This window comes from Treponema vincentii F0403 (assembly GCF_000412995.1).
Lineage (GTDB): Bacteria > Spirochaetota > Spirochaetia > Treponematales > Treponemataceae > Treponema > Treponema vincentii.
The window spans coordinates 1,760,959-1,818,629 of record NZ_KE332512.1; the positions used below are offsets into that span (position 1 = coordinate 1,760,959).

General features: G+C 44.6%; 57 protein-coding genes (1 of these 57 running past the window's edge). 21 read left to right on the top strand and 36 right to left on the bottom strand.

Annotation, left to right across the window (positions count from 1 at the left end; genetic code table 11):
* Positions 1-19: 19 nt before the first annotated feature.
* From HMPREF1222_RS07915 to HMPREF1222_RS07975, 13 genes are all read right to left on the bottom strand, one after another.
* Positions 20-442 carry a PIN domain-containing protein gene (locus tag HMPREF1222_RS07915; RefSeq protein WP_016518964.1) on the bottom strand — a complete coding sequence of 141 codons (423 nt, stop codon included), beginning with the start codon at positions 440-442 and terminating at the stop codon, positions 20-22.
* A gap of 1 nt (position 443) precedes the next feature.
* The gene (locus HMPREF1222_RS07920; protein ID WP_016518965.1) at positions 444-755 is read right to left on the bottom strand and encodes a type II toxin-antitoxin system RelB/DinJ family antitoxin; all 312 of its coding nucleotides are present in this window, start codon (positions 753-755) and stop codon (positions 444-446) included.
* Positions 756-865: 110 nt separating this feature from the next.
* Complete coding sequence (locus HMPREF1222_RS07925; protein ID WP_016518966.1) at positions 866-1,459, bottom strand: restriction endonuclease subunit S; 594 nt, start codon at positions 1,457-1,459, stop codon at positions 866-868.
* A 74-nt stretch (positions 1,460-1,533) separates the two neighbouring features.
* The gene (locus tag HMPREF1222_RS07930; RefSeq protein ID WP_016518972.1) at positions 1,534-2,118 is read right to left on the bottom strand and encodes a restriction endonuclease subunit S domain-containing protein; all 585 of its coding nucleotides are present in this window, start codon (positions 2,116-2,118) and stop codon (positions 1,534-1,536) included.
* A 52-nt stretch (positions 2,119-2,170) separates the two neighbouring features.
* Positions 2,171-3,676: a type I restriction-modification system subunit M gene (locus HMPREF1222_RS07935; protein ID WP_016518973.1), complete on the bottom strand. Its 1,506-nt coding sequence runs from the start codon at positions 3,674-3,676 to the stop codon at positions 2,171-2,173.
* A 28-nt stretch (positions 3,677-3,704) separates the two neighbouring features.
* Positions 3,705-4,253 (bottom strand): glutathione peroxidase, encoded by a 549-nt coding sequence (locus HMPREF1222_RS07940; protein ID WP_016518974.1) that lies wholly within the window; start codon positions 4,251-4,253, stop codon positions 3,705-3,707.
* Between the two features lie 139 nt (positions 4,254-4,392).
* Positions 4,393-7,614, bottom strand: coding sequence for an adenylate/guanylate cyclase domain-containing protein (locus HMPREF1222_RS07945; protein WP_016518975.1), 3,222 nt, complete (start codon positions 7,612-7,614; stop codon positions 4,393-4,395).
* A gap of 121 nt (positions 7,615-7,735) precedes the next feature.
* Positions 7,736-8,902 (bottom strand): polysaccharide deacetylase family protein, encoded by a 1,167-nt coding sequence (locus HMPREF1222_RS07950; protein ID WP_016518976.1) that lies wholly within the window; start codon positions 8,900-8,902, stop codon positions 7,736-7,738.
* On the bottom strand, positions 8,886-9,539 hold the full coding sequence (locus HMPREF1222_RS07955; RefSeq protein WP_016518977.1) for a class I SAM-dependent methyltransferase: 654 nt from the start codon (positions 9,537-9,539) through the stop codon (positions 8,886-8,888). Before HMPREF1222_RS07955 ends, HMPREF1222_RS07950 begins: the two co-directional genes overlap by 17 nt.
* The gene (locus HMPREF1222_RS07960) at positions 9,529-10,755 is read right to left on the bottom strand and encodes a beta-ketoacyl-ACP synthase (protein WP_016518978.1); all 1,227 of its coding nucleotides are present in this window, start codon (positions 10,753-10,755) and stop codon (positions 9,529-9,531) included. Before HMPREF1222_RS07960 ends, HMPREF1222_RS07955 begins: the two co-directional genes overlap by 11 nt.
* Positions 10,752-11,486: a 3-oxoacyl-ACP reductase FabG gene (gene fabG / locus HMPREF1222_RS07965; RefSeq protein ID WP_016518979.1), complete on the bottom strand. Its 735-nt coding sequence runs from the start codon at positions 11,484-11,486 to the stop codon at positions 10,752-10,754. The genes HMPREF1222_RS07960 and fabG overlap by 4 nt, the downstream gene beginning before the upstream one ends.
* Before the next feature lie 24 nt (positions 11,487-11,510).
* On the bottom strand, positions 11,511-11,978 hold the full coding sequence (locus HMPREF1222_RS07970; RefSeq protein WP_016518980.1) for an ApeP family dehydratase: 468 nt from the start codon (positions 11,976-11,978) through the stop codon (positions 11,511-11,513).
* Between the two features lie 130 nt (positions 11,979-12,108).
* Positions 12,109-13,308, bottom strand: a complete 1,200-nt coding sequence (locus HMPREF1222_RS07975) for a beta-ketoacyl synthase N-terminal-like domain-containing protein (protein ID WP_016518981.1) — start codon at positions 13,306-13,308, stop codon at positions 12,109-12,111.
* Positions 13,309-13,442: 134 nt separating this feature from the next.
* Here HMPREF1222_RS07975 and HMPREF1222_RS07980 point away from each other — a divergent pair, with 134 nt between their 5' ends.
* On the top strand, positions 13,443-14,009 hold the full coding sequence (locus tag HMPREF1222_RS07980; protein ID WP_016518982.1) for a 4'-phosphopantetheinyl transferase family protein: 567 nt from the start codon (positions 13,443-13,445) through the stop codon (positions 14,007-14,009).
* Here the strand turns inward: HMPREF1222_RS07980 and HMPREF1222_RS07985 are convergent.
* The 14 genes from HMPREF1222_RS07985 to HMPREF1222_RS08050 form a co-directional block, all read right to left on the bottom strand.
* A complete protein-coding gene (locus HMPREF1222_RS07985; RefSeq protein ID WP_244870138.1) occupies positions 13,966-16,296 on the bottom strand; it encodes an MMPL family transporter in 2,331 nt (776 codons plus the stop codon). The two genes, HMPREF1222_RS07980 and HMPREF1222_RS07985, sit on opposite strands and share 44 nt — an antisense overlap.
* The gene (locus HMPREF1222_RS07990) at positions 16,286-16,879 is read right to left on the bottom strand and encodes an outer membrane lipoprotein carrier protein LolA (RefSeq protein WP_016518984.1); all 594 of its coding nucleotides are present in this window, start codon (positions 16,877-16,879) and stop codon (positions 16,286-16,288) included. The genes HMPREF1222_RS07985 and HMPREF1222_RS07990 overlap by 11 nt, the downstream gene beginning before the upstream one ends.
* Positions 16,855-17,286, bottom strand: coding sequence for an acyl-CoA thioesterase (locus tag HMPREF1222_RS07995; protein WP_016518985.1), 432 nt, complete (start codon positions 17,284-17,286; stop codon positions 16,855-16,857). The genes HMPREF1222_RS07990 and HMPREF1222_RS07995 overlap by 25 nt, the downstream gene beginning before the upstream one ends.
* 4 nt (positions 17,287-17,290) lie before the next feature.
* Entirely contained in the window at positions 17,291-18,814 is a 1,524-nt protein-coding gene (locus HMPREF1222_RS08000) for an HAL/PAL/TAL family ammonia-lyase (RefSeq protein ID WP_016518986.1), read from the bottom strand.
* 45 nt (positions 18,815-18,859) lie between these two features.
* On the bottom strand, positions 18,860-19,126 hold the full coding sequence (locus tag HMPREF1222_RS08005; protein ID WP_016518987.1) for a type II toxin-antitoxin system RelB/DinJ family antitoxin: 267 nt from the start codon (positions 19,124-19,126) through the stop codon (positions 18,860-18,862).
* A 420-nt stretch (positions 19,127-19,546) separates the two neighbouring features.
* Positions 19,547-20,488, bottom strand: coding sequence for a lysophospholipid acyltransferase family protein (locus tag HMPREF1222_RS08010; RefSeq protein WP_016518988.1), 942 nt, complete (start codon positions 20,486-20,488; stop codon positions 19,547-19,549).
* A complete protein-coding gene (locus HMPREF1222_RS08015; RefSeq protein WP_016518989.1) occupies positions 20,485-21,258 on the bottom strand; it encodes a glycosyltransferase family 2 protein in 774 nt (257 codons plus the stop codon). Before HMPREF1222_RS08015 ends, HMPREF1222_RS08010 begins: the two co-directional genes overlap by 4 nt.
* Positions 21,258-22,994, bottom strand: a complete 1,737-nt coding sequence (locus HMPREF1222_RS08020) for an ApeI family dehydratase (RefSeq protein WP_016518990.1) — start codon at positions 22,992-22,994, stop codon at positions 21,258-21,260. The genes HMPREF1222_RS08015 and HMPREF1222_RS08020 overlap by 1 nt, the downstream gene beginning before the upstream one ends.
* Positions 22,995-23,041: 47 nt before the next feature.
* The gene (locus HMPREF1222_RS08025) at positions 23,042-23,281 is read right to left on the bottom strand and encodes an acyl carrier protein (protein WP_006189592.1); all 240 of its coding nucleotides are present in this window, start codon (positions 23,279-23,281) and stop codon (positions 23,042-23,044) included.
* Between the two features lie 76 nt (positions 23,282-23,357).
* Positions 23,358-23,630 carry a phosphopantetheine-binding protein gene (locus HMPREF1222_RS08030; RefSeq protein WP_016518991.1) on the bottom strand — a complete coding sequence of 91 codons (273 nt, stop codon included), beginning with the start codon at positions 23,628-23,630 and terminating at the stop codon, positions 23,358-23,360.
* Positions 23,620-24,396, bottom strand: coding sequence for a lysophospholipid acyltransferase family protein (locus HMPREF1222_RS08035; RefSeq protein ID WP_016518992.1), 777 nt, complete (start codon positions 24,394-24,396; stop codon positions 23,620-23,622). Before HMPREF1222_RS08035 ends, HMPREF1222_RS08030 begins: the two co-directional genes overlap by 11 nt.
* Positions 24,389-25,135: a beta-ketoacyl synthase chain length factor gene (locus HMPREF1222_RS08040; protein ID WP_016518993.1), complete on the bottom strand. Its 747-nt coding sequence runs from the start codon at positions 25,133-25,135 to the stop codon at positions 24,389-24,391. Before HMPREF1222_RS08040 ends, HMPREF1222_RS08035 begins: the two co-directional genes overlap by 8 nt.
* 11 nt (positions 25,136-25,146) lie before the next feature.
* Entirely contained in the window at positions 25,147-26,232 is a 1,086-nt protein-coding gene (locus HMPREF1222_RS08045; RefSeq protein WP_016518994.1) for a class I SAM-dependent methyltransferase, read from the bottom strand.
* A gap of 260 nt (positions 26,233-26,492) precedes the next feature.
* Positions 26,493-27,167: a B3/B4 domain-containing protein gene (locus tag HMPREF1222_RS08050; RefSeq protein WP_016518995.1), complete on the bottom strand. Its 675-nt coding sequence runs from the start codon at positions 27,165-27,167 to the stop codon at positions 26,493-26,495.
* Positions 27,168-27,374: 207 nt separating this feature from the next.
* Between HMPREF1222_RS08050 and HMPREF1222_RS08055 the strand changes: the two genes are divergently transcribed.
* From HMPREF1222_RS08055 to HMPREF1222_RS08115, 13 genes are all read left to right on the top strand, one after another.
* Positions 27,375-28,553, top strand: a complete 1,179-nt coding sequence (locus tag HMPREF1222_RS08055) for a tyrosine-protein phosphatase (RefSeq protein WP_016518996.1) — start codon at positions 27,375-27,377, stop codon at positions 28,551-28,553.
* Positions 28,554-28,621: 68 nt separating this feature from the next.
* Entirely contained in the window at positions 28,622-30,565 is a 1,944-nt protein-coding gene (locus tag HMPREF1222_RS08060; protein WP_016518997.1) for a beta-N-acetylhexosaminidase, read from the top strand.
* A 16-nt stretch (positions 30,566-30,581) separates the two neighbouring features.
* Positions 30,582-31,496 carry an alpha/beta hydrolase gene (locus HMPREF1222_RS08065; RefSeq protein WP_016518998.1) on the top strand — a complete coding sequence of 305 codons (915 nt, stop codon included), beginning with the start codon at positions 30,582-30,584 and terminating at the stop codon, positions 31,494-31,496.
* A gap of 83 nt (positions 31,497-31,579) precedes the next feature.
* Positions 31,580-32,065, top strand: a complete 486-nt coding sequence (locus tag HMPREF1222_RS08070) for a divergent PAP2 family protein (RefSeq protein ID WP_016518999.1) — start codon at positions 31,580-31,582, stop codon at positions 32,063-32,065.
* A gap of 3 nt (positions 32,066-32,068) precedes the next feature.
* On the top strand, positions 32,069-33,526 hold the full coding sequence (locus HMPREF1222_RS08075) for a hypothetical protein (protein ID WP_016519000.1): 1,458 nt from the start codon (positions 32,069-32,071) through the stop codon (positions 33,524-33,526).
* Positions 33,523-34,800, top strand: coding sequence for a 4Fe-4S dicluster domain-containing protein (locus HMPREF1222_RS08080; RefSeq protein ID WP_016519001.1), 1,278 nt, complete (start codon positions 33,523-33,525; stop codon positions 34,798-34,800). The genes HMPREF1222_RS08075 and HMPREF1222_RS08080 overlap by 4 nt, the downstream gene beginning before the upstream one ends.
* Positions 34,790-35,812 carry an RnfABCDGE type electron transport complex subunit D gene (locus tag HMPREF1222_RS08085; RefSeq protein WP_016519002.1) on the top strand — a complete coding sequence of 341 codons (1,023 nt, stop codon included), beginning with the start codon at positions 34,790-34,792 and terminating at the stop codon, positions 35,810-35,812. Before HMPREF1222_RS08080 ends, HMPREF1222_RS08085 begins: the two co-directional genes overlap by 11 nt.
* A complete protein-coding gene (locus HMPREF1222_RS08090) occupies positions 35,809-36,282 on the top strand; it encodes a hypothetical protein (RefSeq protein ID WP_016519003.1) in 474 nt (157 codons plus the stop codon). Before HMPREF1222_RS08085 ends, HMPREF1222_RS08090 begins: the two co-directional genes overlap by 4 nt.
* Positions 36,279-36,875, top strand: a complete 597-nt coding sequence (locus HMPREF1222_RS08095) for a hypothetical protein (protein WP_016519004.1) — start codon at positions 36,279-36,281, stop codon at positions 36,873-36,875. Before HMPREF1222_RS08090 ends, HMPREF1222_RS08095 begins: the two co-directional genes overlap by 4 nt.
* An 11-nt stretch (positions 36,876-36,886) precedes the next feature.
* The gene (locus tag HMPREF1222_RS08100) at positions 36,887-37,450 is read left to right on the top strand and encodes a hypothetical protein (protein WP_006188344.1); all 564 of its coding nucleotides are present in this window, start codon (positions 36,887-36,889) and stop codon (positions 37,448-37,450) included.
* A gap of 100 nt (positions 37,451-37,550) precedes the next feature.
* Entirely contained in the window at positions 37,551-38,177 is a 627-nt protein-coding gene (locus tag HMPREF1222_RS08105) for a TP0733 family outer membrane beta-barrel protein (RefSeq protein WP_016519005.1), read from the top strand.
* Positions 38,178-38,192: 15 nt separating this feature from the next.
* Positions 38,193-39,206: a hypothetical protein gene (locus HMPREF1222_RS08110; RefSeq protein WP_016519006.1), complete on the top strand. Its 1,014-nt coding sequence runs from the start codon at positions 38,193-38,195 to the stop codon at positions 39,204-39,206.
* Positions 39,199-41,454 (top strand): AAA family ATPase, encoded by a 2,256-nt coding sequence (locus HMPREF1222_RS08115; RefSeq protein ID WP_016519007.1) that lies wholly within the window; start codon positions 39,199-39,201, stop codon positions 41,452-41,454. Before HMPREF1222_RS08110 ends, HMPREF1222_RS08115 begins: the two co-directional genes overlap by 8 nt.
* 43 nt (positions 41,455-41,497) lie before the next feature.
* Here the strand turns inward: HMPREF1222_RS08115 and HMPREF1222_RS08120 are convergent, their stop codons facing one another.
* The 6 genes from HMPREF1222_RS08120 to HMPREF1222_RS08145 form a co-directional block, all read right to left on the bottom strand.
* The gene (locus HMPREF1222_RS08120; protein WP_016519008.1) at positions 41,498-42,397 is read right to left on the bottom strand and encodes a DUF4340 domain-containing protein; all 900 of its coding nucleotides are present in this window, start codon (positions 42,395-42,397) and stop codon (positions 41,498-41,500) included.
* On the bottom strand, positions 42,394-43,938 hold the full coding sequence (locus tag HMPREF1222_RS08125) for a Gldg family protein (protein WP_016519009.1): 1,545 nt from the start codon (positions 43,936-43,938) through the stop codon (positions 42,394-42,396). Before HMPREF1222_RS08125 ends, HMPREF1222_RS08120 begins: the two co-directional genes overlap by 4 nt.
* Positions 43,935-44,669 (bottom strand): ABC transporter permease, encoded by a 735-nt coding sequence (locus tag HMPREF1222_RS08130; RefSeq protein WP_016519010.1) that lies wholly within the window; start codon positions 44,667-44,669, stop codon positions 43,935-43,937. Before HMPREF1222_RS08130 ends, HMPREF1222_RS08125 begins: the two co-directional genes overlap by 4 nt.
* Positions 44,666-45,499 carry an ABC transporter ATP-binding protein gene (locus HMPREF1222_RS08135; protein ID WP_016519011.1) on the bottom strand — a complete coding sequence of 278 codons (834 nt, stop codon included), beginning with the start codon at positions 45,497-45,499 and terminating at the stop codon, positions 44,666-44,668. Before HMPREF1222_RS08135 ends, HMPREF1222_RS08130 begins: the two co-directional genes overlap by 4 nt.
* A 49-nt stretch (positions 45,500-45,548) precedes the next feature.
* Positions 45,549-46,082 (bottom strand): nitroreductase family protein, encoded by a 534-nt coding sequence (locus HMPREF1222_RS08140; RefSeq protein ID WP_016519012.1) that lies wholly within the window; start codon positions 46,080-46,082, stop codon positions 45,549-45,551.
* An 87-nt stretch (positions 46,083-46,169) separates the two neighbouring features.
* Positions 46,170-46,661: a prolyl-tRNA synthetase associated domain-containing protein gene (locus HMPREF1222_RS08145; RefSeq protein ID WP_006188355.1), complete on the bottom strand. Its 492-nt coding sequence runs from the start codon at positions 46,659-46,661 to the stop codon at positions 46,170-46,172.
* Between the two features lie 197 nt (positions 46,662-46,858).
* Here HMPREF1222_RS08145 and sufU point away from each other — a divergent pair, with 197 nt between their 5' ends.
* From sufU to HMPREF1222_RS08165, 4 genes are all read left to right on the top strand, one after another.
* Positions 46,859-47,281 carry a Fe-S cluster assembly sulfur transfer protein SufU gene (sufU, locus tag HMPREF1222_RS08150; protein WP_006188356.1) on the top strand — a complete coding sequence of 141 codons (423 nt, stop codon included), beginning with the start codon at positions 46,859-46,861 and terminating at the stop codon, positions 47,279-47,281.
* Between the two features lie 11 nt (positions 47,282-47,292).
* Positions 47,293-48,432, top strand: a complete 1,140-nt coding sequence (locus HMPREF1222_RS08155) for an HAD family hydrolase (RefSeq protein WP_016519013.1) — start codon at positions 47,293-47,295, stop codon at positions 48,430-48,432.
* Between the two features lie 281 nt (positions 48,433-48,713).
* Entirely contained in the window at positions 48,714-49,496 is a 783-nt protein-coding gene (locus HMPREF1222_RS08160; protein WP_016519014.1) for a hypothetical protein, read from the top strand.
* A 10-nt stretch (positions 49,497-49,506) separates the two neighbouring features.
* The gene (locus tag HMPREF1222_RS08165; RefSeq protein WP_016519015.1) at positions 49,507-50,661 is read left to right on the top strand and encodes a site-specific DNA-methyltransferase; all 1,155 of its coding nucleotides are present in this window, start codon (positions 49,507-49,509) and stop codon (positions 50,659-50,661) included.
* Between the two features lie 199 nt (positions 50,662-50,860).
* Here the strand turns inward: HMPREF1222_RS08165 and HMPREF1222_RS08170 are convergent, their stop codons facing one another.
* Entirely contained in the window at positions 50,861-53,194 is a 2,334-nt protein-coding gene (locus tag HMPREF1222_RS08170; RefSeq protein ID WP_016519016.1) for a peptidase U32 family protein, read from the bottom strand.
* 372 nt (positions 53,195-53,566) lie between these two features.
* Between HMPREF1222_RS08170 and pheT the strand changes: the two genes are divergently transcribed.
* On the top strand, positions 53,567-55,309 hold the full coding sequence (gene pheT / locus HMPREF1222_RS08175) for a phenylalanine--tRNA ligase subunit beta (RefSeq protein ID WP_016519017.1): 1,743 nt from the start codon (positions 53,567-53,569) through the stop codon (positions 55,307-55,309).
* On the opposite strand, the gene HMPREF1222_RS08180 is transcribed toward pheT, so the two are convergent.
* Complete coding sequence (locus HMPREF1222_RS08180) at positions 55,284-56,177, bottom strand: hypothetical protein (protein ID WP_016519018.1); 894 nt, start codon at positions 56,175-56,177, stop codon at positions 55,284-55,286. The genes pheT and HMPREF1222_RS08180 overlap by 26 nt on opposite strands.
* An 82-nt stretch (positions 56,178-56,259) precedes the next feature.
* Here HMPREF1222_RS08180 and HMPREF1222_RS08185 point away from each other — a divergent pair, with 82 nt between their 5' ends.
* Both HMPREF1222_RS08185 and HMPREF1222_RS08190 read left to right on the top strand, forming a co-directional pair.
* A complete protein-coding gene (locus HMPREF1222_RS08185) occupies positions 56,260-56,532 on the top strand; it encodes a transposase (protein WP_016517724.1) in 273 nt (90 codons plus the stop codon).
* A gap of 23 nt (positions 56,533-56,555) precedes the next feature.
* On the top strand, positions 56,556-57,428 hold the full coding sequence (locus tag HMPREF1222_RS08190; protein WP_280452028.1) for an IS3 family transposase: 873 nt from the start codon (positions 56,556-56,558) through the stop codon (positions 57,426-57,428).
* A 37-nt stretch (positions 57,429-57,465) separates the two neighbouring features.
* On the opposite strand, the gene HMPREF1222_RS08195 is transcribed toward HMPREF1222_RS08190, so the two are convergent.
* Positions 57,466-57,671, bottom strand: partial view of a hypothetical protein gene (locus HMPREF1222_RS08195; RefSeq protein WP_016519019.1) — the 3' portion only. The gene runs 676 nt beyond the window's last position; the window shows 206 of its 882 coding nt (coding positions 677-882); its start codon lies off the right edge, out of view; its stop codon occupies positions 57,466-57,468.

Here is a 57,671-nt window from a genome sequence, read left to right on the forward strand (position 1 = left end):
CCGCTATCGCTACGCTAAATCAGAATTTATCGGCTGATTGATCCAATATATCTAAAATCTTATGCGGTGTTACGACAAACGGTTCGGTCGGAAAGTGCTTTATATTGCCGGTAATTAAAAAGGCTTCAAACTGCTCCCGAGCATGGAGCGTAACTGCATAAAAAACAATGTCTTTCGGATCAGGCATCGGCTCTTTAACCGGTATACCGTTAAATTTTAACCCTATCTCTTGTATCTCATTTACGACAATATCAACCGCTGCCGGAGGAAAGCAAAATTTTGGCCGGTGCAGCACAGCAGTGTATTCGGCAATGATTTCCGCATTATAAACGGGGATAATAGTACCTGCATACATAGCATTAATAACATAATGGGGGATAGAATTTTCTTTCAAAAATGCAGAAACAAGCACATTAGTATCGATAACGGCATATAAAGGCATATCATTGCCCTTTGCGTACTGCATCGATTTCGCTATTAATTGCTTCGAGACTCATGTCGGAAACACCGTTTACCGCAGCGCTTTGAGTCATTGCCTGCATCGCCGACATTACATCCGGTCGGATTTGTCGTTTCAGAGCATGCTGCTCGGTATTGCCCAACTTCATGCTGAACGGAATGCCGTTTTCCACAACACTCCGCTTAAAAAAAATACGCACCGCTGTCGATAAGTCTAAGCCCAGGTGCTCATAAACTGCGGCAGCATCATCTTTCAGCTTTTCGTCCACCCGAATTTGAACCAAGGTACTTGCCATACAAAGTCTCCTGTAGCTAATATTATCATACAAAACATTCTTTCTGCAAGTACATTGTAATGACTTAATACTTATATTCGCAAAAGGCTTTCAAATTGTTTGAGAATAAATTACCCCAGCTCTATCTTTGACACATCGATCTCTCCGGACGTAAGCTTTGGTAGGAGCGTATCGCGAAGGGTGGAAAGAGCGTTGATTTCAATACGGTTAGCTATCATTAAATTATATATTTGACCAAGTAAGTCCCCTACTGTTAAATATACTTGTTTTGTAGGAATAACAACTTCTGCTTTTGCTAAATTTTCTCGTTTGATATGTCCCATTGTGGTTGCTTTATCTGCGGCTTCAGTAATAAAGTGATGCAAATGAAATTTTGTCCAACAATAATAAAACCATTTAGCATATTCGTTAGAAGTTACTTTGAAAAGATGCTGATTCAATCCACATAGACCTCCGCACCAGAAATCGACTAATAAACTTCCAGACCAAGAAAAAATAACATCGCCATTATGTATTAAATAAAAAGGATCTACAGTATTTGAACATAATTCACTGCTGCTATCGCAAAATCCTTGACGAAGTTCTTTTATTTTCATAACAAAAATTCCTTGCTCATGACTGGTTGGCCGATATTTTTGCATTGCAAGTCCATTCGTATAATCAGCAATATCAAGCAAACAAGCTTTTTGCCAATCATCCGGCATTGTGCCGCCGAACGGCTCAAAATCAATAAACCACGACTTAAAAATTGCCTGCGCTTGCTGCTCTAAATTAGTATTTATCGGCTAAAAAAGTAGCTGCACCAAAAGAAAAAACAACAAACAAAAAGAAGCAAAAACAACAACAGTAAATTAGTATTTATCTGCCGTTTCAGCTCGATTTCATCGTCAAGAAGTCTTAACGTTTTTGTCAATTTTTGTTGTGTTATATAGTCGAAATCATAAATATCATATTTTTTTATGGCAGTTTTATCGCCACGAGGCATTTTAGTACCTTTAGAAGTTTTCATTGCGTATTCAAAGAAAGCATCATTAGCCAGATTATAATACAGGAAATCATGATGATAATTTTCTTTTGCTCTAAAAATTAATACATCATTGGAACAAGCTCCTTCATCTTTTGCAAGCCATATCTTTTTAAAATAAGGTCGGATATTTGAGAGCAAAGTATCGTTTCTTTTATACTTACCTCCTTTACCAATAGAGGGTATTGATTTTGAAGGGATAATACCGTTCTTATCGGGCAGCATATTCTCGGTAGAAATATAATTCATCTTTATAAGATTGTGCTTGATTATTTCATTAAGCACAATTTTTTCATCTATTAGATCACAAATATTTTCTAACTTGCTTTTTTTGCTCATTGCGTTTCCTCAATATACATGCTCTGGATAATTTTTTGTAGAAAACTCTCTTTTACATTTCATAGCCGATTGCTCCTAAATTTTTACGGATTTCAGCTTCCAATTCATGTGATTTTGCAAAAAGCCCAGTCAATTCGGAGGTTAAGCGCTTCATTTTATCATCAAAAGGCTCGCCGTCGTCTTCTTGTTCTTCAATACCGACATAGCGACCGGGAGTTAAGATAAAATCCTGTCGGGCAATTTCCTGTATATCGGCGATTGCACAAAAGCCTTTTACCGGTTCCAATGTTCCATTTTGAAATGCTTCAAAAGTATCGCCGAGTTTTTTAATATCTTCATCGCTAAAATCACGGTGATTTTTATCGACCATGTGTCCCATTTTGCGGGCATCGATGAAGACTGTTTTTTCTTTTTGCTTCTTGTTTTTTGAAATAAACCAGAGAGTAACCGGAATAGTAACGCTGTAAAAAAGCTGAGTGGGCAACGCAACAATACCTTCTATTAAATCGGCTTCAATAATATTTTTTCTGATTTGACCTTCTCCGCTTGTTTGTGTCGAAAGAGCACCATTAGCAAGCACAAGTCCGATTTTACCGTTAGCAGAAAGATGGTGTATCATGTGCTGTATCCAAGCGTAGTTCGCATTGCCTGCCGGAGGAAGCCCATATTTCCAGCGGACATCATCTTTAAGCTTATCCTGTCCCCAGTTTGAGAGATTGAAGGGCGGATTTGCCATAATATAATCGGCTTTTAAGGTGGGGTGTAAGTCGTTAAAAAAGGTATCTGCTTGATGGGATCCGAAATCAACTTCGATACCGCGGATTGCCATATTCATTTTTGCCATTTTCCACGTATCGGCATTGCTTTCTTGTCCGTACACTGAAATACCGTAGCGGTTCCCCGTATGTTCATTGATAAATCGAACCGATTGTACGAACATACCGCCTGAGCCGCAGCATGGATCATAGATGCGGCAGTTGGAAAACGGCTTGAGGATTTCTACAATAGTTTTGACAATACTTGCAGGAGTATAAAACTCTCCGCCCTTTTTACCCTCATAGGCAGCAAACTGCGCAATGCAGTATTCATACGTTCTGCCGAGCAAGTCTTTGCTTTCCTCCGTACCATCCATATCCATATTGGTAAAAAGGTCAACAACATCACCTAAGACACGCTTATCCAAATCGGGACTGGCATAATTTTGAGGCAGCACGTTTTTGAGCCGCTTGTTTTGGGTTTCGATTTCCTGCATCGCAGTATCGATTACGATTCCGATTTCAGGTGTATGCGCTGCCGCCGCAATCACTGCCCAGCGGGCTTTTTCCGGCACAAAGAAAATATTTTTCTCGGTATAAGCGTCTCTATCGTCTTCAAACCCCTCACCGTCGCTAACCAGCTCGGCATAGCGTTTTTCAAACGCAGATGAAATATACCGTAAAAAAATAAGCCCGATAATCACCTTACGGTATTCGGCGGCAGGAATATGCCCCCATAGGACACATGCAGCATCCCAAATCTGTTTTTCAAACCCGATGTTCGCATTGTTTTTTACCGGCATGGTGCTGTCTCCTTTGTTATTTTTAACTTTATCCCTCCACACACCGTGCAACGCAGGCTGCAACATCGGACATTGGAGCAGTCGGTTCAAAACGGGCAACGACGGCGCCGTCCCGGGCGATAACGAATTTGGTAAAGTTCCATTTGATGTCGGGATTATTTTTATAATCGTTGTCTATTTTTTGAATAAAGTCAGCCAACATTTCGGCCATCTTCCCTTCGCCGAATCCCTCAAATTTTTTCTGTGCTTTTAAATACGTAAAAAGCGGCAGCGCATGTTCGCCGTTTACATCCGATTTTTTCATTTGAGGGAATTTCGTATGGTAACGGAGCGTACAAAATGAATGAATTTCTTCATCCGTACCCGGAGCCTGCTCGCCGAATTGATTGCACGGCACATCGATTATCTCAAAACCGCTATCGTGATATTTTTCATAGATTTCTTCAAGCTCCTTATACTGCGGTGTAAAACCGCAATCCGTTGCCGTATTTACAATCAGCAAAGCCTTATCCTTATATTGCTTGAGCGGAACATCATTTCCTTGTGCATCCTGTACCGAATAATCATAGATATTCATCATGTACCTCCAAAAAATAGAAAGCATCCCTGAAAACTTTAGTTTTGAAATTAGAGAGGCCCCAATGTCTCTTAAACCATTCGATTTTAGGATAATTATTTGAAAGATGCAATCTATTCCCCGCTGCAGAGTATGGGTACTACATGCGCATGGTTTTTCCCATAATGGTAATTCCCTTTGCCATCTCAGGCTCCAGTAACGTCGGCTCCAACCGGCTGATAAGAGCGCGGCATTCGGCGAAGCGATCTTCTTTAAATGCTGCGGTCAGCCGTTCATAACATTCTTTTACTTCCTCAAATTCCATCGTGTATTCGGCATTCTGATAATTTATATAATAGCACGGCACCTTTCCCTTTCCTTTTAAAAGGCGCGGAGGGCGTTTATAGAGCCGATAGTGGCCGGAAATGAGTGCCGCTGTTTTTGTCGAAACGGTGCATGCCATCGGAGCTGTTACCGATTCAAGGCGGAAAGCCGTATTCACCGTGTCGCCGAATATATCGAAAATATATTTATGTACGCCGACGATACCGCCGGTTATTGCTCCCGAATCGATGCCTATTTTTATTCTAAAACGGCTGTTATTATCTTTGTTAATTGTTTCAAAGCTGCGCAGCATTTCGACAGCGGCGCCGGTAAGTCTGAGTGCATGGTCTTTTTCTCCTCTAAGGCCGCAGCACGCCAAATAACCGTCTCCGAGTGTTTTTATCCGTTCACAGCCGAAAGCATCCATAATGCCGTCAAATTGAGTAAACATGGTATTTAATTGCGCAATGATATGTTCCGGCGCCGTACCTCCCGACCATTCGGTAAAGCTGACCAAATCTGCAAACAGTACCGTTACTGCAGGATACACTTTAGGTTTTGACGTTCCCGTGCTGATAAGTTCATCGATAACGGAAGGCGGCAGAGTGTTGCGTAAAAGTTTATCACTTTTTTCTTTTTCACCGGCGAGTTCTTTTGTTTTTTCTTGTACCTTCCGGTCAAGTTCATCAGCCCTCCGCTGTAAATTTCTAAAGCGGAGTTGGACGGCGAAGAAGATACTGCTTCCGATACAGCATATCATTAAAAGATAAAACCATACGGTCTGATAAAAAAACGGTTTCTTATAAATAGCTGCGCTGGAACCGTTCTTATTTACAATTCCGTCATTGTTTGCTGCCCTTACTTTAAATACGTAGTTACCGGGATTGAGGTTCGTATAGGCAATTTCCCGCGTAGTTCCGCTGGTACGCCATTCTTTGTCATATCCTTCAAGTTTATACTCAAAGCGAACCCGTTGCGGGATGGTAAAACTTAAAGCGGTAAATTTAAACAGGATACGTTTTATTCCTGCCTCTACCGTTAGTTTTTCTTCCGTTACATCATAGTCTTTGCCGTCTAACACTATGCTTTCGATAACAACCGGCGGGGCATGTTTATTGGTAACATAATAAGAAGGAGCACAGACGACAACTCCTTTAAGCGTAGGCAGAAACAATGTATTTTCGGCGGTAACATGCGCCCATGCATTTGCCGCTAACTGACCGGTTAAGCCGTCAAGCCGGTTGTAGCGGACAAGAAATTCGGCTGGGAGACCGTTCATTACTGCTTTTACAAAAATATCCGTTTTTACCAGCAGTAAATCTTTTGCCGTTACAATCCAGAGATTTCCCATTGTGTCTTGTACGACGTTAAACACACTGATAGCTCCTGCACCGAATGCCTTATTGGCATAATAGAAGCTGTCGTTTTTATACAGCGTTAGCCCCTCGCTTGTGCATAACCAGATATTACTTTCCGTATCTTCGATAATCCTAAGGACAATATTGCCGCGCAGTCCATCATCTCTAGTAAAAACGTGTTCTACTTTGATAACCGGTCTGCCGTCAGAAACACCCGACACCGTTAAAACAACCGCTCCGCCGCCGTCCGTACCAAGCCACATTTTTCCGCTGCGGCTTTCTTCCGCACAAAGAATAAATAAATTAGGCAGTCCGTCTTCCTGAGTAAATGTTGTTATTTTACCGTCAAAATAGACGGCGGGGCCTGCCGTCGTCCCGATCCACAGGAGATTATCCGAGCTGCGGTAAGAAAAACGTACACGGTTGCTCGGCAGTCCGTCTTTTTTTGATAGCATTTGTACGCTTCCGTCTTTCCGGAAAATCAAAAGGCCGTTATCGGAATAGGTAGCAAAAAACAATGTTCCGTCCGCTTCTTCTCTAATTTGACGGACACGGATAGCTTGCAGTTTTTCGATGAGGGCGTCAATCTGCCCTGCTCTTGTAGACGGAAGCACCGAACTTTTTAAACACACAATGCCGTCGTCTTTCGCAATCCAAATGTTTTTATCCGAATCTTCCAATACGGAATTTGCCGCAGTTGGAGGCAAAGACTCCGCACTGGTTAAATCAAGAAATTTTCCTTTACTGAATTTTCCGACGCCGCCGCGTTCCATGCCTACCCAAAGGTTTTCTTCAAAGTCTTGACAGAGACACGAAACGATATTATTCGGCAAACCGTTCTCTTCCGAAAATATTTCCGGCTTACCCGTTTTGAGCGTAACGATACCTCTATTGGTAGCTGCATACATCGTTCCGTTCAAAGTACGCACAAATTCGTTAATGCTCATTCCTTTCAAGTATTCCGCGTCAATAACTTCAATGACTTTTTCTTCTTTTATCTTGATGATTTTTCCGTTTTTCGTACCGAGCCACAGTATGTTGTCGGAATCAAAATATGCAGCCGAAAAAGTATAATCCTGTATGGCATCCAAATACGGAAGCCGGACTATTTTTTCATTTTGAATGACTGTAATCCCCTGCATGTTTGAGCCGACATATATTCTATCCTTTACCGGAAGGATAAACGTAATGATACCTAAACTTTTATCGCGTTCGTCAAGGATAGGGACAAAACGACCGTTTTTTTTCAGCCGTGCAAGTCCGTCCGCCGTTCCGACCCACAGCACATTGTCTTTATCAAATTTGATCGCTCTAATTGAAAGATTGGGCAAGCCGTCTTCTTCGGCATAACGTTTAAATGTTTTGTTTTGATAAGCATATAAACCGGTGGAATTAGTGCCTATCCAAAGCGTACTGTATGCATCTTCGCAAAGAACGCGCGGCGATATGCCGGTAAACCCATGTTCTGCTTCGGTAAATTCGGTAAATGTTTCCCCGTCAAACCTGATAAGGCCGTCATAGGAAGCAAGCCAAATATAACCCGTTCCGTCCTGCACAATATCCAATATTCTATTTGAAGGTAATCCGTTGGTGTCCGACCAGAAGGTTTGGACAGAGCCTGCAAGACTGTTAAATGATATCTCCGCTGCGAGTGGAAAAATTGCCGTAAGCGTAAGTGCAAAGAAACATTTTTTAAACATAAAAACCTCAAGGATTTAACGTATGTAACGAGAAGTCCATAATTTGAGTCGGCTGATAAGCGAGGAGTCCCTATTTTTAATGATGAAAGAACCGTTATACGTTATTTTCTTTGAGTATACACTATCGGGTCTGCTTTTGCAATGCAAATACTTTTTCCAACAGCTCCAATGTCTGCGCTTTATGGCTAATACCGGGGGCGTAGAGGCCGTCATGGAACAGGAGAATGGTCGGTTGAGGAGCCGTTAAGAGAGATGCAAGAAAGCGCTGTTTTTTTGATTCGGATAAGCGTAAGACATCATGTGAATTTACATCCCATCCTAAAGCGGTCATTTTTTGCAGATGGAGCGTTTTGCGTAAAAAGATATTGCTGTGTCCGATAGGCGGGGCAAAAATATGGATTTCTTTTCCGGTTAGATTTTGTAAAATTCGGTTGGTTTGTACCATTTCTTCCCGCAATCTTTTTTCCCCTAGCAAAGAAAATAAATTGGGGTGGCTATAGCTATGGTTTACAATAAGATGTCCCTGTGCCGCAACTGTTTGTACAAGCTCCGGATACTGTTCGGCGTGCTGACCCGTTATCGCGAATATTGCATAAACCTCTTCCCGCTCCAATATGCGTAAAATATCCGGGGTAATGGCGGGGTCTACGCCGTCATCAAAACGGAAGATAAACCGGCAGGTTTTCCAATACGGAATGAGTCGGGCGAGGTCATCATCAGAGTAGAGCTCCTGCAATACATCTAAATCTTTTCCGCGCGCGGTTCTGCTTAAAAGCTGAATATTCGGCACAAGTAACGAAATAACCAGCAGGATTTGATGGATGCACACAAGGGTAATAAGGCTGATTTGAAACGGAGTCGTCCATTTAAAAATTGTCCACAAAATAATAAGCGCCGCTATAAATAGCGGTGTTATTATTTCCATCACGGACGGTATATCGAGCGGATTGTATAAACGCAAAATAAACTTTGCGGTAAAATAGCGCAGATAATAGATATTGTCCTTTGCAGTAATGGCAAGCCCGATTGGCGTGAGTACCCATCCCAAGCCGTAAGCGAGCGTTCCCACAAGGGCGGGAAGCGCAATGGTGCTATGTGTAATACCGTACCACAGGGCGGCAAGCGGTACACCCCAGCCTATCACAAAACTGATAAAAATTAAGAATAAACCGAAAAGAAATTTCGGACTTAAATCCTTATAGTTATGCTCTACATCTTTAAATTCCTGTGCAAAGGCGAGTAAGGGTTCTTTTTTTTCTTGCAGAATACGTTTAATCTTTTTGAGCATGGATGGCCAATAATATTCCTTTAAAAGGGAAGCGTTTTAGAACATAATCTTCAATTAACAGAGGTTTAAGTCCGTTGTTTTGCAAAAGTTTTTTTACCTCTCTTTTTGAATACATATTCATAAATATATGCTGCCGGAAGTAATTTCCAAAACATCCCCAAAATCGGATAAATGTCTTATGCGTTGTCGTAATAAAAAGTTTACCGCCCGGCTTTAATAACTGTGCCATCTTGCGGAACAATGCTTTTTTATCTAGGATATATTCAATAGCGGTAAAGCTGACAATATAATCGAAGGTACCCGGAATCGGTGTTTGTAAAAAATCACCTTCAATCGTTGTAATGTTTGTGATATGTGCTTTTTCCGCTTTTTGAGTCAGCTGCTGCAGCATTGCAGGGGACAGATCAACTGCAGTGTAAGACTTGCAAGCAGCAGCAAATAATAGAGAAAATCTTCCGGTTCCCGCACCGATTTCGAGAATGGACGAATCGGTAAACTGTTCTTTTTCAAAGAAATCCCGTATCAGCTCTTTTTCAGGTTCTCTGACAAAGCGGAAATTGGCGGCATCCTGTTCGGCATCATAGTCCGCTGCGAGACTGTCATAAAAATCTTTTACGGAGAGTTTATTACGGGACATAGCGTTTAAAAATAAGAGACGTATTAACGCCGCCGAAAGCGAAATTGTTGCTCATCACATATTCGGTATCTAAATTGAGCCCGTCGCCTGTGATATAATGCAGATCGGGGAGCCTGTCATCAACTTCCGTAAGATTGAGATTCGGTGCAAACCATTTTTCTTTCATCATGTTAATAGCGAAGAACGCTTCAAGTACGCCGCATGCGCCGAGCGTATGCCCCGTGTATGATTTCTGGCTGCTGATCGGCACAGGCCGTTTAAAAAGCGAATACACGGCATTCGTTTCTTCAACATCGCCGACGTCGGTTGCCGTACCGTGAGCGTCCACATAACCGATTTGCTCCGTACTGATACCTGCGTCTTCAACGGCGCTCCGCATTACCGCTTCCATCATGATACGATTCGGCTGCGTGATATGCCTACCGTCGCAGTTCTGTGCAAAGCCTACAAGCTCCGCTAAAATTTCGGCGCCGCGCGCTTTTGCATGTTCGTACTCTTCCAGTACAAAACAACCTGCACCTTCGCCGATGACCAAGCCGTCCCGGTTTTTATCAAAAGGAGCGGGCGTCGCTTTCGGCGTGTCGTTTTTTAGACTTGTTGCAAAGAGCGTGTCGAAGATAGCGGTATTGAAGGGAGATAATTCGTCGGAACCGGCCGCCAGCATGACCTTTTGTTTTCCTGCCGCGATAAGCTCATAAGCGCTTCCTATTGCCAAGGAGCCGGCGGCGCAGGCAACATCGGTTGTAACAAGGCGTCCTTTAAGGGAAAAAAATAAAGAAATATTCACCGCCGCAGATTGAGGCATGTACCGCACATACGTCGTAGCATCCAGTAAATTCGGCGCATCGGGCTGTGTAAGGGAAATCAATTCTCTAATAGCCTTATAGCTGCCTGATGAAACGCCGCATGCCACCCCTGAACTTCCGTCGGACAAAACAGGATTATTCAGTAAGCCTGCTTGCGAAACTGCGCGATTCGCCGCCGTAACCGCTAACAGCGCAACCCGTCCCATACCCCGCATTGTTTTTCTCGGAAATCCCGGATCCGTGAATATGGCAGGTGCTGCAAGTTTCGATCGTATTTTAGGATTTGCAACCCATTCGTCCATTACTTTAACGGCATTTTGTTTTGCCTTTAATGCCGCATATACCGTAGGCCAATCTTCGCCTAGCGGAGATATAATCCCCGTCCCAGTTATAACAACTCTCTTTTTCATACCATCCCGCCGTCTACACAAAGTACTTGTTTCGTAATATACGATGCCTGTTCCGAAAGAAAAAAAGACACCGCTGCTGCAACCTCTTCCGGTTTGCCTATCCGTTTAAGCGCAATCATCGGTTTTACATATTCAATGATTTCTTGATTTACCATATCCGTTTCGATAAGTCCCGGCGCTATACAATTAACGGTTATATTCCGTTTGCCCAATTCTATCGCTAACGATTTTGCTGCGCCGATTAAGCCGGCTTTTGATGCGCTGTAATTGGTTTGTCCGCGGTTCCCGTTTATGCCCGAAACTGAGGTAATAACCACGATACGTCCCGGCTTGCGGGCTTGAATCATCGGCATAATAACCGGATGGATAATATTGTAAAAGCTGTCGAGATTTGTCCGCAATACCGAATCCCAATCATCGGCGCTCATTCCGGGAAAGGGGACATCTTTCGTAATACCGGCATTGCACACCACGCCGTAATATGCGCCATGCTGCGTTATATCTTCTTCCAAAGCGGCGCGGGCGGCGTCTCTATTTGACACATCAAATTGCAACAGCTGAAGGTTCACGCCTTTTGCCTCGGCAAGCTTTTGCAGAGGTTCGATAAAAGCGTTTGATGAATGATAACACGCTGCAACCGAATATCCTTCTTCTATCAACGTGCGGGCAATTGCATTCCCAATTCCGCGTGAAGCACCCGTAATCAATATCCGTTTTTCTTTTTTATCCATATCTTCCTCCGCTTTTTTTCCGCGTTACATTTTCAGTTCCGAATTCGCTTCCATCAGCATGAGCGTTGCTTTTGTAATCAGTCTATCGTCAACATAGACTTCACCGTCAAAATAGGCAAACGCACCGTCGCGGAGATTTTCTTTTGCGTGCACAACTGCGCGGCGTCCTACCGGTATAATCATTTCGGAGCATTCAAGATTATTAACCCGCAAAACAAAACCGAATTTCGGCTGCTGCCGGTGTACTAAACGGGCTTCAAGCCCATAGTACACGCCGCATGCTTGCGCAATAAATTCAAAGCCTGTATATGAATATATGCCGTCATATTCCGTCTCATAAAAAACGGATTCGGCGTCGATATTTGCGAAGCAAGTTATCTCTTTTTTATTAAAATCGAATGAAAGGACGCCGTCAAGTATCGACCAATCCTTTGTGTGTTTTATATAATCTTCGACGGATCCTAAATTATTCTGTTTAAGATAGCACTTCATACGTCTTCCCTTAACTGTAGATTTTTATACCGGAGCATTTCTAAAAATTCGGTTGCTTGTAAAAGTTCCCGCCGGCGTATATTTAGCAGCATCGTCGTGCTCTATTGGAAACCGCTAAAAGTTGGGTTATTCAGTTGCGCCCTATAATCAGGCACGCGTTGTTTCCACCGAATGCAAAAGAAAAACTCATAACCGTATTCAAGCGTTCCGCAATTGTACTGCCGATTACCAACCGTATCGGCGGTAAATCGGGATCATACATACCGTCATAAAAATGAGGCGGAAGCAATCGCTGCGTGTTCAATTCCGAAAGCGCCGAATAGCAAACCGCAAGCTCCATTGCACCGGCGGCTCCGAGGGTATGCCCCAATGCCGTTTTTGACGAACTGCACGGGATATTGCTTCCTCCGATAAGATTAACTGCGCGCGATTCCATTTGATCATTTAAGTCGGTGCCGGTTCCGTGTAAATTGATATAATCGATATCGGAAATGGATATTTGCGCTCTTTGCAAGGCGGCTTGTATGCAGGCAGCTGCTGCAGTACCGGAAACATCGGGGCTTGTCATGTGAAAGGCGTCGGCATTATCCGAAGCGCCTTTTAAAACGATAACGTCTTTTGCATCGGTAAAATTCTCTTTTGCCATTACAAAAAAAGCGGCGCCTTCGCCTAAATTGATACCGTGCCTGTTTTTTGAAAAAGGATTTGTTGTATTTATATCGACTGCACCCAATGCAGAAAATCCGCCGAGCACTACGTCGCTGACAATATCAACGCCGCCTGCGATAACAACATCGCAGATGCCGCTTTTTAAAAGTTCGTCTGCACGGCTGATAGCGTGTGCGCTTGAAGTACAGGCGGTAGAAATAGTGCTCGTAAAACCGGTAATCCCGAAATAATGCGCAAGGTATTCCGAGCAGAGGCTGAGGCATTGCATATCCAATGTATAAGAACCGGAATCCGCCTTTCTTTCTTCGGAAGTATTCATCAGACTTGAAAGAAACGCATTGGTTTCTTCGCTGCCGTTATCGGTTGTACCGACGACAATACCGATTCGATCTGCTCCGTATTTTTGTTTTGCCGAATGTACTAGCGGTTCAATTTGACGGCATGCGCATCGTGCCAGTTTGTTTATACGATTATTATAAGGATGGGGCAACGTTTCATGTATATACCACTCGGCGGGAACAAGTCCTAAAGAAAAGGTTGAATCGAGTTTTGAACATGGCCGCAAACCGGATTTTTGTTCAACAAAATAAGCAGTATAAAAATCTGCTTTTGTGCGCGCCATGCAATTAATAAGCCCTACATCAAGTAAGATCGACTGCATACGCTGCGCTTGCCTTTTCCGATCCGACGGCATATAATTTCATAGTGAAAGTGTACATAGAAATAGAGGACTTGTCAAGTTTTCGCAATTCTGCGCCACAACCGCAGAGTAGGATAGAAAAAACCGCTTTAAAGATGAAAAAGCTCTATTTTAATACGCATCCCGACTACACTATCCTGAGGACAAAAAACGGTCGGCCGTATTTCGCTCATACGGATGCGCTTTTTTTCAACGGTTCTCATACAAAAAACTATTGCATCACGGTAATGGCGGAAAAAAATATTGCCGTTGATATTGAGGAATGCCGGCCGAGACACTTTCAGGCTATTGCAGAATATGCTTTTACCGAGACGGAACAAAAACGGCTTGCACAGTCAGCTGCAATCGAAAAAGATTTTTTCTTTCTGTGGACAATAAAAGAGGCCGATATAAAATTACGGGACGGCAATATTTTTTCCATAAAAGATGCGGTATCCATTAATCTGCTGGAAGCACCGGTCGTGGCGGCAACAGCCTATCCGCATAGTATTTTCTCTTTTTATCTTACAAAGATTTCAGCGCAGCAGACTGCTCACCTTGTAGCGAGTATCATCATTGCGGGGCACGATACGGATATTGAATTTGTGTGGAACTATGTTGCGGAGCCGTACACACGCATTACTGTAGACCCGCTTTTTGCTTATCCCGTCCAAAGAGCATAACAATGGGGGCAAATGCAAAAGCGCACACAATTCCGATAAAAAGCGAAAGCGCAAACGAACGTACTGGAATAAAGCTGCTCAACGAAAGGGTTCCGAATGATAAAATAGTTGTCAGCATGGAAAGAAAAACGGCAATGAATGTGATTCCTTTTATTTCCGCGTTATGAGAAAAGAAAATAAAAAAGTCCATAGAAATGCCTAACGATAGAATAAGCGCTAAAATAGAAAAAATATTTACCGGAATACCAAACAGTCCGTGCATTCCCAAATTAAGAAGCAGACAGAAAATTTGTATCGCAATGATTACAAACGCCTGCTTTTTATACAAGAAAATAAACACAACTAAAAAAATCAATAAATAGGCGCCGATATTAAACAAAATCGCTTCGTGTGCGGTTTTATCCAACGCTGCGTTTATTGCAGGAATAACGGAAAATACTTTTATTTCAGAGTCAGTCTTTTCTATTGCGTTTTTTGTTTGTGCATCGAGTCCGTTCTGTAAGATGATAACGGAAAAATAGTGTCCGTCATTTTTAAAAATCAGCTTTTGCAAACTGGACAGTGCGAAGAATTGCGATAATTGTTCCATACTGACAAAACGATTTTGTGATTGCTCAATATCTTCGCGGATATGTAAAAAAGTTTGCCGATCAATTCCCAGCGCTTCGGTTTGCTTTTCCAAAAGAGGGAGTAATTCCGTTGTTACCAACAATATATTATTACGCTGCTTTTTTACCGACGGTAAAAACTTTGATAATGCAAGATAATCTTTATTTTTTAAAAGCGGTGCAAGCGATTCTTCTTTTTCCACAAGCGTATCAATACTGTCGCCTTTAACGATAATTAAATCGGTATTCGACATATTCCCCATACGTTCGTTTACGGCTATCTCTTGCCCGATTAAATTATCCGGGACATTATATAAACCGGTAACAGAAAAATCCGTCCGTATATTAGTTAGTCCCCATACGGAGACGCATAGTAATAGCACAGCACCGAAAAAAACTATTTTCTGCCGGTTTGTAAAAAAAGACGTATAAGTTTGCAGATATGATTCGCTTAAGTGCAGCACGGAGGGATTGGTGTTTTTAGGCGTTTTTTTGAAGATGTACGGGAATACAATGACAACCGTTAAAAAACTGCCGGTAACTCCCGTTATGGAAAACACGGATAATTGCCGCAGCAGCGCAATACTCGAAAAAGAGAGCGCAACATAACTGATGACGGTGGTTAAAAGTCCCAAGAATAAGCTGGTAAATATCTTCTTTATAACGTTTATTTTACCGTGTTCAAAATACCAGTGGGTAATATAATGAATAGAATAGTCCATCGTTACGCCGATAACGCTGGTGCCGAATACAAACGCAAAAATATGAATGGAAGGAAAAAGGATAGAAGTTATACAATAGGCTAGTCCTGTTGAAAGGGCAAGTGTGCCCATACAGACGATAAAGACAGCGATACTTTTATACGTAAAGAGAAAAAGGAAAAAGGTTGCAATAATCGATATTGTCGAAATAATACTGATTTGCAGCTGGGCGCTTTTTTGGCTGTAAAAACTGTGAACAGGCACGCCCGATAAGTAGATTGAAACGCCGGTCGAATCGGATAATTCGTCAACGTATGCTAAAAATTGCCGCATAAATTGGAAGCGGCCGTCTGCATCGGAAAATTCCGCCGGTAAATCCATCGTAATAAAAATATTGCTTTTACCTTCGACAGTTGTGTACAAAAGATTATCGCGCATTTGTAATGTCGGTAAATTTACCGTTAGCGCTTCCAATAAGTCTTCCAGCTTAGCATTTACCAATAAAAACGGATCGGTTTCTACATTGGTGAACGGGGAGATGAAAAACGGCGAATACACATTTGCAACCGCTTCATCCGCAATATCTGCAGCCTGCCCTTGCGATAATTGCTGTGCGATTTTATCGGATAAAAGCGCATATTTATTACGGTCAAAAAATTCCAGTAATACATTATAATTGCTGCCGCCGAGTTCCAATTGTACTTGTACTTGATCCGATAGTTCCCGTATTTTTTTTTCAAGCCGATAAGCGGCTTCCTTTGCAGTGTCAAAATTGTCGGATTCTATAAAAAGATTTACCGTATTTGATGAAAGAGAAAAAAAATGTTTCAGCGGTTTTTCAAACGAGCGGTCTTGCGAAATCTTCGGTACGATCGTAATAAGATCCGTTTCGATTGTACCGTGAGGAAAAATCAAAAAAAGTATGGCTACTCCGATATGCAGTGCAATCCAAAAAATGAGCGGAATTTTATTTTTCAAAGTAAGCAATTTCATCCTTTGTTAGCGCGTCATTAAAAGACGACACAGAAAGTATATATTCGGTTGTATCACCGTTACTATATGTAATAACGACGGAGCTGATGTATCCGTTATCGGCATTAACTAACTCAATCTTTTTTATTACGGAAGCGATCGTATTGTCTTTCGGAACATATTCCAATAAACCGTTTTTGTATTGCCGTACATTTAAATGCTGTTCTATTACCGTAGTATCCTGCGTAAACAGCGATTTTGTCAGCAATGCAACCGAACTGAAAATAGGATTGCCGGAATTGCCTAGCTCTTTTTCCGTACCGTTGGGAAATACTTGCAGAACTTTTTGCTCCGTCATAACGGTAATCGATTTTTGCGGTTTTTCGGTATACCACGTAATTCCGTGCTCGCGGGATAACACAAAATTTCCCGAAGACTCCAGCGTTTTCTTTGCTTTCGCAATGTAGTTTTTTTGTATGTACGAGCCCTTCACCGTTACTAAATTATCGATAGCCTGAGATGTCAAAGCCGCCGCCATGAGCAGGCATACCGCACCGGCGCATATTATGCGTTTGAATGTTGTTTGCATACCGCTTCTACCTTTTCAATTAATGTTTTGCTTGTAAAACAGGATTGTTTTGTTTCAATGGAAACCGCCATCTGATATGTCTTTGCCTTACACAGCAGCGTATTATGTTCGTCATAAAAAAGATACGAAATACCGAGTCGGTTTTCATATTCAATTAAATTTGTGCGTATTCTGATGCGCTGCTTCAGAAAAATCGGTTTGATATATTTTATTTCAAGCTTCACCACCGGCCACACTAAACCATCAGCCTGCATATCAAAATAACCGTAGCCTAATGTGTCCATCAGTAAAGAGCGTGCTTCTTCCATGTATCTGGTATAGTTGCCGTGATATACTACCTGCATAACATCGACATCGTAAAACTGAGCGGTAACATAACAATCGCAAGAAAAATAAATAGTATCCATCGGATTATACATTCCAATATTTTGATTCGATTGCGGATATTATCGTGCGCAAATCTTTTTCCAGCGGACGGTCGTCAACCAAAAAGTCAAATTTTTCAGCAATTTGTGCCAGCAGGTCTTCTATATTTTCCGTTTTGCTTCGGTCTAATCCGTTCTTTTTCCGAATTTGAATTGCTTGATAACAGGCGATCATCAGTGCGCTTAACACTTGTGTTGTTAATACGATAACACGAGTACAATCACGAGCTGCTATCGTCCCCATGCTCACCTTATCCTGATTATGACATTCCGTCGAACGTGAAAACACGCTGGCAGGCATCGTGTTTTTCAGCGCTTCTGCAGTCCATGCGGAAGCGCCGATTTGCACCGCTTTTAACCCATGGTTATATGAATAAGAAGAATCGGAGCCGGAAAGATTCGGCGGCAAACCTTTGTTCATTTTTTCATCGACTAACAGAGCAAGCTGCCTATCCGCTAAATCGGCGAAATTCGCGACAATGTTTTTTAAGCTGTCCATCGCAAAGGCAATATGCCCGCCGTAAAAATGACCGCCGTGAAATACCGACTGATATTCGGGCGATACCAGCGGGTTATCGTTTGCGCTGTTCAGCTCCGTTTCTATGAATGAACGGAGAGTCGGTTCAAAGTCATAAAAAACACCGATAATGTGCGGCGCGCAGCGTATGCTGTAGTTATCTTGTATTTTTTCAGGAATAACGGAAGCTTGTATCTTCGATGAAAAATTTTTCCGCACTAAATCCGCCGCATGGCTTTGTCCGGGATGCGGCTTCATCGCAAATAAACGCGGATCAAAATGATACTCATTGCCTTTCATCGCAATGGACGCCATCGCAGTAAGCCGGCATGATAAGTCCGCAAGATATTTTGCACGGCAAAACGCCAAACACGCAACACCGGTCATCGCAGCGGTTCCGTTCATAATGGCAAGGGCTTCTTTGGGGCGCAGTGTAATTTCTTTTAAGCCGCATGTGTGCAGCGCATCCGCAGCAGGCATAACCGTACCGTTTAACACAACATCCCGTTCTCCGATTAATGCTGCAACGATATACGACAGCGGCGTTAAGTCCCCGCTCGCCCCGACACTTCCTTCCTGCGGAATACGCGGCAGAATATCGTGCTTTAAAAGATTGAAGAGCGCTTCTACCAGATTAAAGCTGACCCCCGAACAAGCTTGCACGAGCGACACTAACCGCACCGCCATAATTGCACGGGTCGTTTCAGCATCAAAGTATTCACCCAAGCCGCAGCCATGGAAACGGGAAAGATTTACCGGCAGTACGTAATAACTGTCAGCGGGAACCGCCTTAGTGCAAGAATCGCCGTAGCCGGTTGTTACTCCGTAAACGGCGCCGTGTTCGGCAATCATCTTATCCAAAAAATCAGCACCCGCATTTATCTTTTGTATAAATTCGGGTGTTCTGTTTAACTCGATTTCACATTCCTTTTTCGCTATCAATTCTATATCTTCGATAGATATTCTCTGATTCCCGAACACAATCTTTTTCATTTTATGCCTCCGCTTATATCCTAATTCTGCTATCCTGCTTATTCTTCAAGTATTAAGCGATTCCTTTAAATCATGAATTGATGAAAAAGGGCCGTGTAATTCTTTTCCGGTTTCTGCAAGTTCTATTGTTCGCATCGTTAAAGTATTTGGCAAATCACTTTTTATTTCAAAGGGAATCCTGTGCTCCCTAACAACCGCCTTTGCAAATAATGTAAATGCCGTTGAAACAGACATGCCGAAATCTTCACAAATAAGAGAAAAATCTTTTTTTAATTGAGTATCCATTCTCACACTAAAAGCAGACTGATTCATAACCGCACCTCTTTGATATAAATATACACCTTATTGATAGCGATTTACAAGGCATTTATATTGTTTCTATTCTACGATTTTAATCTACTGTTTCAGCCCATATATCCAGGGCAACCGCATTATAAAAATTTTTAGCGGTTACCTTCCTTCTATGCGAAATTTTATTTAAAATTTCGCACATTTTTCCGAGAAAAGGGTAAACGCATCAGGCAGAGTAGAGAAGAATCGCGAAAAAATTGAGACTGTGAGACCATTTGAACCGCAGACAGAACTGCCAAGGATGGCAGGGTGATAAACAGAAACCAGTTTTTGAAAAAAACTGGCAGCCAAGGAATTGACATGGATGTCGATTCCTTGGCGTACTCTGGTCGAATAGTATCAATTTTTTTGCGGGGATGTTAAAAAAACAGCCTGATGCGTTTACCCTGCCCAGATATCAAAAAAGTTATACCACTGCAGTGGATATTCTAACACCTTTCTTTCCAAAAGCTCAATATATTCGTGCATCAGTGCTCGTATCGTTTCGTCTTTTTTCTTTTTCGCCATTATTGCCGAAGATTTATACAGAAAAAAATCATACTTGGGGACGAAGGCATCGTTTTCCCGTAACGCAAAAAAATAATACAGCGGCGCTTTTAAAATAACCGGCAATAAAAAAGCTCCATAGGGCAACGCGATGGTATCCCCTAAAAAAGATACGGGAACGATTCTTTGGCTGTGTTCCGAAGGTGTCCTATCCCCTGCGACTACGACGATTTCTCCGTCGTCAAGTTTTTGCTGCAATAGGACTGCGGTCTCAATACCGATGGTACGGGAATTGATAAGATTAATGTCAAACTGTTGTTGAATTGAACGCATAAATGCATTGAATTTCGGCGACATAGTAGTGTCGATGATGATATTCACTTTGGTATTATGAATACCGTCCTTATTTTCTTGTATTGCCAGCGCCCGCAGCAAATCGATATTGCCTAAATGAGAACATAAAAAGAAGCAGCCTTTTTTTTGTTTGAGGTTGGTAATAATCTCTTGATACACTGCACGGTTTTTTATGATGAGATCGGAAACTTTTATATCCTGCTTCCACGCAGCTATGCGTTCCACAAGCGAAAGACTGAATGAATAGAAATGACGGTACACCGTTTTAGGGGACGGTTTAACGGCAGGATTATAACGCGCGATATGTTTAAAGAATGCTGCGGAAACCGAGCGTTGCGCGGGAGAAAAGCAATAATAAAAAAACGTTATCGGCCGGAGAATAAGAAAAATATATTTAAGGTGCAAAGTATTATAGATTAAAAAAAATAAATTCAGCGCAAATCCGTTGCCGGCAGTTTCTTGTATCTTAGACCAATGCTTCATGAGTGCAATAGTCTCCTGAGCGCATAAAAAAGAATCAACGGAAACCGGAAAAACATTTCGCAGCATAAAAATGCGTGCTTTGCACTTAAAATAACCGTATCGCGGAAGGCCTTGTAATGAGAGCTGCCGTTTGTAGGATAGGTTACGTTCACCGGCATATAGATAATCGATACACCGTTCCAATAAAGGCGAGTTAGAAGTTCCATATCGATCGGCATTCTTTTACTAATGAATGGATTCCGGTATATCTTCCATGTTTCCGCTACGGGATAAATTCTAAAGCCGCATAACGAATCGCGGACATCCGGTGTAAGCGTTGTAACGGAAACAAAAAAATTGGAAATTTTTCGTGCGTCTTTGCGTATTGTAGGCACAGTGTCGTCGTAGATAGGGTAACCGATAATGCTGTGCTTAATGCTTTTTTGCGCTTTGCTGCGATTCAAAAATTCCGGCACTGCCGCAAGGCTATGCTGATTGTCCGCATCGACCTGAAACGCAAAATCGATGGTATGCCGTTTGCAATATTCGATGCCTTGTTTTATCGCGAAGCCTTTTCCACTATTCTGTGTGTTGCTAATTAACACAATAGCGGGATGAGCATCTACTATTCTCTTTAAGATGATTTTATTTTTTTCATTACTGCCGTCATCAACAATAATGAGCGGTATACCGAATTGCAAAAACTGCGGTATGGTGTTTTCTAAAAGAGCGGCATGATTGTACACCGGTATTAAAAAGCAATATGTCCATGTATCGGAAGCGCTTTTCATCAAACACCTTCACTTTCTAAATGCAAAATACCGGAAGAGTAGTTTTTATCCGCATCGGAAAAAGAAAAGGACAGCCGCTTTTCGTTTGGAAAAAAATCCAAAGAAAGCACAAGCGGAATATCGGGATATATCATATTGGTGTACTTTAATTTTTTTGCCGTCTTAATATACAGCGCATGAGAAAATAATTTTTTTGAAATATCGAATGCCGTTTTTACTTGCGCTACAGCCGGTACGATATGAAAACCGTCAAAATGTCCGCAGAAAAAGAACGATGTTTCAGGGAAACAGATATCGATTTTTACGGAATAATGATTATCGATAAAATTGATAGGCTGCGCAGTATATTCATAAGGCGCCGTTCTGTTTAATAAACTTTCCAGCTGTGCATGATTAATTTTTCCCATCGCATTTTTCGGGATAGCGTCCAGCAAGTATATTTTTTTCGGCGCAAGGGTCTTATCAAAATACTTGTATAAATAATCCTGTATTTGCTTTTTTGCGGCCTGTTCGTTTTTCTTGTACAACACATACAGCGGAGAATCTTTTTTTAATACGATGAAAGAAACGGTTTGCTCGCGGCGGTTTGTTTTATGATAGATCGTATGGCAGTCGGCGCAATCAGGCAGCGCTAAGAGTTTTGCATCGATGTCTTTTAAGTCGATACGGCGCCCTTCGATCTTTACCGTCGAGTCAACTCTTCCGAGCAAGGTAAATAAACCGTCGTCGGTACACGCAATTAAATCTCCTCCGGCTACCGTTCCGTCAAAATACGGGGAACGAGCGGTAAAGGTATTGTCCGGGGCTGCCGACAAATTGACACACGGGAACGGGCGCCACAGCGGATTGCTTCTTTGCTTGCGCCACGCAATACCGCCGGTTTCCGTGCTGCCGTATATTTCGATTGCTTCCGTCCCGAAAATGTCGGCGCAGTTTGTACTGCCCGCAGCATCAAGCGCTCCGGCAGAAGAGAAAACAGTCCATTGTACAGAATCCGGTAAGGGTATTTTTACAATCCGCTTTAAGAACGCAGGGCTGCTTATCAGCGTGATTTTCTTCCACGAAGAAAAACCTGCACATGTTTCCAGATAGTTAATGCGGCTTGAGAAAATCGGACATTGTATTGCAAAAGGAAGCAGAACATAAAACAAGAAGCCGTACACATGATAATGAAATACGGAAGTTAAAAATAAACTGTCGGTTATCTCTTCGGAAAAGCACGAGAACAGTTCTTCAACTTCCCGTTCAAGGTGAGAAAATCTTTTCTCGATAATTTTCGGCTTACCGGTACTGCCTGAAGTGTAAAAATGAATATCTGCAGAAAGGCTGATTGTTAAACCTTGTAAGATTGAACAATCACTTGAATCCGTTCGTGCCGCATCCGAGTTACCGCATAACAGCTGCGAAATATTCAGTTGACTTTCAGCAGTGTCGGATACAAAAAGCGTATCATCGGTAAAGATGTCTTTGATGTACGCGTATTTGCCTGTGTTGAGTAAACAAACTTTCTTCTGTGCCAAAAGAGCGGTAAAGAAGATTACCATAAACTCGTAGATGTTTTCCGAAAAGACTAAAAAAGATGATTCTTTCCGTGCAAAAAAATGCGGATATACGGCTGCAATATCGTGCACAAAATCGCCGACCGTTTTATTATTTATATCCGAATTATCTATAAGAAAGGGCTTTTCCGAATCCCGCAAACTATAAAAATCGGTTTTACTTAGTAATTGCAACATCGAGCATCCTTAACTAAAAATCTCGGCTCTGTTTTTGCCCGTGTTTTTTATAATGCGCTGCAAATAACATCAAGAATTTCAGAAAGCGTTCTTTTATCCTTAAAATCAGCGGCCGATACATTCAGCTTCAGCATATTATTCAACGTAACGATCAAATCGATAATATCGATACTGTCTAAATCAAGATCGGTAACGATATTTGCATCCATCGTGATTTTCGATTCTTCGATTTCAAATTTTTCCATCAAAATTTTTTTTACTTCTTCAAATAAATCCTCTTTCTTCATTTTATACCCCTATCATTCATCATATAGCGTGTCCGTAAAAACCGGGACAAAGTTTTAAGATACCGTGTATAATCCGTTATTCGGCATTCTTAGCGACAAAATCACTCAAGGTTGCAACGGAATAAAAATACTTTTTATTGTCTTCTTCGTTTTGAGAAAAGCTGATACCGAATTTCTTTTTCAGCGCAACGCCCAGTTCCAGAGCATCGATTGAGTCCAAGCTCAAGCCTTCCCCTTCAACAAAAAGAGGCGCTTCCGCATCGATGTCTTCCGGTTTGATATCCTCTAAGTCCAACGACTGAATAATGATATTCTTAATTTCGTTTTGAATATCTTCCTTAGTATTCACAACCATCCTCCGCAAAAATTTTATTTTTTATAGCTTCCGTCAATGTCCGTGCAGCCTGAGAAAAAGGTTCATGATTGAACGAATCTATCGCAAGCATTGCATGAGGTTCCACGGTCAATTGAGCGTAACCGTTACAATGCACTTTAAATAAAGATTCATGCTTTCCTAATCCTACAAGATTTTCAGTTTTAATATGAATCGGTAATATATCGGCGCCTGCACGCAAGGCGATTTGGGCGGCTCCTCTTTTTAGGGCTTTGCCGGCAGTCTCAGGTCTGGTACGGGTTCCTTCCGGAAAGATTATCATATTATTGCCGTCATGTAAAGATTTTCGGCAGCGCTCCAACAGCTCTTCGGGGTTTGCAGAGGAGCTGACAAAAAGTTGCCCGACAATCTTCCGAATCCAAAAATTATTAAAAAGACGGCCTGCAACGACACAGTCGGGATGCGGTAGGGCAGAAATAAGAACGACAACATCGATTAATGTAGGATGATTTGCAACGATAACGGTAGAGCGCAAGTTTTTATATTCTTGTAAAGCTGATGTGTCGATTTTATAATGAGCGAGCCAAAACATCAGGCGAATAAAAAAAGAAAAATGGTTTTGAACGACGGCAATTTTAGCATTGTACTGTGCTTTTTTATCCCATATAAACAGATGAATAAACGGAAATAGGATAAATGAAGCGAAAACCGAGCTGAGTCCGAAATACGCAAAGCAAGCGAGTTTTCCTACGATATTTCTGAAAATCCGCAATTTATTCATTTTTACATATCTCTAATCTGTTTACCTGAAAGGAAGTTTTTGTTTCCGTCTGATTTTGAATAAAGCGGATGAAGCGCTTGCACTGATCATAATTTTCGGGAATTTCGTTATTTTCCGTAGATACGTTACAATCGGGTGCGTTATTTCCAGAAGCTGCATTATGTGTACAACCTTCTTGCGGTTGTGCGGAAGAAAAGCGTACAGTGTAGCCGTTTCCATGCAGCGAAAGCAAAAAGGCAGCGATAAACGGGATATTCTTTTCAACCGAAATCTTTTGATACGCTTCCGGCAAGCGTTCTTCGCCTACTAACAGCAGGAGCTTTTCTTCTTGCGGATGGTTTTCCAAAAACGAAAGCGCATGAATCAGTCCTGCTTCCAGCTGATACGACATGGTACTGAACGCTTGCGCAGACGCATGATTTTTCAGTGAAATTCCCAACAGCGCTATCGCCGTATTAAAAACCGAAAAGCTGAATGCCGTAGGCGACACTTCTTTGGTTTCAATTATTTTTTTTGAAATGGCATATTGACGCTGAATCTCTCCGTATTTCGATACGGAAATAACCGGCAGGTTTTCGCCTTCTGTTATAGAGTGATGGGCAGCGGAAAAACACATTTTAGTGAATTGACTGCATCTCCGCCTCAACATCATCGGTACAAAAGAAACATCAACGTCCTGCGAATCTTCCGCCGGTTCCCAGAAAAAACTATTCAGTATTGTGCAATTCCAGCTCTTCATAGTCATTCCCGTTAGGATACTCGAAACTGCAGCAGCGAATATGAGTTAATACCGAGGTTATGATGCGCACATACTAATGAACAACCGGCGGCTTCAATCGCGCTTACCAAATCCGAATAGGAATACATTTTACTGTTTCCGTTTGCCATCGCTGCAAAATAAATTGAGGTTGCTTGAATTGAATAACTTGCCGCTTCAAACCGCTGCATATCCCACAAGGGTTCAAGTACAAAGATGTTGCAATGGGATGGAACATATTTTTTTATTTTTCGTAAAATCCCCTGCACTTCGTCAAGAGAAAAACAATCCAAAAATTGGCTCATCCACACGGTATCTACATTTGACGGCAGCTCTTCGCCGGCATTTAAAATATTCGTGGGAAAGGTTTCAATTCTATCTTTAAAACCGAACAAATCGGGATTTTTTTGCGCCATTGCGATTTGCTGCGGTAAATCTACCATGGTAACTAAAACCTGATTATTATACGAAAGAGCTGCTTTGGTAAATTTCCCGGTATTGCTGCCGATATCCATAATATGCCGGGGCTTTTCTTTAAATACAATGGGCAGCGCTGCGTCAAAGATACTGTCGGAATAATAATGATCAAACGCAAACCAGCTCTTTTGCACCTGTTCCGGCAAAGAAGACAAACCTTGATAAATGGTGTCCCAATCCCCAAAAACTTTTAGACCGGCGGGCTTTCCCGTTTTTAAGCTGTCTTGCAAATAAAAAAGACCTTGATAGCATACGTCATTCATAAAATTCATATTCGCTTTTGTCAGCTCATCATTGAGCAAAAAATATCCGGTCTTTCCTAATACGTATGCATTCGGATCGGAATTAGGTACTATCTTTACCAATTCCAAACTCAAGCTAAACTCCACCAATAACTTTACGGTATATGAAGAAAGCCCTGTCTTATCGATAATAGCTTCTATCGTTAGACCTTTCGTTTTTGAATCTTCTATTGCTTCTAGGATATGCAGGTCAACCATTGCTTTTGCCGTTTGAAAAGCCGCCGGCGCAAATGCTAATTTTTGAGCCGCAAATTTCGCCTGTAAGGCAGTGAGATTATCTTCATAATAATAGGAATGCATAGGGTCATTATATCGCTATTTGTGCCTTTTGCAAATAGGCGGGAATCATCAATTTATAATTATGAATTATGAATTACCCCACATAAACCTTCCATTATATAATCGGAGGTGTTGTCGTCTTCGCCGGAAAAATACTGTTCGAGGATACCTCCTGATAAGATAAGTGTGCATCTATACGCTTACTATACAAGTTAAAGTGCGGTTTAAATCAAGAGGTGCGCACGTGAAAAACAGCAGTTCAAGCACTGAAGCGTTTTCTGCTATGCTTCAACGGTCTGTATCTCAAATACCAGCTGCGGCATACATTCCGCTAAATCATTTTGAATCCGCTTGAGCGCTTCTACACGCATTTCGACTGAAGTGTTGGCATTTCCTTGAATAATAAAGATCGCATTTTTTGTTCCGTCGTCGAATTTATACTGTTCCCCGTCGCGGACACCAAGCCATGCGATAATGCCTTTAGGGTCGCGGTACACATAATCGGTTTCGGCAACATGCTTTTCCGTAGATGAAATCGGAAGGAAAACGCCTGCTTCTTTATTGACGGTAAACTCTATCTGCCCGTCTATTTTATCAAGATCATGTCCGCCTATTGCCAAAAGCGAATGCAGTGATTCAACATTATAAATATCGATAACGCTGTTGATGTGCGGCATAGAACCGCGGCGCTGAATATTCCGGATAAAGGCCGGGACGGTAGGCGGATATTTTTTGATACTGCGCCCCACGCTTTGCAGCAAATCCGCATATCCCTGCGTAACCGGATGCTTCAATATCTCGTCAACATCGCATTGTAACGCCCAGTCTTGCATCTTTTTTTGCTTTGTCAAAAACGAATCGGACAAGGGCGCCTGCGGATCTATATTTTTTGCAATTCCAATCACAACGCTTTTAATACCGAGCTCAACAATGCTTTTATCAATAATAAAATTCATAGCAGCTGTACCTCCATATTTTTACTCAAGATTATAGAGATTATACCCTTGCCCGTAATTTTTTTAAAGCTGCCTTTCTGTACGAAATTTTATGCTGTTATTTCACTATAACTGTGATATAATAAAGTTTATCCGTGCAGAGGGGAAAAACGGCTGTTGCTGTACAATCGGTACTCTGCGCCGTAACAATTTGAAGGGGTTATATCTATGGATACCAAGGATACCAAACAGAAATGCGCAATTATCCAATCGGCGGGAAAACACGGCAGGATGTTTTCCGGGGTGCTCTGTATTTGTGCAATGCTTTGCCTTTCGGCTCTTTCCTGTGCGACAAGTCCTGCCGCAGCCGCAAAAAAATATGAGCCGGTAGCCGGTGTTATTACCGCGGTCGAAAAATACGGCCATCTTGTAACGGATGTACCGTTCGAGTTGCTGCAAGCCAAGGGCTATGAACATGGGGATATCGTAAAGGTAAATTTTGAGAACGCCTATAAATTTACGGCACCGATTGTTAAACGGTACGAAGTCGATAAGGGAAAGCAGCTTGTCCGTACCGAATATGCCGACGGTAAGATTGCTTTCTGTATTAATTACGGAAACCTTGCGCAGGAAAGCGGGCTCGGTGTCGGCGATAAGTTTGTCTTGTATATGCAAGATAAAGGCGGATATGCCGACGACTTTGAAGCGCTTGATGTAACACGTACCGATAACCGGGCGGATTACAGCGATGATGCAGCCTTTGCTAATTTCCGTGAAGTAACGTTCAATTCAGCAATCATGCCCCGCACGCTGTATAGAGGCAGTCATCCTACTAAAACCCGCTGGCCGCGCGCCCCGTATGCTTCCGCCCTTATGGAAAAAGCCGGAATCGTAACGGTTATTAACATGAGCGATTCCGAAGAGCAGCTTAAAAACACCTATCTTGCCGCCTCAAACCAATATGCAAGTGCCTACTACGGTAAGCTTACCGATGCCGGCAATGTGCTCTGTCTTGCGATGGATATGGATTTTACCGGCAAAGCCTTTACGGATAATATCATCAAAGCTTTGCAGTTTATGATTAGTCATAAGGCTCCGTATTACATTCATTGCAACGAAGGTAAAGATAGAACCGGATTTATCTTTATTCTACTTGGCGCGCTGTCCGGAGCGGATGAGAAAGCTATTTACGACGATTATATGAAGAGTTATGAAAACTTCTATCATCTGGCTGCGGGTTCAAGAAAATACGATCTGATTTTGCACAAAAATGCCGTTCCGATGTTGAACTGGATTACGATGAACCGGAAAGATACGGCGAAAGCTGCCGAAGAGTTCCTCATTAAAAACGGTATGACGGAGAACGAGGTTGAGGCACTCAAAGCAAAATTGATGCCTGCAAAATAATAGGGGACCTCTAAAAACTTCAGTTTTTAGAGATGCCCAATAGAACTGATTCTATGCAAGGACAAAATATGGGTACGGCAACAAAACCATTAAAACCTCTAAAGCTTAATTTATCCGGCCTTGATGAACAGATGACGCTTGCTGTTGCGGAAATCCGGAAAAGCCATCCGATTAGGATTAGCGAAGACGGTATTCCCGTCTCGTTTAAAAAAACGAAGGAAAGCGATATCGTTGCATTCTTTCGGAATGGAGTTTGCGAAATTGAAGCAGATTCCGCACCTCATTTTTATTTTGCGTTGTCGATGCTGCTGCTTAAAAGTCAAACAATCGAAGATACAAAACTTTATTCAAGACCGGATGCACAGCGTTTGTTGGAATTCCGCATAGAGCATTTTTTTGAAAAAAACGGCTTAATGCTCGATCTTTCCCGGAACGGTGTTGCACATGTTGATATGCTTAAACAATTTATTCGGGAAATGGCTTTTATGGGGCATTCATGGTTTATGCTGTACATGGAAGATGTGTACGAAGTGGAAGGGGATCCTTATTTCGGAGCCTTACGCGGGCGGTACTCCATAAGCGATTTACAGGAAGTTGACCGTTACGCGAAGCTTTTCGGCGTACAGTTGGTACCGTGTATTCAGACTCTTGCCCATGTCGATCAATATTTTATGTGGGAAGCCATAGAATACAAATACAAGGATATCGATAACATTCTGAATGTCGGCAATGCCGAAGTTAAGGCATTGCTTACGCGGATGATTGCCTCGCTGCGCCAAGCTTTTTCTACGGATATTATCCACATAGGGATGGATGAAGCCTATAACCTCGGCCGCGGGCGTTATCTGGATGAGAACGGACTTAGACAGAGGCGGGATATTATGCATGACCATCTTGCTTTTATGAAAACCCTCTGTAAAGCTTATGGTTTTAAACCCATCGTTTGGGATGATATGTTCTTTAGCCGTTATTCTAATAATAAGGAAGATAAAGAACCTAGCATTCCCACTCAAGTAGGCCTGATGTACTGGGATTATTATAGCTGTTTATCTAAGCATTACCGTGAACATCTTAAACTGTGCCGTTCCATTGCAAAAAAAACGATGTTTGCAGGAGGAGCATGGCGATGGACGGGGTATGTCCCCCATCACAAGAAAACGCTCGAAACAACGCTTGCGGCTATTACTGCTTGCCGGAAAGAGAGAATAAAAAACGTTATTGTTACGGCGTGGGGCGATGACGGCAGTGAATCACCGCTTTATACTTGTATGTTCGGCGTAACGCTTTACTCCTATTTGGACTGTCATGCCGAATATCAAGAAGCGGAGTTTTCGCAGTATCTAAAGCTCTATACCGGTATGGGTTTTGACGAATGGATGCGGCAGGGAGAGCCGGATTTGTTTGAAGGAACAACCGGCAATAATTATGATATAACACCATCCAAGTATCTGTTATATCAGGATCCTCTCGGCTCGAAATTCTTGTATTACATACGGACATTGACAACCGATATGGATGCCGTCTATAAGAAACTCGAAAAAGCTTTTGCCGAAGATGCTGCAAATACGAATAATCCCTTGCAGCAGTACATTGCCGAATTTTATTCGCTGATGATGCAGACCCTTTACTATAAGTGGCGGCTTCCCTTGGATATTTGGGAAGCATATAAAAAAGCGGATAAAAAGGCTTTGCAGGCATTAATCGAAAAGAAAATAGAACCGTTAAAGGTTGTCCTAGCCGAAACGGCAAAGGCGCGGCGGCGGATATGGGCGGAAGAATGCCGTGCGTTCGGTTCCGAGGTGTTGGATCACCGCTTCGGTGCAATGCTGATGCGGCTTCAAGTTACGCAAGAAGTGCTTACCGATTATATACGGGGTAAAATTAATCGGATCGATGAACTTGAAGAAGAACGGCTCGACCCCTGCCCCGAAGCGGATAAGCTGCTTGAGCCGCAAGCTGTGCGCTATAACCGTGCCCTCCGCATCATGACCGCCTGCCGCGAAACGTGGTAAAAAAGGAGATACACCCATGGAAACTGCATATCGGACAATGAGCGACGGTGCTTCCGTTGCCGTTTATACATGGCTTCCCGAACAAAAGCCTAAGGCCGTACTCCATATCGTGCACGGAATGGCGGAACATGCCCTCCGGTATGACGATTTTGCCAAAACCGCATGTAAACGGGGCTTTGCCGTGGTTGCCTCAGACCACCGCGGGCATGGAAAAACCGGAGCAAAAAGCGGTTTAATGGGCTATCTTGCCGACGGGGACGGTTTCGCTCGCGTTGTAGAAGATCAAAAAGAAATCAATGCGGAGATAAAAAAACAGTATCCCGGGCTCCCCATCGTTATCATCGGGCATTCGTTCGGTTCGTTTGTAACGCAGGAGTATATCGAACGATACGGCTCAACGATAAAAGCGGCGGTGTTAATCGGCTCCGCGGGACCTAACCCAAGCGTTTCCGTTGCCTTGCTGCTTGCAAACCTTAATTGTGCATTCAAAGGCCGAAAATCACCGGCTAAGTTTATGAATGCCTTGGTGTTCGGCTCATATAATAACAGAGTTAAAAATCCGCACACCGCCTTTGATTGGCTTTCGAGAGATGCAAACGAAGTAAAAAAATATATCGATGATGAATACTGCGGGTTTGTCTGTACGGCGGGATTCTTTCAGGATTTTATGCGCGGTCTTAAACGGCTGCATACCCAAGAAGCGTTAAAAGGCATACCCGCCGCCTTGCCCGTTTTAATTACCGCCGGTTCGGAAGACCCTGTTTCTGACGGAGGCAAAACGCTTAAAGCCCTCTACCGTATCTATCAGGATATGGGAATGCAGGATGTAAGATTAAAACTATATGAAAACGGCAGGCACGAAATTTTGAACGAAACCGATAAGGAAGAAGTGAAGGCTGATATTTTAGGGTGGATAGAGGCAAGACTGTAGCATTCGGCTAATCAATACACTTCCTACATAAAAAGAGCGAATGCCTTGACAAAAGCTTGTAATTATACAAAACTGTTCACAAGATGCAGGCTTTTTTTACACAGGTTAAGATTGTATTTCAAAACCCGATTTTTTTAGCGGCTATTACAAGCTGGCTGCTCAGTCAATTCATTAAAACGTTTATCGGATTTTGCTGCTCATCAGTACATTCTCTGCCGGTCTTTTTCGACTTATTGATATGGCGCACAGGGGGAATGCCGTCGAGCCATAGCGCCCTTGTAACAGCCCTCTCCACCACTATCGGCTTTAAGCAAGGCATCTCTTCGGATTTGTTCATCTTTTCTATCTTTTCTGCAATGATTGTTATTCGGGATGCGATGGGTGTTCGCCGTTCAAGCGGGCTTCAAGCAAAAATGTTAAACGAAGTAGGGGCTAAAATGGCCGAAACGATGCATATCCCTTTCAAACCCGTTAAAGAAGTTCAAGGCCATACCCCCGTTGAGGTGTTTGCCGGTATCATCGTCGGTATTGTAATCGGCAGCTATTTTTCGCTTTATTACGCAGTTTAACCCATGAAGCGGCTGAACGGTTTTCTATATTTCTTGTCGGCGTTCATCGCAACCGGAATCCTCTTATTGTTTATTTTCTTTCCACTCAAGTTTCATACATCGGTGTGGAACGGATACCGGATAGCGGCTGTTCCGGCCTCTGCAGACATTGAACCGTACATCTCCGCGGCGGAAGAAGCAGGGATAGCAGGCATTGCGTCGGAATTTTCCGTTTCAAATCGATTTTCCGTTTTAGGGACAGGCCGGTATGAAAGATTCCCTTTTACGGATATCGGCCGCTATACCCGATGGTTCCATGATGACAGCGGCAGTTACCGGTACTTCTACATCCCGTATACTTCGTTTTTTAAATACCTCGCGTTCTATTTTTCGCTTTACAGCAAGCGGCTCCCTTTTTTTATTGAAGCGGCCATTCCTTATGCCCCGATACAGGGTATCCTTGCGCTTGTTCTTTTTATTTACTGCATTGCCGGTTCGCGCAAAAAGCTGCTGTTTTTTGCCGCTGCGTTCAGCTTTGTCTGCTATGCCTTCTGTATTAAGAGCAGTTTATCGCCGGCAACCGCCCTGTTAAGCATATTGACCGTTGCATATTGGCTTGAAGCGTTGGAAAACGAGCTGGCAATTACGTGGAAGCAGCTGAAAGAACGGATTAAACATAATATATTCATGCTCATTTTGCCTGCGGTTCCGCTTTTGACTGCGGTTATTGATGGGACTGCGCCTTTTTGCTTTTTTTTATTAGCCTTACTGTTATCGGCAAGTATGCTTTTTTCGGTATACAGTTTTTTACAGCTGAAGGAGACCTATTGGGAACAATACCGCCAGCATCCGTCGTTAAAGCTGTTTGCCATGCATCCTCAATCATGGGCGCAGTTTTGGAATACGCGATATGCAATCCGCACCACTATCCTGACAGGCTGTTTGCTGCTGGTCTCTGCGGTTATACCGCCGGTGTTTTCGACAAACCGTTTAAGCCCCGCAGCCGGTAAACTGAACGTGCCTCAGCCTGTTTTACGGCAGCCGTTTCCGTTTAACGATTCAGGATTTTTTGCCGTGCAGACATCGCGGCCGCAGGACTATCTCCCCGATTTAGGCAACTATATAGAAGATTGCTGGTATACAGCCGTTCTGCCCTATCTGAATGTGCATGAACCGCTCCAGCCGCTTACCCCGAATACCCGAATACGCTTTGATTCCTTTTATGAAGATTCAAGCGGAAAACTGCATAGGGAAGAAAATGTCATCTACGCCTTCGATACCGTATTTATCATCCGCGCATTAAGACATGAACAGCTCGCGCTGCTCCCCTTGGAAAAAATGCTGATAGCACAAACAGGGTTTACCGCTGCCGCTTATCGGCCGTTAAATGTATTTCTCCTCAGTCCGTTAACCTCGTTTTTTATTATCCTCGGTACGTTGTTATTTCCCTGTGTTCTGATTATAATGGGCAAAATACGATGATGGAATTTATACGGTTTAAACGGGGACAGCAGCAAGCAAAATATATCCGCTTGGAACCTCAATTTGAAGGGAATGCTTTTCTTCCGCAATATGCGATGATACCTCTTGCATTCAGGGAGCAAACGAGCGGTCTTCCGCTGGTGTCCGTAGGAGATTTTGTAAATGAAGGGCAGATGATTGCCCGTGCAAGGAATAGTTTATCGGCACATGTTCATGCTTCCGTTCCGGGTGTGGTCTCCGGAATTATCGACACGCAGCTTCCCAACGGACATTCATTCCGGGGAATACATATCCGTACCGGCGGTTCGTTCGATATACTTGGAAAGCAGCGCCCTCCCTATCCCTGGAAACAAAGCGATCCGACAGGACTTCTCCATTTCTTTGATCTTGCCGGTTTAGTGAATACGGCCGGAAAAACAACTGCTCTTGCAGAAAACATCAGGGCGGCAGTAAAGCAAGGGATAACAACGCTGACTGTTATGCTCTACGATAAAGACCCTACGTGTATACTCGACTCCTTTTTAGCCCGCCGGTTTATCCGTGAAGTTGCAGAGGGAGCCGGTATTATTGCCCGTGCAATGGGCGCAACAAAAATCATTGTTGAAACAGGGATGGAAAAAAAAGACCGCGCGCTTTTCGATGCCGTCGGAACCGCTATTCCCGACCGCGACCTTGCGCACCTTACCGTTCCTCAAACTTATCCCGCCGGGAATGCCCATACCCGTTCGGCGGAAAAAAATGCGGTCGTTATCGATTCTTCTACAGCCTTGTCGGTCTATGAATCGGTGCAGCACAATCAGCCTATGCTGACGACATATTTGCTCCTTACCGGTAAAACACTGGAGCACGCAAAGGTCGTTAAAGTACGCATCGGTACGCCGATCGGGCATTTGATAGAAGAATGCGGCGGCTTTAAAAGCAAAAATACCCATATCATCCTGAACGGCTTACTGCGCGGAACGCTGGTTGACAGTTTGGATTTACCCGCCGGTAAGGGAATTAAATCGATTCACGCGGTCGGAAAGGATATCGATATCCAGCAACAGCTGGAAGAATGCGGACACTGCGGGCAGTGTTTGCGGAGCTGCCCGGCATATATCGATCCGATAGGTACGGTACGCCGGATACAAAAAAAGCGGTACGACGCCGAAACGATGCGGTCTATTGCGCTATGCAGCGGTTGCGGCTGCTGTTCCGCAGTGTGCCCCGTACGGATTCCATTGCGCACGATTATCACATCGGCGGCGGAGCAAGGAAATAGTCATGCCCTATAACCAAACGACACTGTCTCCCGCGCCCTATATTTACACCGGTTTAAATGCTCGACACACTGCAATACTCGTGTTGAGCCTGCTGTCGCTCCAGCTTATTGCTATGGGGATTATGCACGATTTCGCAAGCATTTTTCTGATTATATCTTCCGGAGCTGCGTCAACTCTTGCAGCCTTTCTTGTCGGTTACATACAAGGCAAAAAGGTATTTGATATCCATGCGCTTATAACCGGATTATTGATAGGTTTTTTTCTACCGGTTAATAGCGGTTTTGTTTTCAGCTTTTTAATTGCGTTTATGAGTTATTTTTTCAGCTGGGGTATTTTCGGCGGGAAAGGCTTTTCGTGGGTTAATCCGGTTATGCTTGCCGCTTGTATTGCTTCAGTATGCAAACCCGAATACTTTGTGCAGCCGGTCGGGTTTGACCGGATAGTGTCCGGCGGAAGCGTTTTTGCCGCGATGGAAAGTTCCGGTCTGCTGCAGACACCTGCAGATCAATATGTAACTTCGATGTTTAATTCTACATTTCTCCATAGTGTCGGCGTAACGCTGCCGGAAGGGTACATCAGTCTTTTCCTCCATCACCCTTCTGCGATACCGGCATTCCGGTATAACCTCTTAACGTTAGGGGCTTCAATTATATTGCTATCGGCAAAAACAATTCATAAAACGCTTCCTTTTACCTTTTTAATCGTTTACGGCCTGTTGGTGTATTTGTTTCCATCCGCAGGGCAAGCAAACGCTTTAGGAAGAGGCGATGTATTATCCGCAATACTGACGAGCGGCGCTCTTTTTTCCGCATTTTTTGTCATGAACGACGGCGGCTCTACCCCCCGTTCATGGGAAGGCCGGTGTCTTACCGGCATACTGACCGGTATTTTTGCTTTTTGCATTACGGGGCCCGGAGCGATACCTGCCGGAATTCCCTTTGCAGTCTTACTTGCCGATTGCATCAATCCGCTTATCGAATGGCTGGAATCATCTTTCTATAAGAGAAGACGAGGTGCATTATGACGGATACCGCGCAACGGCTTTTAAAAAAATATGCAGTACTGACAGGGCTCCTGCTGGTGTTCTTTGCTTCGCTCTTCGGCTTGTCATATCTGCGGAAAAAAGCGGACGCCCAATATCTGACTGCCGCAGCGGACAAACTGTGCCGCACATATCCCGGCTTTAACGGCCGGCAGATTGCCGTCTTAGGTCCCGACAATTCGGGATTATCGGGATTGCCGTTCCAAGCCGTTCTGTCCGCATCATACTCCGGGCATAAAGCATTTGCATTTATACTTCCGGTAACGGGCAAGTACGGTGTGTACCCGGCAGTATTTTTTTATGAACAGTCAATCGGCTGCATCTTTTGCGGGCTTGCAGGAATCGACGCTATTCCGGAACAGGCGGAACAGTACGGGATAACGCAGACAACTATCGCAATGCACCGGAATAAAATCGAAACGTTGATGGAGAGGCAGGCACAGCAGTTATGACGAATAAATCGATTATCTTTTTTTTAGGTTTATGCCCGATCATTCCGCTTGCAGCCCATTTTGCTGAAGGCTTAATCTTTATTGCGGAATTTTGGCTCCTCTTTGCCGCCGGTATATTAAGCAAGCAGCTTATCAATTATTTTAAAATCGGTAAGCTGTCTCAGATTATAACATATCTTGCTATTATGCTTGCGGCGGCTTTGTACGCGCAGGCAATAGGCGTAATCTTTCCGGTTATGGCGGTTACGCTGGAAAGATACATCTATATGGCTGCATTTTCGTATATACTGATTATCAGCATCGGTATGTATGATTCAAGTAGGTACCCGTTTGAATTGCCGGTAACATATTCGCTGTTGTTAACGGCAACTTCGATATTACGCGAGCTTATTGTTTTTGGGACGCTTTCTCTGCCTTCCCGTTCCGGCTTGTTCAGCATTACGCTTATCCCGCTTTCTTTACCGCTCAAATTTTGGGGAAGCAGTGCAGGTGTGCTTATGGTACTCGGTATTGCGCTGTGGCTTTTCCGCAGCTTCCATAAAGGAGAGCTTTTACCCTTCCGAACCGATGAAACGTATGGGAACCGGCAATAGGGAGGCGCCGTATGTTTATTGTATCTTTAATCTTTTTTTATATCTTCCCTGCGTCTTTGATCTTTTTACATGGCATCGGTTTGGAACGCTTATCGATGAATGCGCGCTCAACCCGCGTTATCATTCCCTTTATCTTACGGGACGGCGCATTGATGATAATTTCCGCTTCTATCTGCCGGCTGCTTGAATATTACATTTTGATACCGATCGGCATTGCCGCCATAACGCCCGTCGCTGCATTGATAGTCATTTATCTTTGCGATTTAGTCTTGCAGCGGACGCTGTTCCGGCAAGCGGAAACGCGCCTGATTCGGGAGCGTTTGTTTTCCGGCGGTATCGTTATTTTCGCTCTTTATCAGGCTTTTACCTATATCGAAATGATTGCCATTTTGGTGAGTGCCTTGGTGAGTATGCTGCTGTGGTCGTTTGTTCTGTGTGCCGTTAAACGGCGAATTGAAGAAAGCAATGTGAGTGCCCAATGGAAAAACGCACCGTTACTACTTATCAGTATGGGACTGATTGCATTAGCGCTTTATGCATGGGACATCGCATGGCTGGCACCGTCGTTCCTGTAACTTATGGCATATACGGCTTGTTTAAATATACTTATAGGATAAGCTGACATGCTTAATATTTTTAAAAATCCTTTAAAATAAGATGGAGTTGAATTTCTTTATGAAGCGTTATTGTTTACTTTTCTTTTTTTCTATTTTCAGTCTTTGGAATATTTTTGCGCAGAAAGCCTCCGATACTCAAGAAACAGCTCCGCCCTCCGCACAATCTCCTATTACCGCTTATGTCTATGAACCCATACGGAAGGGCGACCAGTTTATCCGCATGGGCTTACAGTTAGGAATACCGCTGTTTAATACTTCGCCGGAAAAATTTGCAATTAAAACCAATATCTATCCGGGAGGAAGTATCTTTCTCGGATATACTCACTATCTGACGAAGGGAGTTTCGATCGGCGGCGACGTTGCTTTTACCTTTCATTTAACGCTCGGCAGCAATCTTTATTTTGCCATTCCTTTTACTATAAACTCAGGATACACCTTTGCAATAGAAAAATTCCGTATTCCGCTCACCTTCGGGATAGGCGGCAATTTTCAGGCTTATAACGGTACACGGTATTTCAGCTTATTTTTTAGACCGCAGGCTGGTGTTTTCTATCAGTATTCCCCTGAATGGTCATTCGGCGGGGAATTATCATGGGATATTGTTCCGCAATGGTATAAAGATTCAAGTTTTAACCGTACCGGCAATTTCTTAAATATCGGTTTTGCCGCACGGTACCACTTTTAAAAAAGGAGCATATCGATGAAGAAAATACTTTTTGCTGCCGCCCTTGCAGTTGCTGCGGTAATTGTTTCATCAGCTTGTGAAAATCCTCCGATATTTGCCGCGATTGAACAGGAGGTAAAGCTGAATCCATCTTCCGTTACAGGATCTATCCGCGGGGGAGGAATAATAAAGATCGGCTCTACACTCTATGTATCAAACGGAAAAATATATACCAAATCGGCAGAGGGCACAGGGGGCTGGTCGGTAATGAGCGGCTGTCCCGCCGGTCTTTGCACAAGCATTGCTACCGACGGCACCAATCTCTATGCGGCATTCGGACAAAACGATACCTTCACGATTTATAAATATGACACGACAGCCTCGTCTTGGGAACAAATAACGGGGCTGGCGGCACAGTCTGTTGCGGGTACAAATGCCGTATTTGCTTTCGATGCTAACGCAAAAAAGATCTATCCGATAAGCGGAGGCAGCGTAGGGACACCTTTCGATACTACAAGCATCCTGATGAGTGCCGCTTCTTCCTACTATCTATTGGCGGACGGCCTTTACAGCAGCGCAGGAACAAAAATAGCGGACAGTCCCTCTTCGGGGCTAAAAGGTATTTGCGAAGGTCCTGCGGGCTCCGTTTTTGTTTTCAGCGATAAGACGCTGTATTGCTATAACGGTGCATGGACAAGTAGGGAACACGGTGTAAGCACCCCCCAGAGCATTACCTATTTACCGAGCAAGCAATTGGTATTGCTCGGCGGTATAAAAGGGTATGGGGAAGTTAAACTTGCTTCCGATTCCGGCACAAATTTAGCAAATGCAACAACCGTCGCCGCCGGTTCTTCCGATTCTTCTATCCTATCGGAAAATTACTATCAATATACCAACAGTGTCGGGAAATATACCCTCAATCCTATCAACGCATTTAATTACGGTACTAACGGTTATGTTATCTATGCCGGTGTCAATGACCCGAATACGAAATATACCGGATTGTGGGGGTTCTATAATCCTGACCGAAAACAATGGAACCGTGAGTAAGGATTTATTCGAGACTGCGGCAGCGGCGGAACGGCTTCCGCTTGCTGCACGTATGCGTCCTCGCAGTCTTGACGAGTATATCGGGCAGGAACATATTGTCGGAAAAGGACGACTTTTACGGAGAGCTATCCAAGCGGATAGGCTCTCGTCCGTTATCTTTTTCGGGCCGCCGGGGACGGGAAAGACTACCCTTGCCCAAGTTATTGCCAATCATACCAAAAGTAATTTTTTAAGTTTAAATGCCGTCCTTGCAGGAGTGCAGCAAATACGCGATGCCATTGCATCGGCGGAACAATATAAAAAACTCTACGGAAAACCTACCATTCTTTTTGTCGATGAGGTACACCGATGGAACCGAGCCCAGCAGGATGCGTTACTGCCGTGGGTGGAAAACGGAACGGTGATTTTTATCGGCGCGACAACCGAAAATCCTTTTTTTGAAGTGAATAAAGCCTTAGTCAGCCGCAGCCGCGTATTTCAGCTTAAAGCGCTCACCGATGCCGACCTCTACCGGACAGCGGAACGGTGCTTACGGGATACGGAACGGGGCTACGGAAAATGGAAGGTTTCCTTTACCGATGGTGCATTGGAGCACCTTATCGAAACCGCTGCAGGGGATGCCCGCAGTCTTCTGAATGCGCTTGAGCTTGCCGTTGAAACCTCCGTCGAGCACTGGCCGCCGCCTGCCGGTACCGAAATCACTATCGATATGCAGGCTGCCGAAGAAAGCATCCAGCAAAAAGCAGTACTCTACGATAAAGACGGCGATTACCATTACGATATCATCAGCGCTTTTATTAAATCCATCAGGGGAAGCGACCCCGATGCGGCTCTCTACTGGCTTGCCCGAATGGTGCGGGCAGGGGAGTCTCCTCACTTTATCTTTCGGCGTATGCTTATCTCTGCTTGCGAAGACATCGGGCTTGCCGATCCCCATGCGTTGACCGTTGTTACAAGCGCGGCGGCGGCTTTTGACCGCATCGGTTTGCCGGAGGGTAGGTATCACCTGACTCACGCGGCACTGTACCTTGCGACCTGTCCAAAATCGAACAGCGCCCTCGGCTTTTTCGACGCCTTAAAAGCGGTGGAAAAAGAACAAACCGAGGTACCGAACCACCTCAAAGATGCAAACCGTGACGGAGAATCGCTCGGGCACGGGGAAGGCTACCTGTATCCCCATGCCTACCGCGACCACTGGATTGCGCAGCAGTATCTGCCCGACGAGCTTATCGGCAGGGTGTTTTACACGCCCGGATACACCGGCTATGAAGAAAAGATACGGAATGATGTACTGGCAAAGCGGGAAACCCAGCTTGCCGCCATATACGAAGCCGCCGAGGGCAATAAGGATAGCTTTACGGTTGAGGATTGGCAGGCTCGGACGGAAGGAAGCAGCGCCGAAATACTGGAACAAATACGGGATACCCTTATGGGGCTGGCAAACCTATCCGCCGATGACCGCGTGCTGATTTACCGGGCAGACGGAGGGCTTTTACTGTGGCCGAGTACCCGCATCACTCTTAACGGATGTACGGCAGGTATTTTTGAGCACCAAGAAGCCTTGCAATCGGCGCTGCGGTATGCGGAAACCTTTGAATTTTTGAACCGTCCGATTACGGCTGTTCTCCCCAGCTCTAATCGGTATATGGAAACTTCAAGCAATATGGTACCTGCGGGCAGTATGGTAAACGCGGAGAAAAAGGGCTGCGAGCTTTTCCCCGACTTAGCGTTTGACGCCGTGCTTTCATATAACCCCGCCGCGGCTGCGGATGATTTTAGCGCTTTCTTTTCCCACATAGCGCAAGAGCACACCGCCGGTACGCGTATCATCTTCGCATTTCCGCTTCCGCAACAGGGGCTAAGACTGTCGGCGCTGCTGCCACCTGATGACGCCGCAGAACAATCCGTTAATCGTTTTACGGCTGCGGAAACGGCATTTTTCTCCGACTCCAAAAACAAACGCATCGCATGGACGGAGCGCACCGTCGCAGAACTTGCAGAAAAAGCGGGCTACTGTGTACAGCTGCTTAAAAAAATAGACTACCAAGAAAAAAGGCTGATAACGCAGGCGGAACTCAACCGCTGGTTCTCGGCAGAATCGGAATACGGCACGGCAATTCGCAGCGCCTTTGCCGCAGACGAGGCAGAGCTGGAAAAAATCATCCGGCAGCTGGAACAGCGGCGTAGAAAGCCGGCCGCGTATACCCGCACTATCGTATATATGAGCGTCTCCCGTGAGATAGTGTAGAGCTCTTCCAACCATTCAACCGAATTTTTAAAGGTACCTGCAATTAGCCTGCGCGTTCTACCGTGAGCGCGTCGATATACCGAATCAGCTGTGTGCAGGTATATCCGCTGATAAGGTAGGCATTCGAGCTGCGGTTGTCGAAAAATACGTAGTCGCCGCTTTGCAAGGGCGTAAACGAAAAACGCAGTTCCGTGCCGTCGCCGAATGTTAGGCGTACCCGTGCGGTTTGCGGACTTTGCAATGCCGGCGCGTTGTATATGTCGATACAGGAAAATTTTTCCAAAAAATTTTCCAATGCACGGAACGCATCGCCGTTACTTTCCGTCCTGATCACAATATGCTTCCCATACTCCAAACCTTGAATACCCGTTCCGCGGAAAAGCGATGCGTATATCTGCAAGTCAAGCCAAAACGGAGCGGCGACGGTTAAAAAAGGTTCAAGAGCGTTATCGATTAAAAACACTCTGACGCTCGACCCCATCCGCACATATCGCCCTGCGCCGGCCGCATCGGTTATTCCGAAAAAGAGTTCCGAAAGAACGGTCTTATCTTTCCGTACCAAAACGATACGCGAAGCGTGTCCGTCATCGATCAGGTAATCGGGATAATCCTGCGGGCGTGCCGATATTGGGAGAAAAGAGCGGCCGGCGCCGAGCAGCGAAAAAAAGCGGTCGATAATCTCCTGCCTAACCGGATAGCTGCCGTTTGCAGTGTGCAGATAAAAGCGGGCGTCGTCTTTAGTCAGCGTCATTTCGCCCATCTCTACCGGTTCCGCCTTGATCGGGATGGAAAACCGGATTTCTTCCACTCCGCGGATATCTTGCTCCCGCATTAAGCTGCTCGAAAAAACGCCCGTGCGGGAAGGCCGGTGCAAAAAACTGAGCGCATAGCAGCACAGCAGCACACAGAGACTAATAAACAGAAGCTTTGTTTCTTTCTTCATGGGCGTTTTCTCCGCCGGATAATGTACAGTGCGACGCCTGCGGCGATAATCAGCAGGGGAACCAATACGAGGTTCACGATACGGGAGACGGTGATAATCCGGTTAAACGCCGCATCGCTTTCAAAGTAGCGGAAGGGCAAAACGGCGGGCTGTTTATTTTTCAGCTGCAAAAGTGCATCCTGCCGCGCAAGCCAATATACGGTATTTACCATAAAGTCCAAATTCGCATCGGAATTGGTATATTCTACGGCGGAACTCACGCAGTATTCATCCGCAACAACCAAGAGCCGCGCATTGTCCGCGCTGCCGATACCGCTCACCGCATTGACGCCGCGCTCGCTGAAAGCCGCAAGCGGATAGGCCTCGTGGTCTCCATTCGCGGCTTCGGCAAGCTGCGCTCCGCGAGGGTCTGTGTCGTACGGCGGATTTTGCAGCGCCGACCGGCTGCTAGAGGCAAGAAGCGGGATCGGCGTTTTTCCTCGCGCTGCGGTACAAACCAGCTCCGACGGCCAGAAAAACTGCACGGCCTTTCCTGCCGCTAGCAGCGGCGGAATTAAATCCGTCTCCTGCCTAAACACCTGTAGCCAAAAGGGATAGTTAATATGCTCGTAGGTACCGCCGCCGGACGTCGGTAATGTCATACGGAAATTGACGGGATCCATAACAAGGTTTGGCTGTACGGCGAATCCGGAGCGGGCAAGCAGTTCGATAAGTCCGTCGTTTTGTTTCGGGGTTGCTTGCCAACTGCCGCCGGTATCCACAGTATTGGCAGACACAAAAAAGGCGGCGGAACCGTGCCTGTTCACAAAGGTGTCAACCGCTGTCAGCATATCGGCATCAAAGTAAGAAGAGCCGATTACAAGCAGCGGAATTTCGGGATGCAGCTCGGGGTAGGGCTTGGTCAGCATAATCGGTATAAATCCCGCATACTCCAGCCACGGCAGTACATACTGATATTCGCCCTCTGCACCTCCGTCGGGAAGCGCAACATAGACGGAACGGTCGGCGCTCCGCCCCTGCGCATCCTGATTCATCTCGGTAATAAAGCGTGCAATATCGGCTTCAAGGGTGTAAATATCGGAAAGGAACGGAACCACCCTGCTTTCTCCGCGGTATTCGCAGAGCAAACCGGAATAGAGGTTTTGCAGTATCTGCGTATTATTGCTGTTTCGCTCAATTTGCCGGGCGATAATGCCGAGCTGCTGTAGTTGCTGCGGAGAAAGCTCCTCGGTATCTCTATAGAGCACAAGGCAGCGTCCGTCCGAAGCGCGTTCATATTCTGCGAGGATGTCTTCGACATATTGCAGCGACGGTAAGTACCCTTCGATATTATAAGAGCGGAACCATGTAACCGTTACCGTTCCTTCAAGGCTGTTCAGTATCGACCGGGTATAGAAGGAAAGCGAGTAGGTGTGCTGTTTTGTCATATCAAGGTGCACATAGATCCGCTGCGAGAGGAGCGCTGCCGTCAACACAATGGCGGCCAGCAGGACTGCTTGAATACGATATTCTTTTACGTTGCGCATCGGGGGAATATTCATCGGATTTCCTCCTGCACATACAGCAACAAGACTGAAAGCCCCTGCGCTGCGGCAATGAGCAATATATAGAAAAGAAAATCGCGGGTGTCGAATATCCCGCGCGCAGCCGATTCAAAATGAAGGGTAAAAGAACAATAGCGCAGTATTTTCACAATGAACGATGGGAGCGGAAGTACCTGAGCAAGCACGTGGCTTGCGGTAAAAAAGATACCGGTAAAAAAGCCGAGTAAAAAACCGACGGCAGTATGCGCAGAGATATTGGAAAGTGCGAGCGACCATGCGGTAAAAGCTGCGCCGAAAAAGAGGACGGCGCAATACGAAAGGAAAAACGGAAAGAAATCAAAATAGACAAGCGGGATTACCGAAAGAGGAATCACCATTGTGAGCGTGGCGGCTCCCGCAAAACAGACGAGCAAGGCTGCGTATTTTGCCGCTGCAAGCAGGCGCTTATCGACCGGATAAGCGGCGAGGAGACGGTCGGTACCGTGTTTTTTTTCGTCGGCCCAGCTGTTCATCGCAAGCAGGGGAATGACGATGCAGAACAAAAACGGCAAGTTTAAAAAAAAGGAGCGGAAGTCCGACAAGCCCGCTGAAAACCAGTACCCCGAACCCACAAAGGGAAGCGCCGCTCCGAGATAGAGCACAAGCGCAGCCGCATACAATGCAGGGTTGTAGATGAGCGCATTCAGTTCTTTTACAAAGAGCGCCTTAAACGCCGGGAAACGCTTCATCGCCGCCCCCGCTTGCCGCTGTTACCCGATTGTTCCGAAGCGTCAATTTCTCTAAACTCATGGGTAGTAACCCCTGCATAGTGTTCAAATATCCTAAATAAGAGCTTATCGGATGCAGGGTCTTCTTCGATACCGGCGTCCTCGTATAAGCGTTCGGCAAGCTCCGCCCGAGTTCCTCCGGCAATCTGCCGTCCTTTGTGGAGCAGGATATGCTGTGAACATACCCGTCCAGCAAGCTCCAACTGATGGGTGCAAAGGATAACCGCCGAGTATGTAGACAGCGCAAGTATCTTTTTTTCAAAATCTTTCAGCTGAAAGGGATCAAGGCCGGACGCGGGCTCGTCCAAGAGGACGAGGCGGGGATGGTGGATAACAGCCTGTGCAAGCCCTACCCGCTGCCGATATCCCTTGGACAGCTCCTTAATCCGTTTGCCGTAAACTTCTTGCAAATCGGTAAATTCAACCGCCTCGTTCAGCAGGTCTTGCTGCACGGAACCGCCGAACCCGCGCATCTGCAACGTAAAGAGTAAAAACTCCCGCACGGTCATCGAATCATAGAGCGGGTTTTGCTCATACAAAATGCCGATGTTCCGTTTTGCTTCAATCGGTTCGTTCAGAATGGAGTACCCGCAAATCGATACGTCTCCGGAAGAAGGGCTGCGGTATCCGCTGATGATGTTCAGCACCGTACTTTTCCCCGCTCCGTTTAAGCCGAGCAGGGAATAGATACCGCCCGCTTCTGCCGTAAAGTTGATGTGCTCGCAGCCGACTTGCTGTTTTTTCCCCGTACCGTAGTATTTACAGATGTCCTGCACTTCAAGAATAATCACTGCCGCCTCTGCCCGTAGGAATTTTTCGCACCTTGCGTTCTTTTAATGACTAAGATTTAAATACCGTAATATCGTCGACGGTCTTCCGCTTGGGCTTCGGCGTCTCTCCGTCGGCATAACCTACGGCGATAACCGCTACGATGATTTGATTTTCATCGATGTTAAAAAACTTTCTGATTGCAGCCTCATCGTAAATGCCCATAATGAGCGTTGCAAGGCCTAAATCATGAGCTTTAAGGCAAAGATTCATCGCCTGCATTCCATGGTCGTAATATTGAAAACCGTCTTTCAGATGCGTTTCATATTCGCCGTCCCGCGTAAAACCCGAACGTTTATTGACAACCGTTGATACAATCAAGACCGGCGCGTTTTGCACATTCCGCTGATTAAAATCCGCAAGGCATTTGGCAAGCTCCTTTGCGGCATTTCCTTCCGCTACATAATAGCGCGAAACTTGCGAGTTTTTCCACGAAGGAGCTAAAATCGCCGCCTGAATAATTTCCCGCACCAGTTCGTGCGGCACAGGCTGATTTTTATATTTACGCACGCTCCGGCGCTGTTCCATACAAGTTTGTAAGTCCATACGGATACCTCCTATAACTGCTTATTGAGCCATGCAATAAGTTCGGATGTCCTAGAGTATATCTCTTTAACAAGGCTGTTATACCTGTTATACATTGATGATAAAATAGTCGTGTTCGGTATTTTTGATAAAACGCTGCAGGTCGCCGGAATCGATAAAAACCGTTGCAGTGTTTTCATTGGGATGAAAGGTTAGAATACGGTATGTGTCGAGCATTTCTTTATCAAAATAAACGGTTACATCATGCGCCGTATTGTTTAATAACCCGAACGGCGACACCACGCCTGCGGCAAGTCCGAGCTTTTCCGCCAACAATTCTGCAGAGGCAAACTTGAACTCTTTTTCTTCGAGCAGTTCGGCACACTTTTTCATGTCGAGCCGTTTCACTTCGTCCATAATTAACAAAATGCACCGCTTTTTATTTCTATTCCGCAAAAAGAGTGTTTTTGTTCTGCAGCCTTCTTTTCCTTCAATGTATTTGTCGGCTTCTTCCGTCGTTAAGGCCGGCGGATGTTCGACTACTTCGTAGCTAATGCCCATGTCCTGTAATGCTTTGTAAACTTGTTCGGCGGGTGTCATACAAAATCTCCTTATGTAGTTCTTTGGATACTATAACATAAAGAACAAAAAAGGCAACACAGCGGTGAAGGCTGTCAGAAGATTTAACATTATAGATGATATATCGATGAATAGTGTTAATTGAAATAGAAAAGAGTTTTGTGTAAAATCACCATCGGATTTTTTTACTTGAGCTTAAAAAACGAGAGGAGACGGACGTGGGCATAGAGACGGTATATCAGCAAACGCTTTTGGATTATTCGCGGAGAGCGGAACATAAACATCAATTGGACGGAGCTACCGGTATTGAACGCGGGCATAATCCCAGCTGCGGCGACGATTTAACCTTGCTGATTAAGCAGAAAGACGGAATTGTAGAGGATGCGTCGTTTTTAGGTACAGGGTGTGCGGTTTCCACCGCTTCTACCAATATGCTGATCGATCTGATAAAAGGAAAAACGGTTAAAGAAGCGCAGCATTGCCTAGAGGTATTTTTTAATATGATGGCGGGAAAGCCGCAGTCGGAAGAAGAATTGGAGAGCCTCGGCGATGCACAGATTCTCAGTTATTTTGCAGAAATGCCCGCCCGCATTAAATGCGCAACCTTGAGCTGGCACAGTGCGCAGGTTCTGCTTAAATAGGATAAAATGACATGGAATCTACGGTATCGAATAAAACACAGAGTCCGGTATTAACCGGAGATTGGGAGCTGCAAAATAAGCGGCGCTTGGAAAAACTGATTGCAGAAAAAGCCTTTGCCGGCAACTATGCCGTCTTCGATTGGGATTTTACTTGTATCTTTTACGATGTACAGGATAGTCTCTTGCTGTATCAGCTTGAACACCTATGTTTTAACCTTACCCCCGAACAGTTTGCCGTTACCATCAGGTATGAAATCCCGCAGAATATCCTGCTTGCCGGCTGTTTTAATAGCGAAGGGAGGCAGCTGACAGCCGCTGACCTTGCGGAAGATTTGGACGCCCGCTATCGGTTCTTGTATCATTCATATAAAAATTTAAACGGGACACTTCCGCTTGAAGCAGTTCTGCAAACCGAAGAGTATCTCGACTTTAAAACAAAAATGCTTATGCTGACATGGCATGCGGTAACCGTATGCGATACGGATATTTCACAATCGATATGTACGGGTATGACGCTCCCCGAATTGAATAGCCTTGTAGAAAAAACAATTGCGGAAGCGCTTGCCGCTGAAATAAAACAATATACGCTTGTATCCCCTGCGCGGCAGGCGGGTAAAGCGGGCGTCGTTACTACAGCGTACCGGAAGGGGATTAGAATCCAGCCGGAAATACAAGAGTTATTCCGCCGCTTTGAAGAGTATGGCATCACTCCCTATATTTGCTCCGCCTCGCAGGAGGATGGGGTACGGGTATTTGCCTGCACCCCTGCGTACGGATACTGCCTCCGCCCCGAACAAGTGTTCGGCAGACGGCGGCTGCGGAATGCGGACGGGGTTTTTACCGATGCACGGGATTATTCAATCCCGCAAACATGGCGGGAAGGAAAGGCGGAGGCGATACGGGCTTTGATTGCTCCGCGGCACGGCGGAAAATCGCCCATCCTTGTTGCAGGCGACAGCGACGGCGACTTTTGGATGATGGATGCGTTTAAAGATGAGGCGCTGCTGCTTATCCTGTACCGAAATCAAAAACCGCACGAAAAGCTCTATCCGCTAATACGGCAGGGTTTTGCCGAGCGCAATGTCCCCGGCGCATCGATTATCGTACAGCATCGGGATGAAGCAACCGGTTTATTCGTCGCATCGGAATGATAGAAGGTAGGAAAATTACTCTCAGAGATCACAAAATACGCAGAGGATAATAGGGCAATGGTGCCGTTCAGTCATTTGTTGTTGTATTCTTTGCGATCTTGACGAGCTCTGCGGTATTTTTCGAACGAAGGTGTCATACGCCGGAGCTGCCTTTCGATTATTGTAGAAAATTAGACATTGCGGTACAATATAATAAGTAAATAAAATATATGACATATCTAGCAACCTGATTAGATTTTTAGAAGAAACCCATCAGTATAACTGATAACGAGGAATCTGTAATGAATCATTGGACACAGTTAAGTATTGAATATGCAAACCAAAGAAATTATCTTGACCATTTATTTCGGGTATATCCTACAATTCCAGATGGAATCCGCGATATAGATGAAAATCGTTGGGAGGCCGTCACAGATGCTTTCAATGCAATGGATAATATTTCATTGGTAACTCATTTATTGTATCTGGACTTATTTCCCATAAAAGATTCCTATGTCGCTTTTTTAAAAAGAGATCATAATGCGATAGAACGGAATCCTGAAACGATAAACAGATTATGCGGCCGTTTATATGAGATGGGATTGGATAAAATATTTGAAAAATGTTCCGAACCGAAAGAAACAAATAGACAGATTGGTCCATTATTTAAACGTTGGGTAAATTCAAAAGCCTTAGGAATAGTACCTGTCAGTTTAGATGAATTTATGAATACTACAGAAAATGCAATTTTAAATGCCAGTGATACCGAAATGCAGTTGTGGGCAAAAAAATATTTAGGTTATGAGAGAAATAAAGGACTTGATTTTGTAGCCCGTTTCAACGGTAAATATGTTATCGGCGAAGCAAAATTTTTAACGGATTTCGGAGGACATCAAAACGCGCAGTTCGCGGATGCCATTTCTACGATTATGACACCGAATGTTAATGCTATAAAAATAGCAATACTTGACGGAGTATTATATATAAAAGGCAATAATAAGATGTATACCGATATTACAGAAACATATTCTAATGAAAATATACTAAGTGCTTTATTACTAAGAGATTTTTTATATTCAATATAGGGTTAATAATATGGAATTATTTTATCCGGGAAAGAAAAATAGAAATGAAATTTTAAATATGGTTAATCCATGTTCGTTCTCGAAAAAATGGAATAGCAAAAGGAATTTATTAATTGAAGGCGATAATTTTTCATCAATGCAGTCATTATTGCATGAATATTCTTTAAAAGGAAAAATTGATTTTATCTATATCGATCCACCATTTGCAACAAATAGTACTTTTACTATAGGGGAAGAAAGAGTAAGTACAATTAGTTCAAGTAAAAAGGATAAAATTGCCTATCAAGATATATTGATAGGAGAATCCTTTATAGAATTTTTACGTGAACGACTGATACTGGCCTATGAGTTACTTTCTGAAAAAGGTTCTTTTTATCTGCATATCGATTATAAAATTGGGCATTATGTTAAAATTATTTTAGATGAAATTTTCGGTATTGAAAATTTTAAAAATGATATTACACGTATAAAATGCAATCCGAAAAATTTCACAAGACGAGCTTATGGAAATGTTAAAGATTTAATTTTATTTTATACGAAATCAAAAAATGCTATCTGGCATGAACTTTGTGAGCCATTTTCAGAAGACGATATAAAAAGATTATATAAGAAAGCAGATAAAAACGGACGCTTATATACAACAATTCCACTCCATGCCCCCGGAGAAACTAAAAACGGAGTGACTGGCGGTGAATTTAATGGAATAAAACCTCCCGTAGGACGGCATTGGCGTTCCGATCCAAAAGAATTGGAAGAATTAGATAAACAAGGTTTAATTGAATGGTCGGCAAATGGAGTTCCACGCAAAATTATTTATGCAGATGAACAAAAGGGAAAGAAAATACAGGATGTTTGGGATTTCAAAGATTATCAGTACCCCGTATATCCGACAGAAAAAAATCTTGCATTGCTTAAATTATTGATTCAAGCCTCTTCCAATCCGGATAGTATCGTATTGGATTTCTTTTGCGGGTCAGGCACTACATTGATAGCGGCTCAAGAATTGGGGCGCCAGTGGATTGGAATTGATAAATCAAACGAAGCAATAAAAATTGTGAAAAAAAAATTAGCTTATTGTCAAAATGAATTGTTCTCATCGATGGAATACGATTATTTGTCACTAAAGCCGGTAATAAAAAATGAATTATCAGTTGCTAACCAATAAGACCGGAATCAATAAAGTGGCACAATATTTTATGGGGATAGATGCTTATCTTGAATATTATACAACGCTAGCTGATGGCATAATCAGTGAACAAAACCCTCAATAATTATCTATGCGGTTAACCCCTTTTAAACTTTGCATTCTTTGCGATCTATGCGTTTAAAAAATGACCATAGAACCGTATGAAAAAGTACGTGTTTTATCGCTTTCTGTTGCCCTGCTGCCGTCCGCTTGTTGTTCGGGGATCCCGGCGGTTCTGTGAACGTCCTTTAGACGGTTTTGCTCGTCCGCCGGAGTTTTTGGTGCCGCGCTCTGCCGCCGGTTTTTGCCCCAACTGTTTGAGCTCTTCCACCCGTTGCGGATCGTAGAAACCTTCTTTCCAGTTAAAACGCACCGAGTCGGGAAGGGGAGTGCCGCTCCGCAGCGACTGCAGGATAAACCGGTAGGCACGGCGTTCAACCGTTGTATGCGAAAAGTCCAGCAAAAAGCGTGAAAACTGATGGTGCTGCAGGGCATGGTAGCGGTCTACAACCGAAAACGGCTTGTCGGACAGCACAAAAGAGGCGGACGGTGTCGAAAATGCTCTAAACGCCTCGCCTTGCTTGTCGGAAAAATAGAGGAAGTTATAGCTTTTCGGCAGCGTAAAGCGCATTCTGAACAGTACGGAATACGAAAAAAGCGGCAGCAGCACTTGAGGACGCAGCCCCGGGGCAAACACCGTTTCGATATTTGCCTGCGAGCTTTCGGCCGGCGGAATGTAGGCGCAGATACCGTTATCCTGCAGCCACGAAACCGCCCAGCAGTTAAAAGTGTACAAGTACGGTCCCGCAACTAAAAAGTTCTTTTTATTGCGGAGCATGGAAATATGCGCGGGATTATTCACAATAAATTGCGTGTAGCCCTGCGCGGTCAGTTGTTCCAGCTGCTCTGTAAGAATCGGTTCCTGTTCCTGCGGCACAAAGGGATCAAGCGAAATAAAGATTTCCCGTTTGGGGAACGGCAGCGGCTTTACCTGCTGCTTCGATTGCTGTCCGGATAACGCCGGATAGGTGTCCTCATTCAGGTTGATAATCACCCGCACCGGTTTATCCGCAAGGATGGTATGCAAATCCGCAATGGATGAAACTTGCACATACAGCCCTTCTGGGAATATATCCGCAGGTTTTTTTGCAAGGCTTTTTTTGACGGGGGTTGAGGATGCTGCAGTTGCGGGCGCGGCTTTGTTTGTATCGCCGAGTGTAGGGAAGCCTGCTTCCAATGTCAGCATCGGCAGTGCTTCGTCGTTGGGCTGTTTGCGGTATTTTTCGAGCGAGGCAGGCAGCAAACGCGGGTAGCGTTTGGTCATTGCCTTGGTTTGCAAGAGATATACGCTGTCTCCCTTGCCTGAATCCGCAGGTAGCTGTAGCCATGCGCCGGATTTGCTTTCAATTATATCCTGAATTTTCCAGCTTTCCCTGCCGCTGTCGTCCTTCTTATGGATGCGCACCGAATCGCCTTTTTCCGGGGTGTAATGCCCGTCTTTCAGCTGTACGTAATGCACCGCCCGTGTGCCGTCCTTGTAGGGTACTTCCTGTACGTCGCCTTTTTTAATTCCGTCGATAATGCCGAGGTAGATGCCGGTACCGCCTGCCTGATCGGGATTGAGTACTTCTTCCGCACGGGTGCTTTTAAAGCGGTAGCTCGTCTTTTTCCGTGCAAAGTCGTTTGCCAAAATCCGCTTGCCGGTTTCGACCGCCGCTTTTTTATCTGCTTCCCAGTTATCGATGACATACCGGTAGGCGGACACCACCGTGCCGACATATTCGGCGCTTTTCATTCTTCCTTCTATTTTAAAGGATGCAACTCCCGCTTGGATAAGATCGGGGATATATTCAATGAGCTGTAAATCCGCCGGGGAGAAGAAGTATCCTTCGCGGTCTCCTTCCGGCTCATGCGCTGTGTAGAGGCGGCGACATGCCTGGGTGCACATACCGCGGTTCGCCGACTTTCCGCCGAGGTAGCTGGAAAAAAGGCAGAGACCCGACTCACTGACGCAGAGCGCCCCGTGCACAAATACTTCCAGTTCGCAGGAGGTGTTTGCATGGACGTCGCGGATTTCTTCCAAGCTCAGTTCCCGTGCCAGCACCGTCCGCGAAATTCCCCAGCGGCTCATCGTGTTTGCCGCCTTCGCGCTCGCAATATTGAGCTGCGTAGAAGCGTGGAGTTTGAGCTGGGGGAAGTATTTATGCGCCATTTGAATCAGTCCGAGATCCTGCACGATGATGCCGTCCGGACCGACATTGTTTAAGTACGTCAAAAAGCGGTAGAGCCGCTCCATCTCGTCTTCGGTTACAACCGTATTGACGGTAACATATATTTTTTTATTCCGCTTATGCAGCACGTCAACCGTTGCTTCAAATTGATTCCATGCAAAGTTTGAAGACCGCATCCGGGCATTAAAGCTCTTTAAACCTAAATAAACGGCGTCCGCCCCTTCCGCAATCGCTGCTTCCAATGCTTCGGGATTTCCCGCCGGTGCTAATAACTCGACCATCCCGCCATCATACCGAAAAACCGTGGCACTGCATAGTATTCGGCAAGATATATCCCTAGCGGTATCTATTGGCCGTAACTATCGGAAAAGAGCTCGCTCATTTTCGTTACGCATTGACGTTTCAACCGATACCAGCGCTTCGATACATTCATACGAATGAGTGGTCGCAATAAATGGGTAAATTAATCGTAATGATTTTCAATAACGTATTTAATGCGTTTGTTCTGATCTATCGGCAATGAGCGCACGTTCTGAGCGCGCCGTTCTTGTCAAACAGAGATATATTGCATATACTCTTTCAATATTTGTATGAGAGGCGGATTTAATCGTGTGTTGTACAGGTTGTCCTGCCGTATTAAAAAAGGATAGATTATGCCCAAGATCGATGTAAACGAACAGCTTTTTTTCAAATTATTAGGAAAACAATACGACTATTCTCCCGAATTTGAACATCTATTGAGTTCTGCAAAGGCGGAATTGGACGAAGCGCCGTCCGCCGCAACGCCGAAGTCCGAACGCATCATAAAGATTGAACTGAACGATACCAACCGCCCCGACTTATGGTCGACGGCAGGGCTTGCCCGCCTCTTGCGTATGCATACCGGCGGGGCTTCAAACAAATCCGACTATCAAGCATTTTTATCAACGTTGACTGAACGGAAAGATTCCGGGCATCGAACGATAATCGTAGACCCCGAGCTGCAAGGCGTCCGTCCCTTTATGACGGCTTTTATTATTTCGGGCAAGCCCATCGACGAGCCCATGCTGAAGGATATTATCCAAACGCAGGAAAAACTGTGCTGGAACTTCGGTAGAAAGCGCCGTTCCATATCGATGGGCGTATACCGCAGCGAGCTGATTAATTGGCCGGTACACTACCGCGCCGTCGACCCGCATACAACCTCGTTTACGCCGCTCGGCTTCGATACCGAAATGACGTGCGAGCGTATCATTTCCGAACACCCGAAAGGTAAGGAATACGGTTGGATATTAAAGGGCATGAAAAAAGTGCCGCTCCTATCTGACGCAAAAGGTGGCGTGCTTTCGATGGCGCCGATTATCAACAGTGCAGGGATCGGTGCGGTGCAGCAGGGCGATACCGACCTACTGGTCGAGCTGACCGGTACGGATATGCCGTCTCTGCTGCTTGCAACGAATATCGTTGCCTGTGATTTTTCCGACGCGGGCTACACGATTTTGCCGGTCAGCATAGAGTATCCGTATGAAACGGGATTCGGCAAGACTATTACGACGCCACTGTACTTCCAAGAGCCGACAAAAACGACGGTTCATGCCGTTAATAAGCTCCTCGGAACGGAGCTTTCGGCGCAGGACATTGTTGAAGCGTTGGAGCGTATGGACAATACCGTTACGGTTGAAGGCGATTGTTTGACGCTTACGCCGCCCGCATACCGGAATGACTTTTTACACGAAGTTGATATTATCGAAGATGTGATGATGGGTAAAACCGTCGAATTTTTTGAACCCGAAACACCGCGGGAATTTACCATCGGGCGGCTTTCTCCTGTTACAGTGCTTAGTAGAAAGATTAAAAGCTTGATGGTCGGCTTCGGTTATCAAGAAATGATTTTTAACTACCTCGGTTCAAAAAAAGATTACATCGACCGCATGAATATAGACGGAGCGGCGGTCATCGAAATTGCAAACCCCATGTCGGAAAATTATCAATTTGTCCGACCGTCCATCATTCCGTCGCTGTTATCCGCAGAAACGGTTTCGGGGAATGCGGTGTATCCGCACCGTATCTTTGAAACGGGGAAAATCGCCTATCTTGCGCCTGAAGAGAATACCGGTACACGCACGCGGCAAAGCCTCGGCTTCCTTACCGTAAATCAAGACGCCAACTTTAACGAAGCAGCTAGCCTTGTTGCCGGTTTACTGTACTATCTGCAAATGGACTATGCCGTATGCGAAACGCACGATTCCCGCTTTATCGAAGGGCGCCAAGCGGGCGTTCTTTATGAAGGAAAACAAATCGGTATTTTCGGCGAACTGCATCCGCAAGTGCTGGAAAACTGGTCGGTAACCGTGCCTGCATTTGCGGGAGAGCTCGATATAGAAAGTATTCTTACGATTCCGAACGCTGACCGATAAATAAAAAGCACATCCCGATAAAGCACACTGTGTAGGCAAGCAATAAGAGCAGCGGCGACACCTCGTAGAATGTGTCGGTAAAGAGTGCAATGACGAGGCGGGTGCAATACCGTTCCGCTTCGATCATCCCCGTTGCCGCTATAAAAAAGAGCGGGAATGACAGTGCCCATGTATGCTTGAATTGCCGGTGCGGCGGAATACGGAAGCGCCATGCCAGTACCAGCATATAAACCGACATAATCAAAATTAAAAATACATCGCTGATTCTGGCCAACAGTTCCCGATGATATATTTGTGCAGGAAAGCCGTATTGTGCCCCCCGTTGACGGAACGCATAAAGCTGCGGGAGCGTCATAGCCTTTTCACCCTCGTTGGCCGCTATAATCAGTTCAAAATCACTATAAGAAAAAGGCAGCCTCATCGATGCCTGTCGCTCAACCGGCATTGTGCCTTCCAGAACGATAGGCCTAAGAATTACTTCGTCATGCTGCTTATCTACAGCTTGGAACAACATACGGAGCATCGGTTTGCCTTCATTGCTCACAATCGGGATAAGTTTGATAAACGGAATGCGGGAACGGTACAGTATGCTGCCGTCGGCGGTATATTGCGTAAGTTCGCAATTTCTTCCATATATTTCGTGGATACCGTTATTGGTAATATATGAAAGTCCCCCTATCGATACCGTTGCGGCAGCTCTGCTGCCGGAAGCCGGAACGGTAAAATGAATATCCCGTACCGTTTCAAAAAGAGGCTGAGAATCCGTTTCATCGATAAAGAAAACCTCTTCCAATAGTTTTTTTCGGGTAATTTCTATAAAACGCTCTATATCGGGATCTCTTTTAAGCGGATCCTTTTGTTCAAGCATCCGCTGAGCGCTGACAAATTGATTGGAGTGATACAATAAAAGTGCAGCGCCAAAATTGCCGAAAAAGAGAGGAGGAAGGGCAATGAAACGGTACGATGAGAACTTTAAAATCGAGGCATTGAAGCTGTCGGACGAGATCGGAGTGAAGAAGGCGTGTGAACAGCTTAATGTGAACTACGGAACATTAGCAGGCTGGAGAAAGCAGCGGGTAAAGAAAAACAAAGAAGGAAAAAGTACAGATGCTGATATTCAAAGAGAGAACAGCCGCCTCAAGAAAGAAATAGCCGAGCTTAAAAGTGCGAATGAGATACTCAAGGATGCACTCGGTTTTTTCGTTCAAGACCGGAAGAAATAGAAAAGGATGGTCTTTTTGCTTACATCCACCACCGTACTGCTGACAAGCAATTTTCAGCACGGATGCTGTGCGCTGTTCTTCCGGTCAGCGAAAGCGGTTTTTATAAATGGAAGAGAAACAGGAAAAAAGTGAAAGCATGGCAGAAACTGCTCGCTCAAATGCATAAAATTCTCGATGAGGATGAAGAAAACAAGAACTATGGGGTGAGGCGTATGCAGATAGCACTTGAACAACGGGGCATTAAGCGTTCATTGTCGACGGTAAGACGCGCGATGGCACGAGGAAATCTGCTGCATGAAGACAGAAAAAGCCCTGACGGTCTTACAAAAGCCGACAAAAAGGCGATGAGACCGCAGAATATCATCAAACAAGACTTTAGTGCACAAGAGCCTTTGAGAAAATTGCTGACGGATATAACTCAGATACCATGCAAAGATGGAAAGCTGTACGTATCACCTCTTTTTGACTGCTATAATGGGGAGATCATTTCTCTTGCAATGGACACAAACATGAAAAAGGAACTATGTATAAAAACGATAACGGAGGCATACAAGAATTTTGATATACCAAGTGGAGCGATAATTCACAGCGATTGCGGAAGCCAGTATACAAGCGATGAGTACAAAAAGACGCTCGGACAGCTGCATGCGGTGCAGAGTATGAGTGGAGTTGGGAAATGCTGGGATAATGCCCGGATGGAAAGCTGGTTTGCAACGCTGAAAAAGGAAAAGATCTATCAGCTTGATACAACAAAACTGACCGTGGAGGAGGTCAAGACAATCGTCTGGAGATACACGTTTGCTTATTACAACACGAAACGTATCACGACAGTAAATCCCGATGGCTTACCTCCACTGGTATACAGGAAAACAGCAGCTAAAAAAAGTGCTGCTTAAATACATTTGGGGTATTTAGGCACTGCACTAATATTGACTATTCCAGATAGTATGCCTTTATATAATTTCCCTGTTGCATCATTTCGTAGCCTACTTTTTTGGCCTGATACAAGCGGATATCGAATTCGGCTGTTAGATCTGCAATTCCTTTTTCGATTTGATTCCATGCCTGAGCTGCCAGCCGTAAAGCCTCCTCGCGATAGAGGCTGTTTTCCGCACTCAATTGATATGCCCGCATAGCAT

Coding starts and splice junctions, on each gene's coding strand:
- HMPREF1222_RS07955 (WP_016518977.1), bottom strand. CDS start 9,539: ATGTCCCGTAATAAACTCTCCGTAAAAGATTTTTATGACAGTCTCGCA.
- HMPREF1222_RS08010 (WP_016518988.1), bottom strand. CDS start 20,488: ATGAAGCATTGGTCTAAGATACAAGAAACTGCCGGCAACGGATTTGCG.
- HMPREF1222_RS08025 (WP_006189592.1), bottom strand. CDS start 23,281: ATGAAGAAAGAGGATTTATTTGAAGAAGTAAAAAAAATTTTGATGGAA.
- HMPREF1222_RS07980 (WP_016518982.1), top strand. CDS start 13,443: ATGAAAAAGCTCTATTTTAATACGCATCCCGACTACACTATCCTGAGG.
- HMPREF1222_RS08100 (WP_006188344.1), top strand. CDS start 36,887: ATGTTTATTGTATCTTTAATCTTTTTTTATATCTTCCCTGCGTCTTTG.
- HMPREF1222_RS08015 (WP_016518989.1), bottom strand. CDS start 21,258: ATGAAAAGCGCTTCCGATACATGGACATATTGCTTTTTAATACCGGTG.
- HMPREF1222_RS08020 (WP_016518990.1), bottom strand. CDS start 22,994: ATGTTGCAATTACTAAGTAAAACCGATTTTTATAGTTTGCGGGATTCG.
- HMPREF1222_RS08105 (WP_016519005.1), top strand. CDS start 37,551: ATGAAGCGTTATTGTTTACTTTTCTTTTTTTCTATTTTCAGTCTTTGG.
- HMPREF1222_RS07995 (WP_016518985.1), bottom strand. CDS start 17,286: ATGGATACTATTTATTTTTCTTGCGATTGTTATGTTACCGCTCAGTTT.
- HMPREF1222_RS08165 (WP_016519015.1), top strand. CDS start 49,507: ATGGAATTATTTTATCCGGGAAAGAAAAATAGAAATGAAATTTTAAAT.
- HMPREF1222_RS08120 (WP_016519008.1), bottom strand. CDS start 42,397: ATGAAGAAAGAAACAAAGCTTCTGTTTATTAGTCTCTGTGTGCTGCTG.
- HMPREF1222_RS08035 (WP_016518992.1), bottom strand. CDS start 24,396: ATGAATAAATTGCGGATTTTCAGAAATATCGTAGGAAAACTCGCTTGC.
- HMPREF1222_RS08130 (WP_016519010.1), bottom strand. CDS start 44,669: ATGAAGCGTTTCCCGGCGTTTAAGGCGCTCTTTGTAAAAGAACTGAAT.
- HMPREF1222_RS07920 (WP_016518965.1), bottom strand. CDS start 755: ATGGCAAGTACCTTGGTTCAAATTCGGGTGGACGAAAAGCTGAAAGAT.
- HMPREF1222_RS07940 (WP_016518974.1), bottom strand. CDS start 4,253: ATGAATATCTATGATTATTCGGTACAGGATGCACAAGGAAATGATGTT.
- HMPREF1222_RS08170 (WP_016519016.1), bottom strand. CDS start 53,194: ATGGTCGAGTTATTAGCACCGGCGGGAAATCCCGAAGCATTGGAAGCA.
- HMPREF1222_RS08090 (WP_016519003.1), top strand. CDS start 35,809: ATGACGGATACCGCGCAACGGCTTTTAAAAAAATATGCAGTACTGACA.
- HMPREF1222_RS07970 (WP_016518980.1), bottom strand. CDS start 11,978: ATGAAGTGCTATCTTAAACAGAATAATTTAGGATCCGTCGAAGATTAT.
- HMPREF1222_RS08145 (WP_006188355.1), bottom strand. CDS start 46,661: ATGACACCCGCCGAACAAGTTTACAAAGCATTACAGGACATGGGCATT.
- HMPREF1222_RS08050 (WP_016518995.1), bottom strand. CDS start 27,167: ATGAATTTTATTATTGATAAAAGCATTGTTGAGCTCGGTATTAAAAGC.
- HMPREF1222_RS08110 (WP_016519006.1), top strand. CDS start 38,193: ATGAAGAAAATACTTTTTGCTGCCGCCCTTGCAGTTGCTGCGGTAATT.
- HMPREF1222_RS07945 (WP_016518975.1), bottom strand. CDS start 7,614: ATGTTTAAAAAATGTTTCTTTGCACTTACGCTTACGGCAATTTTTCCA.
- fabG (WP_016518979.1), bottom strand. CDS start 11,486: ATGGATAAAAAAGAAAAACGGATATTGATTACGGGTGCTTCACGCGGA.
- HMPREF1222_RS08185 (WP_016517724.1), top strand. CDS start 56,260: ATGAAACGGTACGATGAGAACTTTAAAATCGAGGCATTGAAGCTGTCG.
- HMPREF1222_RS08000 (WP_016518986.1), bottom strand. CDS start 18,814: ATGAAAAAGATTGTGTTCGGGAATCAGAGAATATCTATCGAAGATATA.
- pheT (WP_016519017.1), top strand. CDS start 53,567: ATGCCCAAGATCGATGTAAACGAACAGCTTTTTTTCAAATTATTAGGA.
- HMPREF1222_RS07990 (WP_016518984.1), bottom strand. CDS start 16,879: ATGCAAACAACATTCAAACGCATAATATGCGCCGGTGCGGTATGCCTG.
- HMPREF1222_RS08065 (WP_016518998.1), top strand. CDS start 30,582: ATGGAAACTGCATATCGGACAATGAGCGACGGTGCTTCCGTTGCCGTT.
- HMPREF1222_RS08085 (WP_016519002.1), top strand. CDS start 34,790: ATGCCCTATAACCAAACGACACTGTCTCCCGCGCCCTATATTTACACC.
- HMPREF1222_RS08060 (WP_016518997.1), top strand. CDS start 28,622: ATGGGTACGGCAACAAAACCATTAAAACCTCTAAAGCTTAATTTATCC.
- HMPREF1222_RS08075 (WP_016519000.1), top strand. CDS start 32,069: ATGAAGCGGCTGAACGGTTTTCTATATTTCTTGTCGGCGTTCATCGCA.
- HMPREF1222_RS07950 (WP_016518976.1), bottom strand. CDS start 8,902: ATGCTCAAAAAGATTAAACGTATTCTGCAAGAAAAAAAAGAACCCTTA.
- HMPREF1222_RS08070 (WP_016518999.1), top strand. CDS start 31,580: ATGCAGGCTTTTTTTACACAGGTTAAGATTGTATTTCAAAACCCGATT.
- HMPREF1222_RS08005 (WP_016518987.1), bottom strand. CDS start 19,126: ATGAATCAGTCTGCTTTTAGTGTGAGAATGGATACTCAATTAAAAAAA.
- HMPREF1222_RS08160 (WP_016519014.1), top strand. CDS start 48,714: ATGAATCATTGGACACAGTTAAGTATTGAATATGCAAACCAAAGAAAT.
- HMPREF1222_RS08140 (WP_016519012.1), bottom strand. CDS start 46,082: ATGGACTTACAAACTTGTATGGAACAGCGCCGGAGCGTGCGTAAATAT.
- HMPREF1222_RS07935 (WP_016518973.1), bottom strand. CDS start 3,676: ATGCCGGTAAAAAACAATGCGAACATCGGGTTTGAAAAACAGATTTGG.
- HMPREF1222_RS07975 (WP_016518981.1), bottom strand. CDS start 13,308: ATGCAGTCGATCTTACTTGATGTAGGGCTTATTAATTGCATGGCGCGC.
- HMPREF1222_RS08080 (WP_016519001.1), top strand. CDS start 33,523: ATGATGGAATTTATACGGTTTAAACGGGGACAGCAGCAAGCAAAATAT.
- HMPREF1222_RS08155 (WP_016519013.1), top strand. CDS start 47,293: ATGGAATCTACGGTATCGAATAAAACACAGAGTCCGGTATTAACCGGA.
- HMPREF1222_RS07930 (WP_016518972.1), bottom strand. CDS start 2,118: ATGAGCAAAAAAAGCAAGTTAGAAAATATTTGTGATCTAATAGATGAA.
- HMPREF1222_RS08095 (WP_016519004.1), top strand. CDS start 36,279: ATGACGAATAAATCGATTATCTTTTTTTTAGGTTTATGCCCGATCATT.
- HMPREF1222_RS07960 (WP_016518978.1), bottom strand. CDS start 10,755: ATGAAAAAGAGAGTTGTTATAACTGGGACGGGGATTATATCTCCGCTA.
- HMPREF1222_RS08125 (WP_016519009.1), bottom strand. CDS start 43,938: ATGAATATTCCCCCGATGCGCAACGTAAAAGAATATCGTATTCAAGCA.
- HMPREF1222_RS08055 (WP_016518996.1), top strand. CDS start 27,375: ATGGATACCAAGGATACCAAACAGAAATGCGCAATTATCCAATCGGCG.
- HMPREF1222_RS08040 (WP_016518993.1), bottom strand. CDS start 25,135: ATGAAGAGCTGGAATTGCACAATACTGAATAGTTTTTTCTGGGAACCG.
- HMPREF1222_RS08045 (WP_016518994.1), bottom strand. CDS start 26,232: ATGCATTCCTATTATTATGAAGATAATCTCACTGCCTTACAGGCGAAA.
- HMPREF1222_RS08180 (WP_016519018.1), bottom strand. CDS start 56,177: ATGCTTGAACAAAAGGATCCGCTTAAAAGAGATCCCGATATAGAGCGT.
- HMPREF1222_RS07915 (WP_016518964.1), bottom strand. CDS start 442: ATGCCTTTATATGCCGTTATCGATACTAATGTGCTTGTTTCTGCATTT.
- HMPREF1222_RS07925 (WP_016518966.1), bottom strand. CDS start 1,459: ATGCCGGATGATTGGCAAAAAGCTTGTTTGCTTGATATTGCTGATTAT.